The following is a 57,671-nucleotide window of genomic DNA, read 5'->3' on the forward strand; positions in this document are numbered from 1 at the left end:
GTTCCAGGCGTTGACCGTGTAGCCGACCCGGCAGGCCCCCTCGGTCGGCGGCGGGGTCGTCGGCGGTGCGGTGCCGTCCAGGCCGAAGAAGCGGATCACCTGCGCGGCGTCGACCGGCAGGTTGTGCGTGACACCCTGCATGCTGATCGCCTCGACCGGCGCCATCGTGCCGCTGCTGCCGTACCGGGTCCGGGTGTAGCCCGACTGCGGGGAGTCGGTGTACGTCGGGGTCTGGCTCAGCCCGTGCACGTTGGTCCACTGCTTGACCTGCTCACCGAAATTCGGATAGCGCAGCGTCTCGTCGTTGGTGCCGTGCCAGATCTGCATTCGGGGCCGCTGCCCGGTGTAGCCGGGGTACGCCTCCCGAACCAGGTCACCCCACTGTTGCGCGGTCCGGATGAGCTGCCCGTTCGCGCACTGGCTGTTCCACTCGGAGGTGCCGCCGGTGGCGAAACAGGCGAACGGCACCCCGGCGAACGAGGCGCCCGCCGCGAACACGTCCGGGTAGACGCCCAGCATGACGTTGGTCATCATCGCGCCGGAGGAGGTGCCGGTGGCGAAGATCCGCGCCGGGTCGGCGGCGTAGCGCTGCCGCACGTAGTCGACCATGGACATGAGCCCGACCGGGTCACTGCCGCCGCCACGGCGTAACGCCTGCGGCGAGTACACGTCCCAGCACTTACTGCTGCGGGTCGCCGACGGGTAGATCACGATGAACCCGTACCGGTCCGCGAGGGATGCGTACTGGGTGCCCGAGTGGAACGCGGGGCCCGTCCCGGTGCAGTAGTGCATCGCCAGGAGAATCGCCGGTCGGGTCGCCACCCGGTCCGGGACGTACAGGTGCATCTGCAGGTTGGTGGGGTTGGTGCCGAAGTTGGTCACCTGCGTGAGCGTCGCCGCCGACGCGGGGGTGGCGAACGTCAGCGCGGTGGCGGCCAGCGTCACGGCCGCCATGACGACGCCAAGCGTTCTCGTCTTCAGTGTCATCGTCGCGATCCCTTGCGAAAAAGGCGCGTGGAAGGGGACTTAAGTCGAGGACTGCCCTTCGCCCGACCTTGACCGCGGCTCGCGTGACCATGTCAGCTTCAATCGAGAGCACTCGATTGTCAAGACTTCCGGAAACCTTTCGCTGCAACGGTTTTGCCGGCCACCTGCACTTGCATCGGCATTGACGGGCATAATCAGGGGTGATAGGTGCCGAGAAATTACCGGGACGTTTTCGGAACATGCCAGGCCGCCACTGAGCACGGCACGAGGGGCAGCCCGACCGGATGGCCGGGCCGCCCGTCTCCGCCGCTCAGTAGATGTCCCGCCCTCGCTCGTCCGGCACCCCGGACTTGCGGAAGAAGTACGTGTTGATCTGGTCGCGCCACTCGGTGGCGCACCGCACCTGCTCATCGAGGCGTTCGGCGACCCGCTGGTACACGCTCGGGTCGATCATGCCGTTCAGCCTCTGCCACCTCCGTCGCATCGCCGTCACCTCCTCCACCCCCGCGAAGTGGGTGTCGTAGATGTGCTGGATGACGGTCGAGCCGCTGTGCAGCACATGCCCGTACGGCACGTGGTGGAAGAAGAGCAGCAGCTCGTCGGGGCAGCTCTCGGGTGACTCGTACACCTGCGCCCAGTACGGCGGGTACTGGCCGGTGAAGCCGGTGCCCGACGCGCGGCTGCGGTCCACACCGACACCGTCGCGGTCGGCGAAGTGGTAGGTGCCCCACCGCGTGTACTCGTACCCGTCGACGCCGGGACCGTAGTGGTCGCCAGGGTTGACCATGAAGCCGACGCCCAGCGGGGCGGTGTAGCGCTCATAGGTGCGCCACGAGTCGTCCATGATCTCGTGCAGGGTCCGCCGCACCAGCTCCGCGTCGGCGGTCGCCGACGGCGGGAAGGTCAGCGTGATCCACTCGTCGAGGATCTCCGTCGGGTCCCGCCGAGGGTCCCAGGCCAGCCGACCGAACGTGTACAGGTTGGCCTGTGCCAACGGATGCCCGGTCCAGAAGAGGTCGTCGCCGACGTTGGCGACCGCGACCAGCCCGCCGCCCGCCGCCGCCTCGCCCGTGATCACGTCGGCGATCGTCCGCCCACCCGGCCCCCAGGGCGCGAAGCGCAGCACCTCACTCCACCATGGGCCGAGGTGGCAGACGTGCCGCTGCTGGCCGGTGTACTCCTGGGTGACCTGCAACTCCACCGCCAGCCGGGTCGCCGGCATCGCGGCGAGCACCGGTGAGACCGGCTCACGCGTCTGGAAGTCCACCGGACCGAACTTCACCTGGACGACCACGTTGGTGCGGAAGCGCCCGTCGAGCGGGGCGAAATGATCGTAGGCGGCCCGCGCCCGGTCGGTGGACCGGTCCCGCCAGTCCTGGTGGTGGTTGTAGACGAACGCCCGCCAGTGCACCACTCCCCCGTGTGGGGCGAGCGCCTCCGCCAGCAGGTTCGCGCCGTCGGCATGGTCACGGCCGTACGTGAACGGGCCGGGTTGCCCCTCCGAGTCGGCCTTCACCAGGTAACCACCGAAGTCCGGGATGCGGTCGTACACCCGCCGGGTGGTCGCGGCCCACCAGAGCCGCACCTTCTCGTCCAGCGGGTCGGCGGTCGGCAGACCACCGAGGATCACCGGCGCGGCGAAGCTGACCGACAGGTGCACCCGGATGCCGTACGGGCGCAGCGCGTCAGCGATCTCGGCCACGTCGCCGAGCCGTTCGGTGAGCAGCAGCGCCTCCGTGTGGGCCACGTTGACGTTGTTCACCGAGATCGCGTTGACCCCACAGGAGGCCAGCAGCCGCCCGTACTCCCGTACCCGGGCCAGGTCGCCGCGTGAACGGCCGTCCTGCCAGAAGATCGAGCCGCCCGCGTACCCCCGTTCGACCTGGCCCATCACCGGGTGCGCCGCCACGTTGTCCCAGTGGTTCAGCATTCGCCGGCGCAGCGCCGGCCGGTGCCGCTCCGCAGGGCGGGTCGGGTCGAAGGCCGCCGCGCAGAGCCGGACCACGTGGAAGAGCCCGTACAGCAGGCCGGCCGGCGCGTCGGACAGCACCACTGTCACGTCACCGGCCCGCGCCAACACGAAACCCTCGTCGCCGAGCGTGCCGTCGTCGCCCAGCTCGGCCAGCGCCGCCTCGCCGGCTGCACGCGCCGCCTCCACCGCCGGGTTGGGCAGCTCATCGGCGCCCCGCAGGGCGAGCACCAGGTCGACGTCGACGTTCCACGACGGGGAATGCCACACCAGCCCGCCGTAACGCGCGCAGGCGCGTGAGACCTCGTCGAGGACGGTGTCGATGAGCAACCCCTCGCCGTGCAGGAGGATGCGGCGCGCGCCGAGCGACCGGAACGCCTCCGGGGGCAGCCAGGCCGGGTGGACGCGCGGCCCCTCACCTTCCATCGGCTCCTCGACGAACATCAACTGCTCCAAGTCCACCGACTCTTCGGCGTTCACCGGTCCTCCTTCAGCACGACAACCCCGTACGCCGGCAGCCGCAGGATGGCGCCGGCTGCCGTGCGGTCACCGGTGAGCAGGTCGACGCCGCCGGTCCGGGCGGTCACCTCGACCGGCTCGGCGCGGTGGTTGAGCAGAAACAGCAGCCGCGACCCGTCCGCCGCGACCCGGACGGCGGATTCCAGGTCCGGTACGTCCGGGTAGGGCCCGAGCAGGTCGTGCCGGTCGAGCACCCGCCGCACCACCCAGGACACCCCGGCCTGGTCCAGGCCGGCGGCCACGTACCAGCCGTCGCCCGCGCCGAAGGAGTTGCGGGTCACCGCCGGGGTGCCCGCGTAGAAATCGGCTTGGTAGGTGCCGATGATCTGCGCACCCTGCGGAATTACCAGCTCGAACAGCAACCGCGCGGCGACGTCGACCTGGTCCGCGCCGTCACCGAGGCGGACCGGGTTGACCACCTCCGGGCCACGCGCGTCCCACTCGTCGACCCGGACACCCATGAGCTGCCCGAGCGGGCCCGGCACGTCCATCAGGAAAGCCTGGTCGTTCTCATCCACCCGGCCGGACAGGTAGGTGGTCAGCACCGACCCGCCGCGCGCCGCCACCGCCTCCAGATGCTGGGGCAGGTCACCCTTGATCAGATGCAGGGCCGGGGCGACGACCACGTCGTAGCGGGACAGGTCGGCGGTCACCGCAACGACGTCCAGGTCCACGCCGGCGTCCCAGAGTGCCCGGTGGTACGCGAGCACGACCTGTTGATAGCGGACCAGCCGGGACGGGCCGTCGGACAGCTCCAACGCCCACCAACTGTCCCAGTCGAACAGCAACGCCACCCGGGCCGGGGTCCGTGTGCCCAGGGACGCCGGGCCAAGCCGTTCCAGTTCGGTGCCCAGCTCGGCGACCTCCCGGAACACCCGGGTGTCGGAGCGACCGGCGTGGCCGATGACCGCGCCGTGGTATTTCTCGCTGGCCCCGCGGGAGGCGCGCAGCTGGAAGAAGAGCACCGCGTCGGCGCCGTGCGCCACGGCCTGCCAGCTCCACAGCCGCATGAGACCGGGGCGCTTCAACGGATTGACGTCGCGACAGGCGGTGCAGCTCGGGGTCTGTTCCATCAGCCAGAACGGCTGGCCGTCCTTGAGCCCGCGCATCAGGTCGTGGGTCAGCGCCATCCGGGCGGCTGACTCGTCGTCGGGCGGGTAGTTGTCCCAGGAGACGAAGTCCAGGTGTGCGGCCCAGCGGTGGTAGTCGATCGGCCGGTACATGCCCATGAAGTTCGTGGTCACCGGCAGCGTCGGGCTGGACTCCCGAATGGCGGCCTTCTCGTCGCGGAAGTTGGTCAGCATCGCGTCGGAGGTGAACCGCAGGTAGTCCAGGGTGATGCCCGGGAACGCGGTGTGGTCGGGGCCGCGCCAGTGCTCGGTCAGCGCCGACGGTGGTTCGATCTCGTCCCAAGCTGTGAAGGTGTGCGACCAGAAGGTGGTGTACCAGGCCTCGTTCACCTCGTCGAGAGTGCCGTAGCGGTGGCGCAGCCAGTCGCGGAAACCGGCCGCGCACAGCGCGCAGTAGCAGGCGCCGCCGTACTCGTTGCCGACGTGCCAGGCGAGCACCGCCGGGGTGTCGGCGTAGCGACGGGCGACCCGGCGGGCCAGCTCGGTCGAGAGCCGGCGGAACACCGGTGAGCTCGGGCAGGAGTTGTGCCGCTGACCGAACCGGTGCTTGCGGCCCTCGAAGTCGGTTCGGGTCACCTCGGGGTACGCCTTCGCCAGCCACGGCGGGTGGGCGCCGGTGCCGGTGGCCAGACAGATCCCGCGCCCTTCGGCACTGGCCCGCTCGACGACCCTGTCCAGCATCGCGAAGTCGTAGGTGTCCTCGGCGGGCTGGGTGAGCGCCCAGTCGAACACGCCGAGGGTGACCAGGTCGATCCGCGCGTTGTCGAAGAGCCGGTAGTCCTGCTTCCACACGTCCTCGGGCCACTGTTCCGGGTTGTAGTCGCCCCCGAAGGGCACCTTGGCGCTGAGGGGCAGGCTCATCTGGTGAACTCCTTCCGGATCAGGTGGATCATCGGGTCGCTGTTGCGCAGGAACGCCAGGACCGCGATCGACGCGAGCAGCATCAGGACCGCCTCGGAGAAGACCGCCGTGATCCCGGCCGCCGCGGCCAACAGCAGGGCGTTACCGACGGGAACACCAGGGGTACGCACGAGGAAGTGCACGGCCAGCCGGAGCGAGTCCCGGGTGCGGAAGTCGAACAGCGAGGTGATCACCAGAGCGTTGGCCGCGCAGAGGGTCACCGCCACCCCGATCAGCACCAGCGGCACCGCCCACCAGCTCGAAAGGCCAACCGCACCGGAGTAGGCGAGGTTCACGGCGAGCACGGTCAGCCACAGCAGCGTCGGCACCCAGATGCGCAGCACACCGGTCAGGTTCGCTCGGTAGCCACGCCAGAACAGGGTGGCCGGGCGCAGGTCGGTCAGGTCGGCTCGCTGGTGGCGCAGGGCGTACAGGGCGGCGGAGATCGCCGGGCCGACCGGCACCAGGAGGAGCGCGGCCAGCGGCAGGTTGCTGGGGTCGCGGCCCAGCACCAGCAGCGGAAGCAGGCCGGGCACTGTGGTGAGCAGCAGGAGCAGCTCGACCACGAGCAGGATGTAGACGCGCGAGCTGATCCGCGACAGTGGTCCGTCGCCGAACTGTCGCCACGTCTGGCTCGCGCCACTCACCATCGTTCCCTCTGGTCGTTCGGCCGGTGGTCACCGCAGGGTCCGGTCGGGCCGCGACTGGCCGCCCGACCGGACCCCGCTGTCAGCCGTTGTCCTTCTGGAACCGCTCGTACGCCTTGTTGACCAGCTCGATGTACTGGTCGGAGTTCTTGGCCTTCAGTTCGGCCACGTACGCGTCCCACTCGCTGAGCGGGCGCTGGCCCAGGGCGAACTTCAGGGTGTTCTGGGTGACGAAGTCCTTCAGCGGGGTCTCCCAGAGCGACACCTGCTCCCGCTCCTCGTCGGTCAACGGGGCGGGCGGGGGCACCACCCGCGGCTTGCGGGCGTCCATCACCTTCTGGAACTCCAGTTCCTCCGGGGAGAAGAACCCGCGGACCAGGTCGGGGCTGCCGCCGTAGGCGAAGACGCCGTTCTGGAAGCCGAAGTCCTTCTGCAGGTGCTTGGGCGCCTTCGGGTTGAGGCCGAGGAAGTCGACGCCGGGGTTGAGCGTCCGCTTGCCGGACGCGTCCGTGGTGAAGGTGGTGCCCTCGACGCCCCAGCGGGCGAACTCCAGGCCCGCGTCGGAATACCAGAGCCAGTCGATGAACTGCATCATGGCCACGAAGTTCTTGCTCTCCCGGGCCTTCGAGGAGATCATGATGCCGTTCTCCAACCGGGGGAACGGGTTGATCTCACCGGCCGGGCCGATCGGCAGCGGGATCTTGGCCATCTTCGCGTTCGGCAGGGTCTTGGCCAGGTCGGGCCGGTGGTTGTTGACCAGGGTCTGCGCGTTACCGGTGACCACGAAGGACTTGCCGTTGGCGAGCTTCTGGCGGGCCTGGTCGTCGGTCTGGGTGAAGCTCTCCGGGTCGAGCAGGCCCTCGGCGACGAGCTTGTGCAGGTAGGTGACCATCTGCTTGTACTGCTCGGAGGCGCCGGTGTAGGTGAACTTCTTCGCCGTCGGGTCCCAGGTGGCGTGCTGGTAGTCCCAGCCGGCCTGGGTGCCGTGGGCGGAGCCGAGGATGTTCAGCAGGGCGCCGGTCGGGTTCGGCTTGCTGAACAGGTCGGAGTACGGGTAGACGTTGGGGTACTTCGCCTTCATCGCCTTGAGTACGGTGTACAGCTCGTCCCAGGTCTTCGGGACGGCGAGCTTCAGCTCCTCCATGATGTCGGTGCGTACCAGCACCGTGTAGTCCTGGGTGGGCTTCTCGTGGACGCCGGGCAGCAGGTAGAACTTACCGTCGGACTGCCGCAGGTTGTCGATCTCCGGCTGGAGGTTCCACTTGGCGATCTTGTCCTTGAGGTTGGGCATCAGGTCCAGGTAGTCGCTCACCGGGAGGATCGCCCCGGAGGAGACGAAGGCGTTCTCCTGCGGGTGGTACGTCTTCGGGATGATCAGCGGGGCGTCGCCGGCGCCGATCAGCAGGCTGCGCTTCTGCTCGTAGTCGCTCAGCGGCACGGCCACCGGCTCGATCTTGACGTTGGTCCGCTTGGTGAGTTCCGACCAGAACAGCCAGTCTTCCTTGAGCGGGTAGAACGTGTGGTTGTTGTAGAGGGTGGAAAACGAGAGCGCCTCGGTGGCCTTGAACTGGTCGCCGATGCCGTAGCTGGCCATCGCGCCGACCCGGTTCTCCGAGAGGTCCGTCGACTCACCGGGGTCCTCGGAACAGGCGGTGGTAAGGGAGAGCGCGAGCAGACCCGCGGTGGCTATCGCCACCCGGCGCCACGTCTTGTGGAGCATGGCTCGTCCTTTCAATGGTGGGGTTCGGAGGTGCAGCGGAGCGGCGCTCGCCGTCATCCCTTGACCGCGCCGAGCATCACGCCGCGGACGAAGTACCGCTGAACGAAGGGGTAGACCGCCAGGATCGGCAGGGTGGTGAGCACGATCGTCACGGCCTGGAGGGTTGCCGCGGCCTGCACGACGTCGGCGGCGGCGGCGCCGGACTGCTGTGCGTCAGTGGCGCCCGCGATGAGATTGCGGAGGTACACGGTGACCGGCAGCAGATCCTGCCGGTCGATGTAGAGGAACGCGGTGAACCACGAGTTCCAGAAGGAGACCGCGTAGAAGAGCACCATCGTCGCGATGATCGCCTTCGACAGCGGCAACACGATCCGCAGCAGGGTCCCGTAGGTGTTCAGGCCGTCGACGGCCGCGGCCTCCTCCAACTCGCTCGGCAGACTCTCGAAGAACGCCTTCATGACCAACAGGTTGAACACGCTGATGGCGTTGGGGACCACCACGGCCCAGATGGTGTTCTTCATCCCCAGGCTGGTAACCAGCACGTAGTTGGGAATCAGGCCGCCCGAGAAGAACATGGTGAACAGCGCGACACCGATGAGAAAGGTGCGCCCCTTGAGCTGCGGCTTGGACAGCACGTAGGCGTAACAGGTGGTCAGCACGATCGAGATGAGCGTGGCGACCACGGTGTACACCACCGTGTTGCGGTAGTTCGTCCAGAACAACGCGTCCGACATCAGCAGCTTGTACGCGGTCAGGTCGAACCCGCGCGGGACGATGGTCACCTTCCCGGCGATGATGTACGCCTCTTCGCTGAGTGACCGGGCCACGATGTTGAGGAACGGGTACAGCGTCACCACCACGACGCCGATCAGGACGACCGTGTTGACGACTCGGAAGACCCGGTAACCCCGGCTGTCATCCGGCCCGCGGGTCTTCGGGGCGTCGGTTTTCGTACCGAGGATCACCACAGGCTCGTCCCCACCGTGCGCCGGGAGATGACGTTCGCCGACAGGACGAGGACCAGCCCGATCACCGCCTCGAAGAGGCCGATGGCGGCCGCGTAGCTGAAGTTGCTCGACTGAAAGCCCATCCGGAACAGATAGGTGGAGACCACGTCGGCGGTCGGGTACGTCAACGGGTTGTAGAGCAGCAGGATCTTCTCGAACCCGACCGCCAGGAAGCTGCCGATGTTGAGGATCAGCAACGTCACCATCGTCGGACGGATGCCGGGCAACGTGACGTGCCAGGTCTGGCGCAGCCGGCCGGCGCCGTCGATGCGGGCGGCCTCGTACAGGTCCTCGTCGATGGTGGTGAGGGCGGCGAGGTAGAGGATCGTGCCCCAGCCGACGGTCTGCCAGACCTCGGACGAGACGTAGATGCTGCGGAACCACTCCGGTCTCTGCAGGAACGCCACCGGGTCGCCGCCGAACAGCCGGACGAGTTGGTTGGCCGTGCCCTCGATCGAGGTCAGCTGCATGACCATCGCCGCCACGATCACGATCGACAGGAAGTGCGGCAGGTAGGAAACGGACTGGACGAACCGCTTGAAGCGGCGGGCCCGGACCTCGTTGAGCAGCAGCGCCAACACGATGGGCAGCGGGAAGCAGAACAGCAGGGTCAGCGTCCCGAGCACCAGGGTGTTGGTGAACACCTCCCAGAACGTCGGGTCGGTGAGGAACATCCGGAAGTAGCGCAGCCCGACCCAGTACTCACCGAAGATGCTGCCGCCCGGTTTGAACCGACGGAAGGCGATGATGTTGCCGAGCATCGGCAGATACCGGAAGACCAGGAAGAACAGCAGCGGCAGAATGGCGAGGGAGTAGAGCTGCCAGTCCCGGCGCAGTGCCTGTCGCCAACTGCGACCGCGTCGTGGCGAGCGCGGGGCAGGGCTCAGCGCCTCCTGCGGTGAACGCGGCGGCGCCGGCGGCGGTGGCCGCAGGGTGGATGTCATCCTCGACCCTCCTATGCCGACTGTGGAACAGCCACGAGGGGCTCGACCCGCACCGAGGTGAGCAGTTCCCGCTCGTAGCCGACCTGGCGCTCGGCGCCGACCAGCCGCAGCCGCAGGGTCGCCGCCACGTCGCCGCTCGATCGGCCGAAGCGCAGCTCGACGTCACCGGGCTCGACGATCCGCTGGCCGGCCAGCCCGGTGAACGACGCCACGTCGGCCGGTACGCCGAACGTCACGTGTGCCGCCTCGCCGGGCGCCAACGGCAGTCGGGTGTAGCCGATCAGCCGGACCACCGGACGAGTGGTCTGCGCGACCGGGTCGTGCAGGTAGAGCTGCACGACCTCGGTGCCGGCCCGCGCACCGGTGTTGGCGACGGTGATCCGTACCCGCACCTCGCCGTCGACCGGCCAGGTCGCCGGTTCGCCGCCGGTCTCGTTCGCCGGATGGAGCACCGTCGCGTCGGACCACTCGAAGGTGGTGTAGCTCAGACCGTGGCCGAACGGGTACGCCGGCGTCGGGTCGATCGAGGAGACCTTGTTGCGCCGACCGAGCGGTGGCGTCAGGTAGGTGTTCGGCAGCCCGCCGGCGTCGCGGGGAACGCTGACCGGCAACCGTCCGGAGGGGTTCACCGCGCCGGTGAGCACCTCGGCGAGCGCCTGCCCACCGAGCTGGCCGAGGAAGAACGCCTGCACCACTGCCGCCGCGCCGTCGAACTCCGGGCCGAGCGCGTAGGGGCGGCCGGTCATCAGCACCAGGACGACCGGGGTGCCGGTGGCGAGGACAGCGCGGACGAGGTCGGCCTGCACGCCGGGGAGTCGCAGGTCGGCGGCGTCGCAGCCCTCACCGGAGGTGCCCCGGCCGAACATTCCCGCCCGGTCGCCGACGGCCAGCACGCACACGTCGGCGGCGGCAGCCGCGGCGACCGCGGCCGGGATAGCCGAGGTGTCCTCGCCGGTGATGGCGCATCCCGGCTCGTGGGTGAGCATCGGGACGCGCCGGGCCAACTCGTCGCGCAGCGTGGGGATCTCCAGGCCGAGCCCGAACTCGCTGTGGTTGACGCCCACGTGGTTGGGGAACGAGTAGCAGCCGAGCATGGACATCGGGTCGTCGGCGGCCGGGCCGACCAGGGCGACCCGGCTGCCCAGGGGCAGCGGGAGGAGACCGGTGTTGCGCAGCAGGACGACGGACTCCCGGGCCAGGCGTACGGCGATCTCCTGGCTGGCCTCGTCGTCGAGGCGCAGGGACGCCACGTCGTCGGGCAGCGCCTGCCAGCCCTCGTCGAGCAGGCCGACCTCGACCTTCTGGATCAGCACCCGACGCAGCGCGCGGTCGATCAGCGCCTCGTCGACGTCGCCGCGGCGGACCGCCTCCACCAGCGGTTCGCCGAAGGCGTCGCCCGTGGGCAGCTCGACGTCGATCCCCGCCCGCAGGGCGAGCCGGGCCGCGTCGGCGGCGTCCCCGGCGACGCCGTGCAGGGTCTGCAGGAACCGTACGGCGAAGTAGTCGGCCACCACGGTGCCGGCGAAGCCCCACTCGTCGCGCAACAGCCCGGTCAGCAGCCCCTGGTCCGCCGCGACGGGCAGGCCGTCGATCTCGGCGTAGGAGTTCATCACCGAGCGGGCGCCACCGAGGCGCAGCGCCATCTCGAACGGCGGCAGGATGACATCGGCCAGCTCGCGGCGGCCCATCGGCACCGGCGCCTGGTTTCGTCCGCCCCGGGAGGCGGAGTAGCCGGCGAAGTGCTTCAGCGTGGCCACCACGCCGGCCCGCTCCAGGCCCCGCACGTATGCGGCTCCGGTCGTCCCGACCAGGTAGGGGTCCTCGCCGATCGTCTCCTCGGTGCGGCCCCAGCGGTAGTCGCGGGTGACGTCCAGGACCGGGGCGAGGCCCTGGTGCACACCGGCGGCGCGCATCGACCGCCCGATCCGGTCGGCCATCGCCTCGACCAGCTCGGGGTTGAAGGACGCGCCCCAGCTGAGCGGAGTCGGGTAGACGGTGGCCCGCCACGCCGCGAACCCGGTGAGGCACTCCTCGTGCACCTGGGCGGGAATGCCGAACCGACTGGCCGCCACGATCTGCGCCTGCGAGGCCGCCAGCGACCGGGCGCCGAGCACCGGGTCGACCGGTGCGGTGCCGAATGGGCGGGTGAGCTGGCCCAACCCGTACTGGATGACTGTGCTCCACTGCGGCAACTCGCTGATCATGTCCGATTGGTGCGGTGCGACGCCCTCGCCGCTGGCCTCGGCGCCGACCCAGACCCCGACGAGCTGGGCGACCTTCTCTTCGAGGGACATCAACGGCAGGAGCGCGTCGGCCCGCTCGGTCGGCGACAGCCGCTGGTCACGCCACGGCGCGGCGCCGCTGACCCCGAGCGTCTGGCTTCTCATGCCGTTACCCCTTAGCTCCGGCCACATCCCCGTACCCTGTGGAACCAGCTCCGTGGCGGACGTTTTCTCACGATCCGAAACTTTCCGGAAACCTGCGTAACCTTTTCGGCAACCTAAGTGCCGCATCGATGCCTGTCAAGAGTCTCAATCGGACCACCAGGGAGTGTTTCCTGCACACGGTGACTCTCCGATCGGCACTCGGTCGCCGACGAGCCGCGCGGCGGCCCACGAATGGACAAGCTGACTTCGACACCGACTGGCGTGAATGTCTCATCATGTTAAGGTCGGCCGAAACTTTCGGATGTTGTATGAGGCTGCGATGACAGAGCACCGCCCGCTCGGCCCACCCGCCTCCACCACCATCGCGACCATCGCCAACGACGTCGGCGTCTCGGTCGCGACCGTGTCCAAGGTCCTCAACGGCCGCGGCGACGTCGCCCCCGGCACCAGAGCCCGGGTAGAGGCGAGCCTCGACCGCCACCAATATCAGCGCCGCGCCCGACGGCACGTGACCAGCGGCGGTCGGGTGGACCTCGTGTTCCACCAGTTCGACACGGGTTGGGCGATGGAGATCCTGCGCGGCGTCGAGGCGGTGACCTCCGCGGCCGGCATCGGGTTGTCGGTCGCCCACCTCGACGGCGCGCACCGGCCGCCAGCACGATGGCTGGAGGCGTTACTCGCCGACCGCCCGCTGGGTGTGGTGTTCGTCCTCGCCCACCTGGCGGAGGCTCAACAGCAGCACCTGCGGCGGCAGGGCATACCGTTCGTCGTCGTCGACACCGACAGCGCGACCTCGGCCTCCGTGCCCACCGTCGGGTCGAACAACTGGAATGGCGGCCTGCTCGCCGCCCGGCATCTGCTGGAGTTGGGGCACCAACGGATCGCCATCATCTCCGGTCCACCCGATGTGCTGTGCAGCCGCGCCCGCGCCGCCGGCTTCCAGTCGGCCCACGACGAAGCCGGGATGGTGGTCGACCGGGAGCTGATCCGCTACGGCAGTTTCTCCGCCGGTGCCGGGCACGCGCACGGGTTGCAACTGCTCCAGCGACCGGACCGACCCACGGCGATCTTCGCCGGGTCGGACATCCAGGCCATGGGGGTGCTCCGGGCCGCCCGTCAGTGCGGCCTCCGGGTGCCCGAGGACCTTTCGGTGATCGGGTACGACAACCTGCCGGTCTCCGCCTGGACCGACCCGGCCCTCACCACGATCAACCAGCCGTTGCGCGACATGGCCGGCATCGCCACCCAGATGCTGCTCGACCTGACCCGGGGGAACGAGCCGGCGACCAGCCGGATCGACCTGGTGACCGAGCTGGTCGTCCGGGAGAGCACCGCGCCCCCCGCCAACCCGCACTGACCCCGGCCCCTGCGAGGAACCGTGCCCCACTCCACCCTCACCGTCGACGAACTTCAGCGGTACGCACCCGAGGTCGCCGAGCCCGACGACTTCGACGAGTTCTGGCGGGACACGCTCGCCGTGGCAGCCGCCGCGCCGTTGCTCGTCGACGTCCGTCCCGAACCCACCGACCTGCGGCTGCTGGACTCCTGGGACGTCACGTTCGCCGGCTTCGGCGGTGACCCCGTACGCGCCTGGTACACCCGCCCGGCTGGTGTGCGAGAGTCGCTGCCGGCCGTGGTCGAGTACGTCGGCTACGGTCGCGGTCGCGGCCTGCCCCACGAACGGCTGACCTGGCCGGTGGCCGGGTACGCGCACCTGCTGATGGACAACCGGGGCCAGGCGGGGCAGCACGGCGCCGGGGACACCCCCGACCCGCACGGCGCACCCGGCGGGCCCTCGCCGGTCACCTGGGGGGTCCTCGACCCGCGGACCTACCACTACCGCCGCCTGATCACCGACGCGGTCCGCGCGGTCGAGGCGATCCGCGCGCTGCCGGGGGTCGAGGGCGACCGGGTCAGCGTGGTCGGCAACAGCCAGGGTGGCGGCCTCGCCCTGGCGGTGGCCGGCCTCGTCGACGATCTCAGCGCGGTGCTGACCACCGCCCCGTTCCTCTGCGACATGCGCCGGTCCGTCGCGCTCACCGACCTCGCGCCGTACGGCGAGATCGCCCGGTACCTGGCCGTGCACCGGGAGGCCGAGGAAGCGGTGTGGCGCACGTTGTCCTACGTCGACGCGGTGAGCTTCGCCCGCCGGGCGACGGCACCGGCGCAGTTCGGGGTCGGCCGACGCGACCCGGTCTGCCCACCGCGAACCGCCTTCGCCGCCTACAACCACTACGGTGCCGCGAACGGCAGGCCGGTCCCACCCGAACGGGAGATGCACGTCTACCCGTTCAACGGTCATGAGGGCGGCGAGGCCGTCCACGTCCGGCGTCAGCTGCGCTGGCTGGGCTCAGTGCTCCAGCCAGCCCGAGCCTGAGCGGCTCACCTCCGAGTTACGGCTCCAGCAGGCTCTGGACCGGAGCACACGCACGGCAGGGCCAGACGCGTACGGTGCCGTCGTCGTGGGTCGAGACGAGCCGCTCGCCATCGGGGCTGAAGTCGACGGTCTCCACGGAAGCCCCGAATCCCTCGAAGGTCACCGACTGCGCGGCCGTCGAGGCACGCCACAGACGAGCGGTTCCGTCCTTTCCAGAGCTGAGCACCCACTGCCCATCCGGGCTGAACGACACGTGCCAGACGGGGCCCTCGTGTCCTCGCAACACCATCGGGGCGACGCCGCTGGTGAGGGAGTGAATCTGCACTGTGCCGTCGAACCCGGCACTGGCGACCCGTTGTCCGTCCGGGCTGAAGGCCACAGCCCAGACCAATCCCTCGTGACCGGGCAGGAGCAGCGGTTCGGCAGTGCCGAGGGCGTCCCAGATCCGTAGCGTGCCCTCCGCGCCAGCGGTGGCGACCCGCTTACCGTCCGGGCTGAAGGCGGCGTACCGGATCTCTTCGGCGACTCGATGGACCACCGGGCCGCTGTGGCCGGTGAGGTCCCAGATTCGCAGACTCCCGTCGTTGCTGACGCTGGCCAGGCGACGGCCGTCAGGGCTGAAGTCAGCGGTCCACGCCTGCTTCTCGTGCCCGCGAAGCACCACGGGCTCTTTCCTACCGGCGAGGTCCCACACTCGCACACTGCCGTCTCGGCCGCCGGTAGCCACACTCGTCCCGTCCGCGCTGACCGTGAGCCCGTAGACGTCACCGTCATGGCGGCCCAGCACCCGCGACTCGGCCGGCGTGGCCAGGTTCCAGACCCGTACCGTGCCGTCCTCGCCGCCGCTGACCACCCGCTGCCCGTCCGGGGTGAACGCGGCGGACCAGGTGGCCTTCTGGTGACCCCGCAGAATCAGCCGTTCGCTGCCCGGGTCCCAGATCCGTAGCGTGCCATCGTCGGCAGCGCTCACCAACCGGGATCCATCCGGGCTGAACGCCAACGCCCAGACCCGGTTGGTGTGGCCGCGCAGGACCACCGGGTCACCAGCGCCGTTGGCGTTCCAGATCCGTACGGTCAGGTCGTCACTGGTGGTCGCGATCCACTGTTCGTCCGGGCTCAGCGCGAGCCCTTCCACAGTGCCCTCATGCCCACGCAACACCACCGGGGCCGCCGACCCGGTCAGCGGCCACACCCACGCCGTACCATCCGCGCTGGAGCAGGCCAGACGTTTGCCGTCCCGGCTGAAGACCAGTGTCCTGGTGGCCTCGCGCGGCCCGGTGAGAATCGTTCTGGTGGAGCGCCCGGCCAGATCCCAGAGCCGTACCGTCGCGTCGTGGCTGCTGCTGGCCAACTGGCGCCCGTCAGGGCTGAAGGCCACCCCGACCGCGACCTTGCTGTGCCCGCGCAGCACCACCACCGGTCGATCGCCGCCGCGGGCATCCCAGACCCGAACGGTGGTGTCCTCGCCAGCACTGGCGACCAGTCGTCCGTCGGGGCTGAAGGCCACGCCCCACACCGGGCCCTCGTGCCCGCGCAGGATGATGGGCCCACTGGTTCCATCGATCTGCCAGATCCGGACGGTGCCGTCCGAGCCGGCGGTGACCAGCCGTTTCCCGTCCGGGCTGAACATCGGACTCCAGACCTGCCCCTCGGGCCCGCCGGTGAGAGCCAGACTCGGTCCGGAGACGCCGTGCCCGGCCCAGGTCCACACCCGCACCTCGCCGTCGGCCCCGGTGGCCGCCACCCGCCGCCCGTCCGGGCTGAATGCCACACCGAGGGCCTTCTTGCTGCCCATCGGCACGATCGCCTGCAACCGGTCATCGACGACGGCCTGGCGAAGCACCATCTCCGCATCGAGAGTCGGGCGGACGGTCAGCGCGCGTCTGGCGAGGCGCTGCGCCTGTCGCGGATCGATCTGCAGTTGGTTTCCGGCCTCGACCGTCAACTGCCGGGCAACAGCGAGGTCCCGTTCGGCAGCCGCCCGGTTCGCCTGCACCAGTGCCACTGCCGCGAGGACGCTCACCACCACAACGGTCGCCGCGAGGCCGGTCACTGCCACCCGGGTGCGCCGCCGTCGAGCCGCCCGGTGCCGGGCCTCCAGTGCCCGGCTGGTCTCCAGAAAGTCCCGTTCCAGGTCGCTGAGGTCCATCACCTGATGGGCCTCCCAGAGCGCCAACTGGACGCCCCGATACAGGAACCCGTCGACGCGGTGGTGCCGATTCCACTCGGCGGCGGCCTCGGTCAGCCGGCGGTGAGAGCGCAACAGCTCACGATCTTCGGTCAGCCAGCGGCGCAGCCGGGGCCACTCCTGGATCAGGGCCTCATGGGCCACCATGACGCCCTTCTCGTCCGCGGTGACCAGCCGCGCGGCCGTCAATCGACCCAGCACCTCAGCGGCGGCCAGTGGGTCGGCGCCACCCACCAACTCGGCCAGTGGTGCCCGACGCCGGGTGTCCTCGGTGCCGTCACCGAGGGCGGTCAGACGCAGGAAGATGTGCCGTGCCAGCCCTCGCTGTCCCTCATCGAACTGCCCGTAGACCCGTTCGGCGGTACGGGTGATGGCACCGTTCACACCACCCGACTCGCGATAGTGGGCCAGTGTGATCCGCTTGCCCTGCCGCAGGCGCGACGTCTCCAACAGCGCGTGGGACAGCAGCGGCAGCGCACTCGTCTGACCGTCGACATCCGCCACGGCCATCTCCACCAGCGCCGGATCCACCAGTAGCCCGGCGCGCTCGGCGGGGCCGGTGATCGTCCGACGCAGATCCTCGTCGTCCATCGGGCCGATCAGCAGTTGGTGCTCATGGAGAGCGGCCACCAGGGCCGGGTAGGCCGCACACCGACCATAGAAGTCGGCCCGCACTCCCAGCACCACACATGCGCGGGAGACCTCCGTCGCGGCGAGCAGCGCGGCGATGAACGCCGATCGCTCCTCTTCGTCGCGGCAGAGTGTGAAGAGCTCCTCGAACTGGTCCACCACGATGAGCATGTTCGCGACCGATGGACGGGAGTCGAGGATCTGCTCGATTGTCGCGCGGATGCTCAGCGGGTCATCGGTCAGTTGGCGCCGCATCGTGTCACGAGCCAGGTCCTGCTCATTCACGAGCTGAAACGCGAGCTCCTCGACGGGATGTTCGCCGGGGGTCATCAGCACAGTGGCCCAGGCCGGCTGTCCCTTGACGGGCTGCTCGGCCACGGTCGCCAGCAGGCCGGCCCGGAGCAGGGATGACTTGCCCGCACCAGAGGGGGCGAAGACCGCGACGAACCGTAGGCGGGTGAGCATTTCACACAGCTGGGCCACCATGCGTTCGCGTCCGAAGAACCATTCTGAGTCCTCCGGCTGAAACGCCGTCATTCCCCAGTAGGGCCCGCGGCCGAGCCCTGTCTCGACGGACGTCACGGTGGCGATCAATCTGTGCCACCGTTCGGTCCACTCCTCCAGATCGCCGTCACAGGCGGCCACGTACGCCAGTGTCACCTGAAGGCTTGGCACGGTCTCGCCGCTGGCCGCCTTCGCCAGGGTGGTCACCGAGAAGTGCGCGCGCCTGGCGAGTTGGCGGTACGTCGGCGCGCCCGCCTTTGTCCGGAGTTGGCGTAGGTCGAGCGCGAATCGCTCCAGCTCGCCTGCCTGCGGGTCGAGCGGCCGCTCAGGTCTTCCCACGTTGTCCCCCGTCACGGAGTTGTTTGTCAGCCTGGCGACATGATTGGCAAACAATCCATTAGGGACTATATCTAGTTCCGTGATCGCCGATCGGCGAGTGTCGGGAAGCAGCCACGCGTGCGGCGACGTTCGACAACCCAGCGCGACCGGCGGCACGGAGGAGGACTGGAGGGGATGCATGATGCACGCCAGAAACGGCGTCGGCGCTGTCACCTGCGGCACTGATGGTCGTCCTGGGTTCGGGGGGTGTCACGCTATCCCGAATAGACGGGGAGGTCCCTATTCAATTACGCAATTGATTGGTAGCTCAGGATTCGTCAACTCTGTCAGCGTTCGAGCAAGGCCGGCATAAAGCCCCCGCTGGGCGGCTGCTTGGCCAGCCGTCGGAAGCCGGCCAGACACGCTGATGGGGCGGCGACGGGATTCCGTCGCCGCCCCATCAGGATGCGGACTTGATCAGGAGGCGGTGCAGGATTGCACCACCGGGCGGTTCCAGTTGCCGTTGGCCATGGTGGTGAAGCCGAAGACGTTGCCGCTGCCGTTCGACCGCATGGTCATGACGTTTCCGCTGGTGTCCCAGCTCGGGCTGCCGCTCCAGGTGCTGGACACCTTCTGGGGTGGGGTGACGGCGACCACGACGGTCCAGTTGCTCGCTCCACTGACGGTGACCGAACTGTTGAACCGGTCGCCCCACCGGGTGCCGTCCTGCAGGGTCGCGGTGCAGCTGCCGCTGGGCGGGGTGGTCGGCGGAGTGGTGGTCGGCGGGTCGGTGGGCGCGGTGCCGTTGTTCAACGCGGCGAGAACCGCGTCGTACGCCGCCTTCTTCTGACCACTGCTGTTGAACAGCAGCGGGGTCTGCGACGCCCGCCACGAGTCACTGTCCCGGATGCCCCACACCGTGACCCCGTTGCAGCGGGCCACCGCCAGGCAGTCCTCCACCACGCTGCGGTAGGTGTTCGCCGGTGCACCCTGGATGTCCAACTCGGTCACCTGAACATCGACGCCCAGCGCCGCGAAGCTCGACAGCGTGGTGCGGTAGTTGCTCACGTACGGGGAGTCGTTGTTGAAGTGCGACTGGAACCCCACACAGTCGATCGGCACACCACGAGACTTGAAGTCGCGCACCATGTTGTAGACGCCCTGCGTCTTGGCGTGCGTCCAGTTGTCGGTGTTGTAGTCGTTGTAGCAGAGCTTCGCACCCGGATCCGCGGCCCGCGCCGCCCGGAACGCCGCCTCAATCCAGTCGTTCCCCGTGCGCTGCAAATTCGAGTCACGACGCGCACCCGAACTACCGTCCGCGAACGCCTCGTTGACCACGTCCCACGCCACGACCTGACCCCGGAAGTGCGTGGCCACCTGCGTCACGTGGTTCAGCATCGCCGACCGCAGCGCGCTCCCACTCATGCTCTCCATCCACGGCGGCTGCTGCGAGTGCCACGCCAGCGTGTGCCCCCGCACGCTCATCCCCCGACTGCGCGCGTGATTGACGATCTGATCCGCCGCCCCGTAACTGAACCGACCCTGCTGCGGCTCGGTCGCGTCGATCTTCATCTCGTTCTCGGGCGTCACCATGTTGAACTCACGGTTCAAAATCGTCGAGTACGTGCTGTCGGACAGCCTGCTCGCGGCCACCGCCGTACCGAAATAGCGCCCCTTCTCGGCGGCGGACGCGCCCAGTGTCGTACCGGCGCTCGCCGTGCCCGGCAGGAACGCGGCGCTGGTTGCGGCGAGCAGAGCCGCGGCGGCGAGGCCGACCGCCGTACGCGCTCGGGGGCCGAACCGTGGGCGGGTGTCCTCTTGGCACCGTTCGATCATGTCTCTTCCTTCCGTGGAACCCGGGGCGGAACACGCACACCCCTGCGGTGGTGGGGTGCCGGGTCACGACCAGCGCGGGAGTGCGCCCGGGAAGAGGCACACAACCTTGGTCATCGACCTCAGTGGATGTGGAGTATGTCAGCGCCACTGATCGACAAGCAAGAATTTCCGGAAGGATTGCGAGAATTGTTTCGGGCCCGCTACCGGAGCAGGACATGGCTGCCCAGGCCACGTGTCATCAGGAGCTGACAGCGGTGCGCTGTCGGCTGGGTCGGAGACGTCTACAAGCTTCAGGGCACCGCAAGTTCCGGAAGTTCTCTCGCTACGCTACCGAACGTTCGCGGCACCTCGACGAGCCCCGAACGAGCGGGATTCACTGCTCCACGGCGCGGTAGAGCCGGCTCACGGTCTCGGCCACGCAGACCGGCTTCCCGCCGCTGTCGCTCTCCACGACGACCGTCACCAGCAGCTGCACACCGCCGGTCACCGGCGACACGTCGGCGATGGTGGCGGTGGCGCGTACGGCGGCGCCGACCCGCAGCGGCGCGGGGAAACGCACCCGGTTCAGCCCGTAGTTGACCCCCATCGCCACCCCCTCGACCCGGTAGAGCCCGCCCGCCAGGGCCGGCAACAGCGACAGGGTGAGGTACCCGTGCGCGATCGTCGCGCCGAACGGCCCCGCCGCGGCTCGGACCGGGTCGACATGGATCCACTGATGGTCGTCGGTGGCGTCGGCGAACAGGTCGACACGGCTCTGCTCGACACGCTGCCACGGACCGGGCCCGAGGCTCTCACCGGTCGCGGCGGCCAACTCCTCGAACGAGGTGAACACTCTCATGCCAGGTCTCCCTACAGCTGTTAGAAGGCGTTGACGCCGGTGAGCGCGCGTCCGATGAGAAGTTGCTGGATCTGACTGGTGCCCTCGTAGAGCGTGGCCACCCGCGCGTCCCGCAGGTACTTGCCGACCGGGTACTCGTCGATGTAGCCGTACCCACCGAACACCTGGACCGCGTTGTTGGCCGCGCGGACGGCGGCCTCACTGGCGAAGAGCTTGGCCGTCGACGCCTCGGTGGCGAACGGCTGGTCGCGGTCGATCAGGTCGGCCACCTGCCACACCAGCAGCCGGGCGGCGGCGGTGTCCACAGCGATGGCGGCGAGCAGTTGTTGGACGAGCTGGTGCCCGGCGATCGGCTTGCCGAACTGGGTGCGCTGCCCGGCGTAACCGACGGCCGCGTCGAGGCAGCCCTGGGCGATGCCGACACACCCGGCGGCGACCGACATCCGCCCCTTGGCGAGGGTGGCCAGGGCCAGCCGGAATCCGCCGCCCTCGGCACCGAGGCGGGCCGTGTCGGGCACGCGTACCTCGTCGAAGCCCAGCTCGCCGGTGGCCTGACCGCGCAGGCCAAGCTTGCCGTGGATCTCCCGTCGGGTCAGCCCCGGGCTGTCGGTGGGCACCAGGAACGCGCTGATTCCCCGGTGCCCGGGGCCGCCGGTGCGGGCGAAGACCAGCGCGACGTCGGCGGTGGTGCCGTTGGTGATGAACGTCTTCGTTCCGGTGAGCAGCCAGTCGGTGCCGTCGCGGACCGCGCGGGTGCGCAGTGCCGCCGCGTCCGAGCCGCTGTCCGGCTCGGTCAGCGCGAAGCAGCCGAGTGCGCTGCCGGCGCAGAGCTGTGGCAGCCACTCGGCCCGCTGTTCCGCGCTCCCGTGGGCGGCGATCGACTTCGCGACCAGGCCGAGGGAGACCGAGACGATGCCGCGCACCGCCGAGTCGCCTCGGCCCAGCTCTTCCAGGACCAGGCAGTACGCCAGATGGTCGCCGCCGGAGCCGCCGTCGGCCTCGGCGATGGTCAGCCCGAGGAAGCCCAGGTCACCGAGCATGCCGACGATGGCGGGGTCGACCGATTCGCGGCGATCCCAGGCGGCCGCGTGCGGCAGCAGCTCGCGGTCGGCGAACTCGGCGGCCAGCTGGCGGACCGCCGCCTGCTCGGCGGAGAGGGTGAGGTCCATGACGCTCAAACTAGCGGTGATAGTTTAATGCGTCCAGACCGGAGGATCACCGGTCGGAGGCCAGACCGACGTGCCGTTCCGCGGTGAACGCGCGGGCCAGCTCGGTACGGGAACGGATGCCCAGCCGGTGGAACACGTTGCGCAGGTGGTGGTCGACCGTACGGGTGGAGAGGAACATCCGGGCGGCGATCTCCCGGTTGGTGGCACCCTCGGCGACCAGCTCGGCGATCCGCAGCTGCTGGCCGGTCAACAACCGCGCCGCGGGCAGGTCCGGCGGGCCGATCGACTCCCCGGCCGCCCGCAGCTCCGTGGTGGCCTGCTCGGCCCAGCACTCCACCCCGAGCAGGCTGAACATCTCGCGGGCCTGGTGCAGGTGCGTCCGCGCGTCGCGTGGGCGTCGACTGCGGCGCAACTCCTGACCGAAGAGCAGTTCGGTGCGGGCCCGCTCGAACGTGCCGGCCTCCGTCGGGTGCAGGCGTAGCGCCGCCTGGAAGTCCCGCTCCGCCTCGGCGCCGCCCCGGGGGGCGAGCAGCGCGTGGCACCGCGCGGACAGGGCCCGGCGCAACGGGCTCGCGGTGCTGCTGGCCCACCTGTCGAACGCGGCGAGCGCGGCCGTCGCCGCAGGCCGGTGCGCCAGATGCGCCGCCGCCTCCACCAGGTACGGGGTGGCCATCACCTGTACGAGGACCTGACCTCGACCGGTGCCGAGACGGGCCAGCGACGCCAACCGGTCCGCGGCCTCGGCGTGCCGGCCGTCGACCAGGTCGAGCACCGCCAGGGCCCACGCGGCGAGCGCGTGCGGGCGGCTGCCCGGCGTCGGCGCCTCGCCGATCTCGCGAATCCGCCGCAGGCTGGTGGCCCGGTCGACCCGGATCGCGGCGAGGACCGCGAGCATGCCCAGATGGACATTGGCGCAGTTGACCTGGCCGGTGGCGCGGGCGGCGCGCAGCCCGTCGCGAGAGGTCTCCGCCGCCGCCTCATGGCGACCCAGCCAGTACTCGGCCACCGCCCGCAGCTCCAACGCCCGCGACAGCATGGACAGCTCGCCCCGTACCCGGGCCAGCTCGACAGCGCGCTCGGCGAGCCGGTGGGCCGCGCCGTCCACGGCCACCAGCAGTCCGGCCGCCGCGGCACAGCTGAGCGCGGTGGGGGTCAACGCCGAACCGGTCAGCCGGCCGCCCAGCACCACGGCGCGGCGCAGCGCGGGCCCAGCTCGCTCGTGGTCGCCCCGCAGGGTCGCCGCCACCCCGGCGATCAGCGAGCCCATGAGTTCCATCGCCGGCGGGTCGTCCGGGCGCCGCAACGCCAGCGCCCGCCGGCCCATCTCGGCGTACCGGTACTGGTCACCGGCGAAGCAGACCGCCTCGCCGGCCCGCACCAGCCCGGCCAACGCGAGGGCTCTGTCGGTGCCGTGCACCGCCGCGGCGGAGGCCAGCAGGGTGACCGACGCACTCGACGCGGTGCCGCAGCGCAGCTCCAACTCACCGCGGAGCAGGTCGGCACGCGCGCGCACGACCGGGTCGGCGCAGAAGGCGCGGAGACGGTCGAGCAGCAACCGGGCCGCGTCGGATTGCCCACCGGCCCAGGCGTACCGGGCGGCGGTCAACAGACGGGCGGCGGTCAACCGCGGATGATCGCTCAACTCGGCGGCCCACCGCAGGGCCACCGACGCGGCGGGCCAGCCGTCGGAGCCACCGACCGCGGCCTGTTCCAGCTCGGCGGCGAGGGCCGGATCGGCACCCGCCGTCGCGGCGGCGAGGTGCATCGCCCGGCGGAGCCGCTGCCCCGGCGCGACCAGCACCTCGGCGAGCAGTCGGTGCGCCGCGCGGCGCTCCGCGAGCGGCGCGCTGGCCGCGATCATCGTGCGCACCAGCGGCTGCGGAAAGGTGACACCTCGTTGCTCCACGCGGACCAGACCGGCGACCTCCGCCGGGGCGAGCGCCTCGACCTCGGCGCCGGCGGCTGCCACGGCCCGGATCAGGGTGCCCGGCGCGCCGTCCTCGTCGAGCGCGGCGAGCAGCAGCACCCGTCGGGTCTCCGGTGGCAGCCGGTCCAGTCGGGCACGGTACGCACGACCGAGCGCTCCATCCGCCGGTGGCGCGGCGGGCAGCGGCTCCTCCCCCCGCCACTGCCCCGCGCTGAGCACCTCGGCGAGATCCGCCAGGGCCTGCGGGTTGCCGCCGCCGATCGTGGTCAACGCGGCCAGGGCCGACGCGGCGGGCCGCTCGGGGAGCCGGTCGACGCCCTCGCGCTCGGTCAGCTGACGGAGCCGGTCGGTGAGGACGGCGCTGCTCTCGTGCTCGGTCAGCGCCCGCAGTCGGTGCGCCGGTATCCCGTCGAGGTTGGCGGTGAGGTCCGCGGTGAGCAGGACGGCGAGCGGCAGGTGCCGCAGTCGGCGGGCGACGAATGCCAACACCTGCGCGGTCTGCGGGTCACCTCGGTCGATGTCGTCCATGGTGGCGAGCAACGGCCGCTGCTGGGCGGCGGCGGCGAGCAGCCCGAGCACCGCCATCGACAGCGTCAGTTGCCGGTCGGCCGGGCAGCTCTCCCCGGCCAGCGCTCGGCGCAGCAGTTGGCGCTGCTCGGTGGGCAGGGCGGTGGCCCGGTCGAGCACCGGGTCGACCAGACGTTGCAGGCCGGCGTACGGCAGCGCGGCCTCCTCGGCGAGCCCACTGCCGGCGAGCACGGTGCGGCCCTCGGCGTGCCGATGGGCGTAGCCGACCAGTGCCGTCCGGCCCGATCCGGGCTCTCCGCGCAACAGCAGGGCACCGCCGGCGTTGGTCATGCCGTCGAGCAGGCTCCGAACAGCCCGGCACTCGTCGTCCCGGCCACGCAGCACGGTTAGTTGCACTCTTGATGCAGTAACCATGTCTGCCAGTGTTACCCATCGGAAACCGAATGGAAAGAGGGTGCGATATCGGGCCGGGCCGGAATCAGTCGGGCGCGACCTCGGCCAACAGGGCGCCCACGGTCCGGGACATCACCGCGCGGGCCTGGTCCACGCCCAGATCGAGCCCGTAGCGCAGCATCGACCAGGACTGCCACGTGCTCGCCGCCACCAGGGCGTGCAGCAGTTGCTCCCGCCCCGGCCCGGCCTCGGCCAGCTCGACGGCGAAGAGCTCCTCGACCTCGTCGCGGACCCGTTCGATGTGCTTGAGACGGTTGCGGTGCAGCTGCTCGGAGAACGGCTCACGCATCTGGGCGGCCCGCGCCGACGGCGCGATGAGCTGGAGCAGCCTCGCCCGCTGCCGGCAGTACGCGTCGACCCGCTTCGCCAACGGCAACCCGGGTGAGATCGGCCGGTGGGCGGCGTCCTGCTGGCGGAGCACCTCCGCGCCGCTGGCCTCGAAGAGCGTCTCCATGTCCTTGAAGTTGGTCCAGAGGGTGCGCAACGAGATCCCGGCCCGTTCGGCGATGCGCTCCCCGGTCGGGCGGAGGTCGCCCTCGGAGATGAGCGCGAGGTGCGCCTCGACGATGGCCGCGCGGGTCCGCTCGGCGCGGGCGGTGCGCCCGTCGACCCGGCCCGCCACATCGACCCCGTCCATCCGCCCCCGCCCTCTCACCGTCACGGCGTCCTCCGACGCACCGCCGAGTCTAGACAGGGGTTGATCAGCATCCCCGGACGCTCCGCCGATGCCGTCATCCGACCCGGCCGGTCCGCGGGGCGCCGCCGTCACAGACGATGGCCTGCCCGGCGAGTCGATCCGAATATGCATTCACGGTGCAGATAGTAGGAGCATCGATCGGTATCGGTCAACGCCTCTGACCATCGACTCCCGGCCGTGCCAGCGGCACGCGGGCAGCCGTCCGACCGGGCGTGGTCAGGCGGGACCACGCCCGGTCGGACGTCGGAGCTGCGGGGCCTCAGGAGACGGTCGGCACCCCGTTCGCCGGCGGCGCGGCCGGGGCGGCGGTGTACTCCTTGACCGGCCCGTCCGCCTCGTCCGTCTCGTACGCCGGCCCGAAGTAGCTCTGCACTCCCCCGCTCACCCGGCTCAGCCGCTGGCCGCCGTACCCGGAGTGGTCCGTCGCGGAGAAGCGCAGCGGCACCAGCCCGGGGCCCTGGAAGCCGCCCTTCTGCACGGCCTGGAGCACCTTCTCCCGGGTGAGGTCCTTGCCGGCGGCGAGCAACGTCTGCACGAAGAGGTAACCGACCGACATGCCGTAGACGGTGTTGCCGTCGAACGGCGCGTCCCCGTTGTGCTCCTTGTTGATTCTCGTGAAGAGCTGGATCCACGGGTTCGCGGTGTCGTTCTGCATCGGCAGGTAGTTGGTGCCCACCATCCCCTCCAGGATCGGGGCGGCGGCGCCGAGCTGCTTGGCCAGGGTCGGGTGGTCGGCGCCGACGTTGGAGACCAGCCACTGCGCCTTGAAGCCCAACCGTGCGGCGGTGCCGATCGACAGCGCGGTGAAGCCGGGCACGGTGGCGAGCACGACGACCTTGCACCCGGCCGCCTTGAACGCGCCGATCTGCGGTGCCACGTTGGTGTTGCTGGTGACGTAGGTCTGCTTGACCGCGACCGCCCCGGGACCGAGCACAATCTCCACACCGGCCAGACTGTCCCGGCCGAAGTCGTCGTCCTGGCCGAGGAAGCAGACCTTCTGGCCAGCCAGGTTCGCCTTCGCGTAGTTGGCCAGGATCTTGCCCTCGACCGTGTAGTCCGGGTTGAACCCGAACGTGCCGGGATACTTGTCCGGCTGGTCCCAGCTGCGGCTGCCGGAGGCGACGAAGAGATCCGGCACCCGGTTGCTCTTCAGGAAGTCGAGCACCCCGGTGTGTGTCGGCGTGCCGAGACCGTTGAGGACGGCGAAGACCTTGTCCTGCAGGACGAGTTGACGCACCACCTGCTGGGTGTTCGCCGGGTTGTAGCCGTCGTCCATGATCTTGTAGGTGATCTTCCGACCGTGCACACCACCGTTGGCGTTGACGTAGTCGAAGTACGCCTTCGTCGCCGGGGCGATCTTCGAGTAGCCGGCCGAGGCCGGCCCGGTGAGCGGCATGTGGGTGCCGACGACGATCTCGGTGTCGGTGACACCCGGCACCGCCGCCCCGCCGGAGCCGGGGCCGTCGTCGCCGCTACAGCCGGCGGCAGTGACGAGCAGTGCGATGGTGCTGGCGATCGCGAGGCCGCGATGCGCTTTACGGTGCATGGGAAACACCGACCTTTCTCGGTCCGGTTGTCAGGGAACGGTGTGGTGGTGGGGCGCCCGGCCGAGGCCGGACCGAGGACAGCTCAGGAACGCCGGGTCGGCCGCCTGGCCAGCAGAGCCCGGCCGAGACGCGACAGCAGACCCTGCACACCGCCGGGGGCGGCGATCATGACGACGATCAGGGTGAGTCCGAAGATCGCCAGGGGAAGGTTGCCCTCCAGCCGTTGCGCCACCGCGGGCGAGAGCGTGAGCATGTCGGTCAGCGAGTGGGTGAGGTCGGGCAGGGCGACCAGCAGAACGGCCCCCCACAGCGCGCCGGTCAGTCGACCCAGGCCACCGATCACCACGGCCATCAGCAAAAACAGCGACAGGGTCAGCGAGAACGCCCCGGGTGAGACGCTCTGCGCGAGCACCGCCAGCAGCGCGCCGCCGAGCCCGGCGGTGGCGGCGCTGACCACGAACGCGAGGACCTGGGTGCGGGCCACGTGGATGCCGGCGAGGCGGGCCGCCACCTCGTCGTCGCGGACCGCCCGGAAGGTACGCCCGTACCGGCTGCGGATCAGGTTCGCCAGCAGCAGCAACGCGAGCAGGGTGGCCGCGCCGGTGACCCAGAGCTGCCACCGCTCGTACGGGAAGTACGCGCCGAGCGACAGCGGCGGCGGCTCCACCGGCACCGACAACCCCTGCTCGCCGTTGAAGACACCGTCGAACGTGACGGCCAGCGCCGGCACCACCACGGCCACGGCGAGGGTGACCCCGGCCAGGTAGGGACCACGCAGCCGGGCCGCGGCCACCCCGACCACCGCGCCGACCGCGACCGTGCTGACGACCGCCGCACCCAGCGAGAGCGGCAACAGCCAGCCGCCGGTCATCCCCCGGTCGGCGAACGCGGTCTGGCACAGCGCCACGGTGTACGCCCCGGTCGCCATCAACGCGCCGTGCCCGAGCGACAGTTGACCGTTGAGCCCGGTGAGGACGGTCAGCCCGGCGGTCGCGCAGAAATAGGCGACCACGGTGGCGAGCTGGAAGTTGCGGAACGGCTCCACCGCGTAGCTGAGCGCCAGCAGCAGCAACCCGGCGGCGAGCACCACCGCGAGGTGGCGCAGCAGGGTGGAGCCGCGTCGCCGGTCGACCGGTCGGCCGCCCGGCTCGTCGAACTGCTGTCTCGGCGGCAGGGCCGCCCTCGTGGCGCTCACACCCGCCTCGCCGTGACCGGGGCGAACAGCCCACCGGGCCGGACCAGCAGCACCGCCAGCAGCAGGACCAGCACCGCGAGGGGCGTCAGGTCACTGCCGGCGTAGCCGCTCACGTAGGAGAGCACGAGCCCCACCACCAGACCGCCGACCACCGCCCCCGGTGGACTGTCCAGCCCGCCCACCACCGCCGCGGTGAACGCCGAGACGAACACCAGGTCCATCGCGTGCGGGTGCAGGCCCAACTCGGTCGGCAGGACCAGCATGGCGGCCAGCGCGCCCACCCCGGAGGCGAGCGCCCAACCGAGGGTCAGCATGCCGCCGACGTTGACGCCGAGCAGCCGGGAGACCTCGGGGGCGAAGGCCGCCGCGCGCATCCGCAACCCCACCGGGGTACGCGCGAACATCCAGGCCAGACCGCTGACCACCACCCCGATCGTGGCGAAGACGAACAGGTCGTACGGGGACAGCACGGCCAGCCCGCCCACGGTGAGAGCGGACCGGCTGAACGGCGCCTCGGCCGGGCGGAACTCGCTGCCGTACACCATGCCCAGCACCGCCTGGATCAACAGCACCAGCCCGAGCGCGACGATCACCGGGTTCAGCGGCGAGGCGTGATCGACGTGCCGCATCACCACCCGGTCCACCAGCGCGCCGAGCAGCAGGCCGGCGACGATCGCGACCACGAAGCCCAGCCAGTAGGAGCCGGTCGCGGCGCTGACGGTGTAGGCGACGTACGCGGCGGCGACGGCCATCGCCCCCTGGGCGAAGTTGACGACCCGCGCCGCCCGCCAGATGAGCACCAGGGCCAGCGCGAACGCGGAGTACACCGCGCCCCGGGACAGGCCGTCGACGGTGAGGAAGACGAAGCGGTCCAACAGTCCTCCCTCCGGGGGACGAGGTGGTGGTCAGAAACCGAGGTACGCGTGGCGCAGGTCGACGTCGTCGCGCAGCTGCACCGCCGGGGCGGCGATCACCACCCGACCGAGGGACATCACGACGCCCTGGTCGGCGACGGCGAGCGCGCTGCGCACGTTCTGCTCGACCAGCAGGACGGTCAGGCCGGTACGGTCGCGTAGTTGGCGCAGCAGGGCCATGGTCCGGGCGACCACCCGCGGTGCCAGGCCGAGCGACGGCTCGTCCAGCAGCAGCAGACGGGGTCGGCCGACCAGGGCCCGACCCAGCGCGAGCATCTGCCGCTCACCGCCGGAGAGCTGGTGACCGAGGTGCCGGCGACGGCGGGCCAGCGGCTCGAAGAGCTGGTAGACCTCGTCGAGGGCCCGCCCCGCGTCGGCCCGGTCGCGCCGCCACAACCCGCCGAGGCGCAGGTTCTCGTCGACCGTCAGCTCGCTGATCACGCCCCGGCCCTCCGGGACGTGCGCCATCCCGCGTCGGACGAGCTGCTCCACCGGCGTACCCCGAAGGTCCTCCCCGGCCAGCAGGACCTGGCCGGCGGCCGGGCGGATCATGCCGGAGAGGGCACGCAGGAGGGTGGTCTTGCCGGCGCCGTTGGCGCCGACGACGGCGGCGATCGTGCCGGCCGGGACGGTGAGGTCGATGGCCCGCAGCACCGGCGCCGCGCCGTAACCGGCGACCAGCCCCCGCACCACGAGTAGGTCGCTCGCGCTCACACCGTGCCACCTTTCGTTCGCGACTGCGGGGCTCGCAAGCCCGGCTCACTCCTCGCGCTCACGGGGTGACCTCCTCGACGGTGGCACCGAGGTACGCGTCGGTGACCGCGGGGTCGTCGCGGATCTCGTCCGGGGTGCCGGCGGCGATGACCCGGCCGAAGTCGAGCACCACGATCTCGTCGCAGACGGCCATCACCAGGTCCATGTGGTGCTCGACCAGGAGCACGGCACAGGGATCGGTGTCCCGCCGGGGCAGTTGCCGGACCAGCTCCGCCAGCTCGGCGATGTCGTCGGCGCCGAGGCCACCGGCCGGCTCGTCGAGCAGGAGCAGGCGGGGCCGGGCGGCGAGCGCGCGGGCCAGGGCGACCCGCTGGCGTACGGCGAAGGGCAGGGTGGTCGGCGCGGCCTCGGCGTGCCCGGCGATGCCCAACTCGTCGAGGATGGCCAGGGCGTCCGCGCGGAGCCGGCGCTCGTCGCGGTCGCTGGCTGGCAGCCCGAGCAGCGCCGGGACGAAGCCGGCCCGAGCGGTGTGCGAAGCGCCGGTCATCACGTTCTCCACGACGGTGAGCCCGGCGAAGAGCCCGGTGCCCTGCAAGGTCCGGGCGATGCCGAGCCGGGTCAGCCGGTGCGGCCGCGGTCGCAGCGGCCGATCGTCGAGAGTGAGCGAACCCGTCTGCGGCGCGACGAAGCCGCAGATCACGTTGAAGAGCGTGGTCTTACCGGCGCCGTTGGGCCCGATCACGCCCACCACCCGGTTGGGTGGCACCCGCAGGGACACGTCGTCGAGGGCGGTGAGGCCGCCGAAACGGACGCCGATGTGGTGCAGTTCGAGGCCGCGCTCCATCACCCATCCCTCTGTCGTGGCGGGTGTTTATTTACACCCGCAGTGTACGTTTCTCGGGTATGGCGTCAAGACCTTCAATGCCCCCGGTACGCAGGTGGACGGGGCGGTCGCCAGCGGCGACCGCCCCGTTGACCGCCGTCAGGCGCTGGGACAGGTGTTGCGGTACTCCTGGATCTGCGAACCGCTCGGGCCGGGGCAGAGGAACTGCTCGTAGCGGGTGTCGTCATCGACGAACCGCTTCAACCAGGCCACCATCTGCCGCGCGGTCGGGGTGTTCGTGGTCTGCGGGAAGAAGTGGCTCGCCCCGTTCAGCTCCAGGTACGCCTTCTCGGCGGACGCCGGGATGCTGTTGTAGAACGGCACGGAGTGCGTCGCGACCGGCGCGACACTGTCGCTCTCGCCACCGATGATCAGGGTCGGCACCCGCAGCTCGGACCAGCTCTTGTCCGTGTTCCAGGGCGCGAGTGGCACCGCGGCCTGCAACGACGGTCGCGACGAGGCCGCCTCCAGACTGCCCCCGCCACCCATGGAGTGACCGGCCACCGCGAGTCGACTGCTGTCGATCCGGCTCCGCACCGAGCTGCGCTCGGTGAGGTAGTCCAGCGCGGCGAGCAACTGCCGGCCCCGGCTGTCCGGCTGATCCAGCCGGGTGTTGGTCTCGATGCCGATCACCACGAAGCCGTGCGAGGCGATGCGCGGCCCGAGCCAACTGATGCTCGACCAACTGGCGGTGAAGCCCGGCGAGATGGCGATGGCGCCGAAGGTGCCCTCGCTGGTGCTGGTCGGGTAGTAGATGACGCCGCCGCCGAAGCCGACGACGCTCAGCGAGGACACGCTCTGCGAGGCTGTGGCGAACGGGCCGCGACTGGCCTCCAGGATCGCGGTGGTCGGGGCCGGGCCCCTCTCGTACGGGCTTGCGGCCTGCGCGACGCCGGCCGGGCCGGCCAGGACGCCGCCGGCGGCCAGGACGGCGGCCAGCGCGAGCCGGGCTACGACGGAACGGGGACGGGTGGTGGTTGGTGAGGACACGTCGGGCACTCCCTAGAGTCGAGGGATATCGACGTGTGTCAGTTTCAGCCGCTCCGCCGTTCCCGGCATCGGCGAAATCACCAGTCCCCGCGAAGGATGCCGCGACCAGATGCGTTTCGACCCCCTGACCAGGGGTAGCAGGGCAGGCGCATGCCCGTACACGCGCCATGGAGGGTTCGTTCAGTGGATTCCAGCAAGCCCGCCGAGGCGGTCAAGAACGCCGTGAAGACCGCCTCAGGAAAGATCGCCGACGCCCTCACCCCGGATGTCCCCGGTGCGCCGGGGAGCGCGCCACCGTCCGTCGAGGAGCCAACGACCCCGCACGACCCGCTGCCGCCGAAGCCGGAACAGGGAGCACCGCAGACGCGTACGCCGACCGGCGCGGAGACCGGCGCGCCGACGACCGCGAACGGTCAGCAGGGGGCCTACCTCACGACCGCGAACGGGGCGCGGCTGCGCGACACCGACCACTCGCTCAAGGCCGGCCCGCGCGGCCCGGTGCTCCTGCAGGACCACCACCTACGCGAGAAGATCACGCACTTCGACCACGAACGCATTCCGGAGCGCGTGGTGCACGCCCGGGGCGCCGGCGCGCACGGTGTGTTCACCGCGTACGGCTCCGCCGAGGCGGTCACCAGGGCCGGCTTCCTCAAGAAGGGGCGCGAGACCGAGGTCTTCGTCCGCTTCTCCACAGTGCTCGGTTCGCGGGGTTCGGCCGACACGGTCCGCGACACCCGTGGCTTCGCCACGAAGTTCTACACCGACGAGGGCACCTTCGACCTGGTCGGCAACAACATGCCGGTCTTCTTCATCCAGGACGCCATCAAGTTCCCGGACATCATCCACGCCGCCAAGCCGCACCCGGACCGGGAGATCCCGCAGGCGCAGAGCGCTCACGACACCTTCTGGGACTTCGTGTCGCTGCACACCGAGGCGCAGCACCACACCATCTGGAACATGTCCGACCGGGGCATTCCGCGTTCGTACCGGACGATGGAGGGCTTCGGCGTGCACACCTTCCGCCTGGTGAACGAGGCCGGGGAGACGGCGCTGGCCAAGTTCCACTGGAAGCCCAAGCTGGGCGTGCACTCGCTGACCTGGGAGGAGGCGCAGCTGCTCGGCGGCATCGACCCGGACTTCCACCGCCGTGACCTCTACGACGCCATCGAGGCCGGCGCGTACCCCGAGTGGGAGCTGGGCATCCAGGTCTTTCCGGACACTCCCGAGGAGACCTTCGCCGGCATCGACCTGCTGGACCCGACGAAGATCGTGCCGGAGGAGCTGGCCGAGGTGCAGCCGATCGGCCGGCTGGTGCTCAACCGGACGCCGACGAACTTCTTCGCCGAGACCGAACAGGTCGCCTTCCACCTCGGTCACCTGCCGCCGGGCATCGACGTCACGAACGATCCGCTGTTGCAGGGCCGGCTCTTCTCGTACCTCGACACGCAGCTCACCCGGCTGGGCGGGCCCAACTTCCCGCAGATCCCGATCAACCGCCCGCACGCCGCCGTGAACGACATGCTGCGCGACGGCTTCCACCAGCACGCCGTGCACGCGGGCGTCGCGCCGTACCGGCCGAACTCTCTCGACGGCGGCAACCCCTTCCCCGCCGGGGACGCCGAGCACGCCTTCGTCGACGTGCCGGTCACTGTCGCGCAGGCACCGAAGGTCCGCGCCAACCCGGCCTCGTTCGACGACCACTACAGCCAGGTCCGCCTGTTCTGGCTGAGCATGTCGCCGGTCGAGAAGGAACACATCATCCGGGCGTACACCTTCGAGCTGGGTAAGTGCTACCACCAGGCGATCAAGGAACGTCAGCTGCGGAGCCTGGCCAACATCGACCCCGTGCTGTGCGAACAGGTCGCCACCGGCCTGGGCCTGCCCGCGCCGCAACCGACCGTGCCGCTCGCCGACGTCGCGCCCAGTCCGGCGCTGTCACAGGTCGGTCGAGAATGGCCGAGCGACGGCCGCACCGTCGGGATCGTCGTCGACCCCGGCGGCGACCTGGACGGCGTCGACGAGGTCCGCCGGGCCGTGTTCGGCGCCGGCATGGTGCCGCTGCTGATCGGCCCACACGGCGGCATGGTGGGCGACCTGCCGGTGCAACGCACCTTCGCCACCGGCCGGTCGGTCGAGTTCGACGCGGTCCTGCTGGCCGGAGCGCCGGCCCCCGCGCCGGACGCCCTGCCCGCCCGCGACGCCAAGGCGGGCCGGCCGGACCCGGCGACCGTGGACCCTCGCGTGCTGCTGCTCGTCGAGGAGTGCTGGCGGCACGCCAAGGCGATCGGCGCCTGGGGCGCCGGCGTCACGGTGCTGGAGCAGGCCGGTGTCGCCGGCACCCCGGGCGTCGTGGCGGCGGGCTCGGGCGCCGAGGCGCTGACCGCGGTGCAGCAGCTGATGGCCGCGCACCGGGTGTGGGAACGGTTCCCCGCCTCCATCGCCTGACCCGACCAACCCGACGAGGGCCGTCCTCCGCAGTACCGGGAGGACGGCCCTCGTCGCGGCGAATCAGCCGATGTCGGCCAATCGGGGCAGCACCTCGCTGAGCCGCTGGGCGAACTCCACCGGGTGCCGATCCGGCGTCACCTGCACCTCGCTCACACCGAGCGCGGCGTACGCGGACACCTCGGCGAGGAACGCGTCGGTGTCGTCCAGCGGCGCCTGGGAGGCAACCACCGTCTTCTCGATCGTGTCGTAGTCGCGGCCCTCGGCGGCGCAGTGCCCGCGCAGCACGTCCAGCTTGCGCGCGACGTCGTCGGTGCCGCCGCGGCCGAACAGGTTGCAGGCGTCGGCGTACCGGGCCACCAGCAACAGGGTCTTCTTCTCGCCACCGCCGCCGATCATGATGGGCGGGTGCGGGCGGCTCAACGGCTGCGGCGAGTTGATGGTCTCGGCGAGCTGGTAGTGCTTGCCGTTGAACGGGCCGTCGTCGGCACTCCACATCTGAAGGCAGATGCGCAGCGTCTCCTCCAACCGCTCGAACCGCTCGGCCACCGGTACGACCGGCACACCCAGCCCGAGCTGCTCCCGCTCGTACCAGGAGGCGCCGATGCCGAGGCGGGCCCGACCGCCGGAGAGCACGTCGAGGGTCGTCACGGTCTTGGCGAGCAACCCCGGGTACCGGTACATCACACCGGTGACCAGCACGCCCAGCGTCATCCGCTGTGTCTTCGCCGCGACGTAGCCCAGCGTGGTGTACGCCTCCAGCATCGGCTCCTCGGCCGCGAACACCGCGTCCATCTGGAAGAAGTGGTCCATCACCGTGAACGACGCGACGCCGGCCTGCTCGGCGCTGGTCGCCGTCTGTGCCAGGGTCGGTGCGATCGCAGCCGGGTCGGCCGGGGTCGAGTAGTTCCAGTAGTGCAGCCCGAGCTTCATGTTCGGCACCTCCGCAACGAGCCTAGTGCCGCCGGGCGTCCGTCGGGGGCGGCTCGGCACCGCCTACGAACCGGGTCCGGCCACGTCCATTACCGGATCATGACAATTCGTGGATCACGTGCGGATATCCGGCTGGCAGCTTTTGGTGAGTGATCCAACAGCTGTCTCCCACCGAGCCCCGGCCCGCCGAAGTGGACCCGGACGCGCCGCGCGTCCGGTTCCGCCACCGGTACCGGAGCGGAACCCCCGCCTCCGGATCAAACCGGGCGCAGTGGGCCGATGCCGCGAAGGGCGTCTGCATCCTCCTCGTCGTCCTGTGGCACGTCGTCGTGAAGGACTATCTCCAGATCGACTGGCACGTCGGCGTACCGGTGCCAGGCTTCTGGGGGGCGCTGGGTGAGCAGTTCCTTCCGCTGCGGATGCCGCTGTTCTTCACCATCTCCGGCGTCTTCGCGGCGAACGCCGCCCAGCGGCCGTGGCGGCTGGGCGCCCGCAGCCGGATCGCCGGGTTCCTCTACCTGTACGCCGTCTGGCTGCTGATCCACACGGCGGTCCTCGCCGCCGCGCCGCAACTGCCGACCGACCGTGCCACCTCGGCGCTCGGCCTGCTGGAGCAGCTCACCATCACGCCGTCCAACCTCTGGTACCTGCACGCCCTGGCGCTGTACTTCACGATCGCCAAGGCGACCCGTCGGGCGCCCTGGGCGCTGGTCCTGGTCCCCGCCGCCGCGCTGTCCGCCGTCGCCGCCGCCGGCCTGCTCGACACCCCGGGCAACCGTGCCGGTCTCTACCAGAACCTGGTCTTCTTCCTCGCCGGGCTGTACCTGCGTCCGCAGCTCGAGCGGTGGGCCGCCACCGCCAGCAGCCGCCGGTTGTTGCTGACCTCGGCCGGCTATGTCCTGGCGCTCGCCGCGATGGCGGTGACCGGCGCCCAGCGGTGGTTCGGTGTGTGGCCGGCGATCTCCGTACTGGCAGTGATCTTCGGCATAACCGCCGCTGCCCGGCTGGCCTCGTGGTCGGCGCTCAGCAATCCGCTGGCTAGGCTCGGCCGCATCACCCTGCCGATCTACGTCATCCACATGCCGGTCCTGGCCCTACTGCACCGGCTGTTGGTCGTACCGGTTTCCGGGCTGGGTGGGTCCGCTCAGGGCCTGCTCGTGTTCGGTTATCCGATTCTGCTGACCGGGTTGGTGATCGGCCTGAGCCTGGCCGTGCACCGCGGGCTGCTCGCGGTTCGCGCCGGCTGGCTGTTCGCGCTCCCCGGCCAGCGCCGGGCGGAGGCGGCCCGATGAGCGCCCTCGCGGAAGCGCTGATCGACCTGGACGCGATCTCCAGCAACGTGCGGACCATCGCGTCGGTCACCGGCACCGGGCTGATGGCCGTGGTGAAGGCCGACGGGTTCGGCCACGGCGCGGTGCGGGTGGCCCGGGCCGCCCTGCGTGCCGGCGCCGCCTGGTTGGGGGTGACTTCGACGGCCGAGGCGCTGGCCCTGCGTGACGCGGGTGTGACCGCGCCCACGTTGAGCTGGCTGCACGGCCTGGATGACGACTTCGGTATGTTGATCAAGGGCGGCGTCGACATCGGCGTGTCCACGACGACACATCTGCACGCCGTGGCCGACGCGGCCCGTCTGCTCGGCGTGCCGGCGATGGTGCAGCTCAAGGCGGACACCGGGTTGTCCCGCAACGGGGCCGCCGGGGACGACTGGCCCGAGTTGGTCGGTTGGGCCCGCAAGTACGAACGAGAGGGCGGGATCCGGGTGCGCGGGGTGTGGTCCCACCTCGCCGACGCCGACCTGCCGGGCGCTCCCGTGCTCAGCCGGCAGGTGGCGATCTTCGAGGAGGCGCTGCGGACCGCCCGGTCGGCTGGTCTGGACCCCGATCTCGTCCACCTGGCCAACTCGGCGGCCGCGTTGTCCGCCCCACGGACCCGCTTCGACCTCTGCCGGATCGGGATCGCCCTCTACGGCGTCGACCCGTTCGGCGCGACCGGTCCCGGCGAGTACGGGCTGCGCGCCGCGATGACAGTGCGGACGAGCGTGGTCAACGTCAAACGGGTGCCGGCCGGCACGGGCGTCTCCTACGGGCCCGAACACGTGACCCGCGCACCGACCACGCTGGCGCTGCTGCCGCTCGGTTACGCCGACGGGCTACCCCGGGCCTCGGGTGGTCGCGCCTCGGTGTGGCTCGCCGGTCGGCGGTGCCCGATCGTCGGACGCATCGCCATGGACCAGTGCGTGGTCGACGCCGGGGACCTCCCCGTGGCGATCGGCGACCCGGTCGTGGTGTTCGGCCCAGCCGAGGGTGACCAGCACCCTCCGACGGTCGCCGAGTGGGCCCGTTGGGCCGACACCAACCCACACGAGATCTTGACCGGCATCGGGGCCCGAGTGGCCCGCGAGCACCTCCACGGAAGGGCACGGAACTCATGACAACCCGACTGGCAGTGCTGTACGGCGGGCAGAGCGGCGAGCACGAGGTGTCCTGCCGCTCGGCGGCGAGCATCCTCGCCCACCTGGACCGTGAGCGGTACCAGGTCACCGAGGTGCTCATCGACCGCGACGGCGGCTGGCATGTCGGCGGCCGACCGACGCCACTGCCCGCGGCATTGCGCGTGCTACGCGCCCAGGATGTGGTGTTCCCGGCCCTGCACGGCCCTTACGGCGAGGACGGCACCGTGTCGTCGCTGCTGGAGTGGCTCGGCGTGCCGTACGTCGGCAACGGTGTCTTCGCCAGCGCCGCCGGCATGGACAAGGGGGTCACCAAGCGGCTCCTCGCGGCGGAGGGCCTGCGGGTCAGCCCGGGGGTGACCCTGCGTCCCGGCGAGGAACTGTCGCCCGCTGACCGGCGTCGGCTGGAGCTGCCGGTCTTCGTGAAGCCGGCGCGGGCCGGGTCGAGTCTGGGCGTCGTCAAGGTGGACGACTGGGCGGGGGTTCCCGCCGCGCTGGAGCAGGCCCGCCAGGTCGACCCGAAGGTGCTCATCGAGCAGGGCGCGCGGGGGCGCGAGATCGACGTGGCCGTCCTGCAACACCCCGACGGTCGGGTGCAGGCCGGCCCGCCGCTGGAGATCCGGGTGACCGGCGCCGGTTTCTTCGACTACGACGCGAAGTACGACGGCGGGGCGATCTTCCAGATCCCCGCCCCGCTCGACGCGGCGACCACCGAGGTGCTGCAGGACCGGGCGATCCGCGCCTTCCAGGCCCTCGACTGCCGCGGGCTGCTGCGGGTCGACTTCTTCCTGCCCACCGAGGGGTCGCGCGAGCCGATCGTGAACGAGGTCAACACGTTCCCCGGTTTCACCGCCGCGTCGCAGTTCCCGCAGATCTGGCAGCAGGCCGGCATCGGGTTCGCCGACCTGATCGACATCCTGATCGCCGGCGCGCTGGCCGACCAGGACCCCGGCCACCACAGCGGGTTGCCCCGGCAGGCCCGCGCTGTCGACCTGGTGTGAGGTGGTGTCGGCGCCCGGTCACCTGGCGGGACACCGGCGGGCTGGTTGGGCGCCGTCGGACCCGACGATGGTGACCGGGGCCGGACCCCCCACCAGGCCGGCCTGGGCGGCCGCATCGGCCGCCGTGCAGATGATCTGGTCGATCGCCGTCGGCGACAACGCCCGCGTCGGACCGGTCACTCGCACCGTGAGGTCACCGAATCGACCGGTCGCGGGCGTCACCTCGATGGCCGCTGTCAACCCGGTTGGCACTTCGCTGGTCAGCCCCTGGTCGCGTTCGTTCTGCTGCGGGCCGGCGGCGAGTCGGGCAAGCGCCTCGCTCGGTGGGGTAGGGGTAGTTGGCTTGACGGGGCGCAGGACCAGCACGAGTTCGCCCTGCGCGACCAGATAGAGCCCGATGCCCTGCGCTGGCCCGCTGACCGCGGAACGACCGGTGATCACAGGGCTGGGGCGTACCCCACAACCCGCTGCCAGCAGCGTGCCGAGCAGCAGTCCGCCGGCGAGCAGCGCGCGGCCGGTCCGCCGGCCGGTCACCGGGCACCTCCGGCGTCCGTTGTTCCGCGGGGCAGCCGGAGCGTGAAGACCGCGCCGCCGCCGGGCCCGTTGCCGGCGACGAGACTCCCCTGTCGCTCGCCGTGGCGGTGCAGGCGCGCGTTCTCCCAGGAGATGGCGAGGCCGAGGCCGCTGCCCTCGGAGCGGGTACGCGCGGTGTCGGCCTTGTAGAGGCGGTCGAAGACGTGCGGCAACACCTCCGGGTCCAGTCCCGGTCCCTGGTCGGCCACCTCGATGGTGATCCAGTCCGCGTCGGCGCTCAGGCGTACCGACACCGGCTCGGCACCGTGCCGGAAGGCGTTGCCGACCAGATTCGCGACGATGACGTCGAGCCGACGGGGATCGAGCCGGGCCACCACCGCGGGCGGCAGGTCCGCGTGTACCCGGTCGGCCCAGCCGCGCATCCGCAGGGTCGCGGTCACCGCCGCGGCCACGTCCACGTCATCGAGGGCGAGCCGTGCCGTACCGGAGTCGAACCTGCTGATCTCGATGAGGTCGTTGACCAGTTGGGTGAGGTTCTGCGTCTCCTGGCTGACCAGCCGGGCGGCTCGTCCGGCGTCCCCGGGCAGGTGGTCGGCCTCCTCGTCGAGCACGTCGGTGACCGCCGTCATCGCGGCCAGCGGCGTACGGAGTTCGTGCGAGACGTCGGCCACGAAGCGGCGGGCGTCGGATTCCATCCGCCGCAGCTCACCGACCTGCCGCTCCAGCGTGCCCGCTGTGTCGTTGAAGGTCCGTGCCACGTCGGCCAGCTCGTCGACGCCCCGGACCGTCAGCCGGGTGCTCAGGTCGCCCTCACCGAGACGGCGGGCCGCTCGGCCCAGGTCGCGCACGGGTCGCAGGACGCCGCGGGCGGACAGCAGGGCCAGCAGGACGGCGAGCAGCAGCGACAACCCGCCGGTCAGCCACGCCCTGGTGGCGAGTTTGTCGATGCTCTGCTGCTCCGGCACGAGATTGCGCACCGAGTAGACCTCCAGCCCGGATGGCTGGGACGTGCCGTCGGGGCGGTCGATCCTCAGTTGGGTGCCGATGAGCAGCGTGGGCTGCCCGTCCTGCGAGACACGCTGCCAGGCGATCTGGCCGTCGCCGACCTCCTGCCGCAGTTCGGGGGTGAGTGAGACGGGTGTCAGCGAGCCCTGTTCCCGCATGTCCCGGTAGATGACCACCGCGTAGCCCTCGCGGTCGGAGAGCCGCTGGGCCAACAGGTGCAGCTCGTCCTGGGTCGGCGGAAGCTGCAGGACCGGGTAGACCTTGGCGAGTTGGTCGGTCAGCGCCATCACCGCGGCGTCCTGTGCCTGCTGGAGGATGACGGTCCGGGCCTGGAAGTAGCTGCCGCTGGCCACGACTGCCGTGGTGGTGACCCCGAGCAGCGCGAACGCCAGGAGCAGCCGGACCCGTAGGCCGGAGACCTGGGCGGCGATCGAGCGCCAGGGGGTCACAGGGGCCCGAACCGGTATCCGAAGCCACGCACGGTCTGGATGAAGACCGGCGCCGACGAATCGGCCTCGATCTTGGCGCGTACGCGCTGGACGCAGGCGTCAACGAGTCGCGAGTCGCCGAGATACCCGTGCTCCCACACGGCCTCCAGCAGTTGCTGACGGCTGAGCACCTGACCGGGCGTGTGCGAGAGTTCCAGCAGCAGCCGCAGCTCCGTCGGGGCGAGGCTGACCGGCGTCCCGTCCTTGCTGACCACCAGCGCGGCCCGGTCGATGGTCAACGCGCCGTGCTGTTCCAGGCCGGCCCGGTCGCCGCCGCGCCGCGAGTCGCCACCGGTCCGTCGCAGCACCGCCCGGATGCGTGCCTCGAGGACCCGGGCCTGCACGGGCTTGACCACGTAGTCGTCGGCGCCGGCCTCCAGGCCGGCGACCACGTCCATGTCGTCGTTGCGGGCCGTGAGCATGATGATCGGCAGGTCACCGAGCTGCCGGATCCGACGGCAGACCTCGAACCCGTCGATCCCGGGCAGCATGAGATCGAGGACCACGACATCGGAGGGGGTCGTGCGTAGCCGCTCCAGGCCCTGCTCGCCAGTGCCCACGGCGTGCACCGTGTGACCCTGTCGGGTGAGCGCCAACTGCAGTCCGTCGCGCACCGTCTGGTGGTCTTCGATCAACAGCACCTGGGACATGTCGTCAAGTATCCCATCATGAGATCTTTCGCGTTTCGGTCGACGGCAGCGACCGCGCGCGGCCCCGTGCGGAGAGCGGCACCGCGAAATCCGTCGAACGCACCAGGAACACCACAGCACCCACGAGGACCATCGTCGACGCGGCGACGGCCACGATGGCGATCAGCAACCCGCGCTGCACCGACCCGGCGAGAGGGGGCACGACCGTCACCAGTGCCCCGATCAGCACGACCAGCCCCGCCACCGCCTCGGCCAGCCCGCGCCAGAGGCCGGCACCGGCAGAACCGCCGGCCGCGTCGCGGTCGCCCGGCCAGGCCGCCAGGGCGGCCGCGGCCAGGCAGAACAGGGTCACCCCCAGCAGTACGCCACCGAGCACGTCACTGAACCGGTGCCAGCCCGCGATCATCGTGGCGGCGGCGATCACCGAGACCCCCGCCGCGCCCGGCACCGCCAGCCAACGCCGGGCCAACCGGGGCAGGACCAGCATGAACGCCAGCAGCAGTGCGGTCGCCGCCGCCACGTGACCGCTGGGGAAGCTGTTGTGGGTGGTGGAACTCTCGATCCCCAGATCCGGGCGGGGCAGTTGCTCCTTCACCGCGCTGGCCACCAGCACCGCGCAGACGACCATGCCCACGCCGACGACCCCGGCCACCAACCGGCGGCGGAGCACGCCCACCAGCAGCACCACGCCGAGCAGGGCCGCGATGAGCGTCGGGCTGCCGAAGGTGGCCAGTACCGTCTTGGCCGGGCCCACCAGCACGGTCTGCTGCTCGTACCCGCCGCCGCGCTGGGCGGGCGGCAGGAGCACCCCGTCCAGCCACTGCCCGGGATAGGTCCGCACGAAGACGGCGGCGGTGAGGGTCAGGGCGAGCAGACCGCACAGCGCGGCCGCGAGCAGTCGGAGCCCCAACGGCACCGCCGCGCGGGCGTGCGGCAGCGGTCGTGCCGAACCGGGTGTCGACCGCGCCACGGAATACAACGATCCGATGGACATGCCAACATGCTCGCCCCGGCAGGTCCGTACGCCGTACTCGGATTGTCTTGGTTCTGTCACAAACACCCCCACCGCTTTCGGAAAAGCGCATGGTCGTCGGTGGGGTGGGGTGGGCCTGACGGTTCGACGAGATTCACATGCTTACATGCAACTATGTTTTACCCGGCCGAGATCAGCCACCACTAGGGTCAGGACGCCGATCGATGTCTCAGTCGGCGTTGCGCGAAATCCATCCGGAGTGATGTGGGGAACCGGAAGGTGTTGGCACATGCAGGGATCTCCAGTCGCCAGCCTGGTCATCGGCATCGCATCCTCGCCGGCCGAGCGACGACATCTGGCCCGGCTACTCGGCGGCAGTGACGCCTTTCTGATCGTCTCGACCGTCGATCAGGCCCGAGAGTTTCTCGGGGTGGTCGAGGCGCCCGCCGTCCCGGCTCAACCGACCGGGGCAGCCCTCCCCGAGGTCACGCCGAGCCCACCGCCACCGGACCTGGCCGTCGACTCCGACCGTCGGGTGCTGCGCTGGCGTGACCAGGAGATCGACCTGACCCGGTTGGAGCACGACGTCCTGCTCTGCCTGGTGCACGCGCCCGGCCAGGTCTGGACCTACGAGCGCCTGCACCTTGAGGTCTGGGGCAACCGGCACCTCGGCCGGGGCTCGGACATGCACTCGGTCGTCCGCCGGGTGCGCGCCAAGCTCGCTCGGCTCGACGCCGCGGCGACGATCCACTCGGTACGCGGCGTCGGCTTCCGGCTCGCCCCCGTCTGATCACCCCGAACGCGGTCCGGCCCGCCTGGTCGAGGACCAGGCGGGCCGGATGTGGTGCGTCTAACGCTCGGGCGTCAGCACTTGATGGGCGCCAACCCGAAGTTCTCCACAGTCGGAGTGGAGGTGTCGATCCTGGTCTGACGGGTCTGCGGCTTCCAGCCGTCCTTGGCCACGATCATCGTGAGCGGGTTGTTGCGGCGGTCCACCCAGTGGGCGTACTTACCCTCGGCGTCGGTGGCGAAGGTGTACGACGTCGCCCACGAGTCGACCTGGACGACCGCACCGGTGAGCGGCGAGGTCGCGCCCTGGCAGCTGGTGCCGGTGACCGTACCCATGAGCTTGCCCCAGGTCTTCGGGGGGTTCGCGGTCATGGTCACCGCGACCGGCGCCACCGAGTACGGGGTGTTCTCGGAGATCGCGACCGCGCCGGAGTAGGTGCCCGGCTGGTCCACGTTCGCCGTCAGACCGACGGTGACCGTGACCTTCGCGCCCGGCGCGAGGGTGACCGCCGACGTGTCGATGGTCATCCAGCTGACGTCGGCCGCCGACTCGGCGCACCCCTCGAAGCCCGGGAGCACCTCGCTGTCCGGAGCCGCGTCGAAGCTGCCGGACGAGCCGCCGATCTTGTAGAAGCCGCACGCCGCGCCGCCGCGGTACCGGGCGGTGTTGGCGTTCGGCAGGTTGGACCACGAACCGGCGGCCGGGTCGAAGGCGAAGCCGGCGTTGCTGATGGCGCCACCCTGCGAACCACCGACGACGAGGAGCTTGCCGCTGGCGACGGCGTACGAGCTGGCCCAGTTGTCGGCCGGCGCGTCGGCGACGGCGGTCCAGGTGTTGGCACCCGGGTCGAAGGCGTAGCTGGACTTCTGCGCGGTGGAACCGTCGTTGCCGCCGGTGCAGTAGAGGACGCCGTCGATCCCGCCGCAGGAGGCGAAGGCCACCGACTTCGGGTAGTTGGCCATCGTCTCCCACGTGTCGGTGGTCGGGTCGTACCGGACCACGCTGTTCGACATCGGCAGGCAGGCCGCGGTCGTGCAGCCGCCGACCGCGTACAGCTTGCCGTCGACGACGGCCTGACCGGCCGCGGCCCGTGGTGCCGGGTTGTCGGCCAGTTCGGTCCAGGTGTTGGCACCCGGGTCGTACGACCAGGTGGCGGAGTCCGGGCCGGCGTCGGCCCAACCACCGCTGACAATGATCTTGCCGTTCACCACGCCCGCGGTCAGGGCGTTGCGCGCGCCGGGGAGGTCGGCGATCGCCGTCCAGGTCTGCGCGGCCGGGTCGTAGGCGTAGTTCTTGGTGGTGGAGGCCTCACCGTTGCCGCCACCGAGCGAGTACACCTTGCCGTCCAGGTTCACCACCCGGTTGTCCATGATCGTGGCCGGGTAGTTGGCGATGTCGGTCCACGGTGCCGCGTGCGGGCCAGTCGCCGCGGCAACGGCCTTGGCCTCCTTGCCGGACGCCTTGGCGGCGAACGACGTCGGCACCGTGAGTCGCTGCTCCGGCGCGCCGCTGGAGCCGAGCACCTGCTGCCGGGTGACCTTGGAGCCGTCCGCCCGCAGGAGCTCGAACCCGTTGTCGCGCTCACCGAACTTCACCTCGACCGGCGCGCCGCCGGTGTTGGTCACCGTGAACTTCTTGCTGGTCTTGCCGTTGGGCATCTGGAGCGTCGCGCTGAGCTCCGTCGGCGTCACCGACAGCCGGCCGGCCGCGAGCTGGAAGTTCGCGGTGGTCGCCCAGTCGGCCTCGACGTCGACCTGCTTGGTCTGGCTGACGTAATTGCCGGCGGTCGCCGTGAACGGGTGCCCGCCGGTCAGCGACGAATAGATCCAGTAGAAGCCGTCGGCCAGCCCCGGGTCGTCCGGGGTCGCCACGGTGACGGCCTTCTCGGCGGGCCGGTCCTTGCTGGTGACGGTCGCCCCGTTGACGTAGCTGTCGTCGTTCTTGTCGCGGACGTTGCCCACGACCAGACCACCGTTGAGCGGCACGCAGGTGACCTGGCTGCCGATCAGGACGTTGTCGACCTCCCACCACCACTCGTACGAGGCGTCGTAGTAGTGGAACCGCACCTGCACCTGCGCCTGACCGGCGGCCTGCGGGATCGCGATCTCGGTCAGCTTCGGTCCCCGGACGTCAGTCTCCTGGCGGAGCACGTTGGTCCAGGTGGCACCGCCGTCGATGCTCAGATCGACGTCGGCGGTGTCGGCAGCCAGCTGGTTGAAGTCCTGGTTGAACCGGATGACCGGGGCCGTGACGGCGGTCAGGTCGACCACCGGGCTGACCAGGGACGTGTCCTGGCTGGCGCCCGCACCGTAGGCGTCACTGTCGATCATCGCAAAGTTGCCGCTGCCGCCGGTCAGGTTGCCCCGGCCGCCGTCGTCGGTGAACTTCCAGACCTGACCGCTGCCCGCGTTGTCCACGACGGTCCAGCCGGCCGGCGTGGTCGTGGCGTCGAAGGTCTCGTACTCACCGTCAGAGCCGAACGTGTATCCGGCGGCGGTGGTGCAGACGTCGGTGTCCACCGGAACGGCGACGTTGGCGGTGGCGTTGCCCGAGCCGACCACGACCTGCTTGGTGACGGTCTGGTAGCCCGGGTACTGCGACTCGTACTTCAGGGTGTACGTCTGCCCGGCCGGCAGCTTGATGCTGTAGCGGCCGTTCGACGGGGTGGTGTAGTCGTAGACGCCGGACACGCCAGTCACTGTCACCTTCGCGTACAACGGCCAGCCGTGGCCGGAGCCGTCGGTGACCGCTCCGGTGACGTTGACGCTCGGCACCGCGGTGAGGGCGACGTTGAGCGTCGTGGTCGCGCCCTTGGCGACCGTTGCCGTCTTGGTGGTGCTGCCGTAACCGAACGCCGCGACGGCGACCTGGTAGTCGCCGGTGGGGAGCTGGGTCGAGAACTTGCCGTCGGCGCCGGTGGTCAGCTCACGCTCGGACGGGCCGGTGAGCGTCAGCGTCGCGCCGGCGATCGGGGCGCCGGAGGTCGCGTCGGTGACCGTGCCGGCCAGCGTGCCGATGTCGCCGATGGGGGCGGCGTTGAGCAACGCGAGGGCGTCCAGTCGGCCTTCGCCGTAGACGTTGTTGTCGGCCGCCGTGCCACCACACTGGTCGTCGGCCTTGTCGATCGCGGCGCCGTTGAGCAGCGCGCGGGTCGCGTTGACGTCACCGACCAGCGACGGCGCCGCCGAGTACAGCAGCGCGATCGCGCCGGCGAGGTGCGGTGCGGCCATCGAGGTGCCGCTGATGCTGCCGTAGGCGCTGCCCGGGATGCTCGACCGGACGTTCACGCCCGGCGCCGAGATGTTGGGCTTGATCTCGCCGTTCTGACCGACACCGCGGGCGGAGAAGCCGGCGACGTTGTTGTTGATGTCGTACGCGCCGGTCGAGTAGTTGCTGGCGAGGCTGCCCGGCGAGCCGCTGGTCTGGCAGGCTGGCCCGCTGTTGCCGTTGGACCAGACGCCGAAGATCCCGGACGCGGCCCAGGCGTCCGTCACGTCCTCCATGAACGGCTCGTTGGACGGGTCCCGGGTGCCCCACGAGTTGTTGATGATGTTCGGTCGCTTGCTCGCGTCCGCGTTCTGACCGTTGAGGTCCAGCGGCTCGAGCATCCACTGACCGGATTCGATCAGAGCGGCGTCACTGGGGCAGCACCCGTTCGCCGCGATCCACTTGACCCCGGGGGCGACACCGATCTGGTTCGCGCCGTCGGAGCCGGCCATGGTGCCCATCGTGTGCGTACCGTGGCCATCGCCGTCGCAGGGGGCGGTCGCGCAGGCTCCGGTGGCGGCGGCGGCGTTGAACCAGTTGTAGTTGTGGTCGAACGTCCCGTCACCGTTGTTGCCGCGGTAGGAGTTCACCAGCGCCGGGTGGTCGAACTGCACACCGGTGTCGATGTTCGCGATGGTGATGCCCTCGCCCTTGACGCCGTACTGGGACCAGACGTCGTCGGCGTTGATGTTGGCGACGCCCCACTCCAGGGCGTTCACTGTCTTCTCGTCGGTGCCCTTGGTCGTCTCCGGCACCTTGTACGCGACCGGGGCGTAGAGGCCCTCGACCTCCGAGTGCCCGGCGAACTTCTGGGCCATCGCCAGCGAACCGCTGTTCACCTTGATGGCGTTGGTGGCCCAGAAGGTCTGGTACTTCGTGCCCGAGCTGTCGAGGTCGGCTCGGATCTTGCCCTGGCTCGCCGCGGCGGTCTTGCGCAGCGCTTCCGCCACCGCCGTTCCCCGCTTCGACCAGTCCTTGATGGCGCTGGCCTTGCTCAGGTCCGCCCGGTCCTTGAACCGGATCCAGAAGTCCCCTTCACTCTTGGCCTGGAGCTGCTTGGCGAGTTCGGGTCGGATCTTGTCGCCGGTCTGGGCGCCCGCCCCCATCGCACCGCCCGGCGCGGCCTGCGCGCCCGAGCCGATGGTGGCCAGGCATGTCGCGGCGAGGATCGTCGCCGCTCCGGCGCTCACCAGCGATCTGGCTGCGCGCCGCCATTGTGGACGTCTGAACATAGGTGCTGCCTCCCTCAGAACGACCCAGGGTGTAGTGGGCCATGGTGGACCTCCCCATGCACCGCGCGGGTCACGCCGGTTGCCCGAGTGGACACTATGATCGAGAAGAACGGACGATCAAGAACTTGCCGTGAGCAACTTGTCGCTAAGAGTTGCCCTGGCTGGCGGCGCGCTTGCCAATCATTGTCAGGACCGTGACGAGAGCTGGGCAGGGATGCCCATCGATCCCGGGTGGTGCGGTGGCCAAGGACGAGGCAACGGTGAACAGGGGTGATCCGGCCGACGAGCCGTTCCCACTGCTGATCGCGGTCACCCCGTCGCCGGCCGAGCGCATCCGGCTCGCGGAGCTTCTCGACGGCATCGCGCCGCTGCTGCTGGTCGCTGACCTCGACGAGCTGCGCCGGCTGATCGCCGCCCCGCAGCAGGTGCCCGCCGCATCCGAACCGGCGCGGGTCGCCACCCTGGTGATCGACTCGGCCCGCTCCAGCGCCCGCTGCGGTGAACGGGAGATCGACCTCACCCGCCTGGAACACGACCTGCTGACCTGCCTGGTCACCGAGCCGGCCCGGGTCTGGAGCTACGCCGAGCTGCACCGGTCGGTCTGGGGTGACGAGGGGCGTGAGCGCAAGGCTGATGTGCAGTCACTCGTGAAGCGGCTGCGCCGCAAGCTGAACGACCTGGGCACCGGGGCCACCATCGATGTGGTCCGCGGGGTGGGGCTGCGGCTGACCGATCACCAGCAGGCCCGGGTCGAACGGGCCTGACAGCGACGTCGCATGAACTGATCCCGACCGGGGTACGACCGGAAGATCAGCAACAAACAGGCGACGTAGTGCGCTGGTAAGGAGAAGTCAGCATGGCATTGCCCAATCCCTCGCCACCTTCAACCTCGACAACCTCGGGATCGACCTGATCCAGTTCCAGGAGCCGGTCGGCGACGTCGCCCAGGTGGCCGCCAACCGGCCCGGCTCGATGCACCTCTGCTTCCACGTCGACGACGTGCGCGCGGTCTACGACCGGATGAGCGAGGCCGGGTTCGAGTTCCTCGGGCAGCCGTACACGTTCGCGCCGGACGAGGTGAACCCGCCGGCCGCGGTCGGCACCGAGGTCGCGTACTTCAACGACCCGGACGGGACGAACCTGGAGATCATCGCGCCGAAGGGTGGCTTCGCCCGCGACGCGTGAGCCCAGACGGGCGGCGTGGGGTCCGGCCGGAGACGGCACGGGCCCCACGCCGTTTCACCGGGACGGCTCAGGTCAGCCCGGCCCGGGCCCACAGCAGACGCCCCGGCCCAGCCACCAGGCCAACGCCCGCCAGGTTGGCGTGCACCCGCGCCGCCGACCAGCGCAGGGTGGCCCGCCAGTGCGGGTTGGCGCGGGCAGCGGCACGACCCACCGCCGGTGGAATGCCCACCGCCGCGTACACGTCGGGATGGACCAGGCGGTTGGCGATCGTGTAGGCCGCGCGTCCGACCAACAGCCGGGCGTACGCCATGCCCACCGGGCCGGTGGCCGCGACCGCGGCGGCCAGCTCCTCGCGGGCGAACCGGACGTGTCGCGCCTCCTCCACCACGTGGATGCGAGAGACCATCCGGATGAGCGGCTGGAGCGACTCGTCCGCCATGATCTCGCGCTGGAACGCGTCGAGGATCTCCTCCGCGATGAGGATCGCGGCGTACATTCGGGGGCCGCTGGCGGTGGCCTTGAGAAAGCGCCCGAGGTGGTGGTCCACAGTGCTCGCCCGGTAGACCGGACAACCCATCGCCTCGATCAGTCGGCCGAACATGATGGAGTGCCGGCACTCGTCGGCGACCTCGGTCAGCGCGTACTGCGCCTGCCGACTGGTCGGGTCGGCGCGGTAGTACTCCCGGATCAGCATCTGCATGAGGATCGTCTCGAACCACAGCCCGGCGCTGGCGGCGCTGGCCACCTCGTGCCTGGTGAGCTCGACGCGCTGCGCCTCGCTGAGCTGCTCCCACAGGGCGGTGCCGTAGAGGCTGCTGCGGTGCGGTGGAAGCCAGAAGGCGCCGGGGGTGTGCGGGGCGTCCCAGTCGATCTCGACGGTGGGGTCGTAGCTGGTGCGCAGTGAGGACGTGAGGAGTCGCTCGGCGACCGTCGCGCGCTCGGTTTCCGTCGGTGCGGCCTCCATGACTCCTCCATATTGACGTGACGACCGGTAACTGTTACGAGTAGTAGCATGCAATCGCCGCTCACTGATGTCAATGCATCCGACCCACCTCCGGACGGCGACCCGAAGGCGAAGGGCAACGGTCGCCGGGACCGCTGGGCAGACCATCGTGAGCAACGACGGCGGGAGTTGGTCGGTGCCGCCGTGCAGGCGCTGCTGCGGCACGGCCCGGACGTCGACATGGAACAGGTCGCCGCCACGGCGGGCGTCAGCAAACCGGTCCTGTACCGCTACTTCGCCGACAAGTCGCAGCTCTGGGTCGCGGTGAGCGAGGTGGTGGCCGCGCGGGTGGTCGACGCCATCGCGCCGGCGATCGAGCAGGTCCGCGAGGAACGTGGCCTGGTCGAGGCGACGATCGACGCGTACCTCGGGGTGATCGAGTCACAGCCCACGCTCTACCGGTTCCTGATGCGACAGGCCGGTCAACCCGGCATCCACCAGGTGGTCGCCGGCACCAGCCGGCAGGTCGCCGCCGGGCTGGCCCGGGTGATCGGTGACCGGCTACGGGCGCTGGGCCTGGACGCCGGCCCGGCGGAGCCGTGGGCGTACGGCCTGGTCGGCTTCGTGCAGGCGGTCGGCGACTGGTGGACCACACACGGTCAACCGATCAGCCGGGTCGCCCTCACCGACTACCTGACCACTCTGCTGTGGAGCGGCATCGAGGGGGTACGCGCCAGCGCCGACCTGCCACCCGAGCTCACCCGCGCCCACGAGCGGATCGTGCCGTGAGCTACCACGGCCCGGCCGGCGTCGAGGGCGCCTCGGTCCAGGTGCACCTCAGTGGGCGGTGGGAGCCGGTCGACGGTCGCTTCCACTGGGGTGGGCGGATCGAACCCGAGCCACGGGTGACCCACCTGCTGCGCTCCGGTCGGCGCGACGTCGAGGTGCGCATCGCCGACCGGGTCCGGCCAGCCCGACTGGCCGAGGTCGATCCGTGGGGCGGCGTACGCGTCACCGGGGTGGGCGATCCGCCCTGGCCGCCCGAGGCCGACCCGGTTGCCCCGGCCGAGCTCACGGAGGAGTGAATGGAGACAGACGTTGCCATCATCGGCGCCGGCTTCGGTGGCCTGGGGGCCGCCATCCGCCTTCAGCGGGCCGGCTTCACCGACTTTCTCGTCTTCGACCGGGGTGACGACGTCGGCGGCACCTGGCGTGACAACACCTACCCCGGCTGCGCCTGCGACGTCCCGTCGCACCTCTACTCGTTCTCCTTCGCCCCCAACCCGCGCTGGTCGAACACCTTCTCCAGTCAGCCGGAGATCTGGGACTACCTGCGTGGCTGCGTCGACCGTTTCGGGATCCGCCCGAGGTTGCGGCTACGCCACGAGGTGCGGGAGGCGAGGTGGGACGACCAGCGCCAGCGGTGGCTGCTGCGTACCTCCGGCGGCGACCACACCGCCCGGGTCCTGATCTGTGCCGCCGGCCCGCTCAGCGACCCCGCCATCCCCGACCTGCCCGGGATCGACGAGTTCGCCGGCACCGTGTTCCACTCGGCGCGGTGGCGGCACGACCACGACCTCACCGGCCGCCGCGTCGCGGTGATCGGCACCGGCGCCTCAGCCGTCCAGTTCGTGCCACAGATCCAGCCGGCGGTCGAGAGGCTGACGCTCTTCCAGCGCACCCCCGCGTGGATCATGCCGAGGTTGTCGCGCCGGATCAGCGGGGTCGAGCAGGCCGCGTTGCGCACCGTGCCCGGCGCGCAACGGGCCGCCCGGATAAGGCTCTATCTGGTACGCGAGAGCCTGGGCCTGGGCTTCCTGCACCCGGCGGTGAACCGCCTCGCCTCGCGGCTGTCCCTGCGTACGCTGCGCCGGCAGGTCCCCGACCCGCACCTGCGGGACAAGCTCACCCCGCGGTACACGATGGGCTGCAAGCGGGTGCTGATCTCCAACGACTACTGGCCGTCGCTCACCCGACCGAACGTCGACGTGGTGACCGCCGGCATCGCCCGGATCGTGCCGGATGGCCTCGTCACCGACGACGACGTGCACCACCCGGCGGACACGATCATTTTCGGCACCGGATTCCACGTCACCGACTCCCCCGTCGTGCGGCGCATCCACGGCCGTGCCGGGCGCAGCCTGAGCGAGGCCTGGACCCCCAGCATGCACGCCTACCGGGGCACGACCATCGCCGGCTTCCCCAACCTGTTCTTCCTGCTCGGCCCGAACACCGGGCTCGGGCACACCTCGGTGGTGCTGATGATCGAGGCGCAGCTGCATCTGGTGCTCGCGGCCCTGCGTCACATGCGGGCCACGGGCATCGAGGCCATCGAGCCCACCGCGCAGGCGCAACGACGCTGGACCGAGCGGATCGACCGGAAGATGGCCGGCACCGTCTGGCAGACCGGCTGTTCGAGCTGGTACCTCGACGCTACCGGCCGCAACACCACCATCTGGCCGGGCTTCGCCACCAGCTTCCGGATGCGGCTGCGCCGGTTCCGCCCGGCCGACTACCAGACCGCCTCGACCGGCAGCACCCCCAACGAACCGGAACGGGAGCACGCCGATGCGCTATGACCTGACGGGCAAGATCGTTCTCATCACCGGCGCGGCACGCGGCATCGGGGCGCAACTGGCCCGCGAGGCCGTCGCCCGTGGAGCCCGGGTCGCCCTCGTCGGTCTGGAAGGCGAACTGCTCAAGCAGCTCAGCGCCGACCTCGACGCGCACTGGTACGAGTGTGACGTCACCGACCAGGCGGCGTTGGACGCCGCGGTGTCCTCCACTGTGGGCCGCTTCGGTGGAATCGACGTGGTGGTGGCCAACGCGGGCATCGCGAACCTCGGCACCGTCGCCGTGGGACCGGTCGACGCGCTGGTGCGTACCGTCGAGGTGAACCTCTGCGGCGCGATCCGCACGGTCAGCGCGGCGCTGCCCCACGTCACCGCCGCCCGTGGCCACGTCCTGATCGTCTCGTCCGCCGCCGCCTTCACGGCGATGCCCGGCATGGCCGCCTACTGCGCCTCGAAGGCGGGTGTGGAGCAGTTCGCCAACGTGCTGCGCCTGGAGACCCGTCCGCGCGGCGTCACCGTCGGCACCGCCCATCCGATCTGGATCGACACCGACCTGGTCCGCGACATCCGTGACGACCTGCCGTCCTTCCGCGCCACACTGCGCCGGTTGCCGTGGCCGCTGTCCACCGTCGTCCCGGTCGAGCAGTGCGTCGAGGCCCTGCTGCGCGGTATCGAACGCCGCAAACGCAAGGTGTACGTGCCCCGGTCACTCGCCGTGGTGCAGGCGCTGCGACCGGTGGTGCTGAGCGGCTTCTCCGATGCGTTGATCACCAGGTTCGGCGGCCGGACGATGGTCGGCCAGATGGAAGACGAGGTGCGCCAGCTCGGGCGGTCCTTCGGCAGGACGTCGGTGGGCGGGCGGTCATGAGCATGCACTTCCGACGTGCGGGCAGCGGAGAGCCGCTCGTGCTCATCCACGGCATCGGTCACCGTCATCAGGCGTGGGAGCCGGTGTTCGACCGACTCACCGCGCACCACGAGGTGATCGCGCTCGACCTGCCCGGATTCGGGAACTCTCCGGTGCCCAGCACCGGCATGCCCGGCGACATGGCCGGCACCGTGGCCGGGCTCCTGTCGGTCCTGACCGGGTGGGGGCTGGAGCGTCCACACGTCGCCGGCTACAGCCTCGGTGGGGCGATCGCCCTGGAGCTTGCCGCCACCGGGGCGGCCGCCTCGGCCACCGCCCTCTCCCCCGCCGGCTTCTTCACCCCGGCCGAGCGCCGACGGGCGCTGGCCATCCTCCGGATGCTGCGGGCCAACTCGTACCTGCCCACCCCGATCATGCGGGTCGCCCTGCGCTCGGCGTACCTGCGGGCGTTGTGCTTCGGGCCGCTGATGGCCCGCCCGACGCTGCTGGATGTCGAGCGCGCGTTGGGCGACGCGCTCGCCCTTCGGCGCGGGCTCGGCTTCAACGCCGTGGCCAGAGCCGCCCGTGACTATCGCTTCGACTGCCCTCGGCTGTCCGACGCGACGGTGCCGGTGACCATCGGCTGGGGGGACCACGACCGGATCTTCGGCGTCCACCAGGCCGAACGCGCCCGGGCGGGCCTGCCGGCGGCACGGGTGGTGACGCTGCCCCGTTGCGGGCACGTGCCGATGAGCGACGACCCGGAGTTGGTCGCCGCGCTCATCCTGGAGACCACCGGCGCCGCGCCGGGTCCATCGGTCTCCGGCTAGCCGTCGCGGGTCAGGAAGATCACTTCACAGTCTAAAAACTTGCAGGCTGTGCAACTTCGCTCCTAATCTCGCCCGCGTGACCGTCACCGACCAGGCCGCCACCGGGCGCCGCGACCGCAAGAAGGCGCAGACGCGGGCCGCGCTGACCGCCGCCGCGCTGCGGCTGGTCGCCGAGCGCGGCCTGGAGCACGTGACGGTGGAGGAGATCAGCGAGGCCGCGGACGTGTCCTCGCGGACCTTCTTCAACTACTTCACCTGCAAGGACGAGGCCCTCACCGACGATCCGGCGCTCGACGGCAACCCGGTCGTGGCCCACCTGGCGGCCGCCCCCGCGCGGGTGTCAGCGTTGCAGGCCGTCCGGGTCGCCCTCGACGAGGCGATCGGCGCGATCCAGGCCGACCGGGAGTTGTGGCGGCTGCGACTGACCGTCATCACCCAGAACCCCGCGCTGCTGCCCCGGCTGGTCGCCGGCAACAGCGCGACCGAGCAGGCGATGGTCGCGGTCGTCGCCACCCGCCTCGGCGTCGGCCCCGACCACGCTCACCCGCCGCTGGTCATCGCCGTTGCCGGTGCCGCCTTCCGCACCGCGATGCTGCGCTGGGCCGCCGACGACGACGCCCGGCCCCTGCACGACTTCGTCGACGAGGCGTTCGCCGCCATCGCCGCCGGCCTGCCGGATCCCCCGTCGGCCTGCTGACCCGCAAGTCCCCGCCTCGCCGCGTCAGCTCCGGGGCCAGCCACTCCGCCGAAAACCCGACAAGGGAGCGTCAATGACCACCACCATCCCGCCCGCCGACACCGCGGGCGTCGGCACGCGCATGTCGCGTCGGGAGGTTCTCCAGGCCCTGTCCGGCCTGATGGTCGGCATGTTCGTGTCCATCCTCGCCTCCACGGTGGTGGCGAACGCGCTGCCGCGGATCATCGCGGATCTGAACGGCAGCCAGACCGTCTACACGTGGATCGTCACCAGCGAACTGCTCGCCATGACGGCGACGGTGCCGCTGTGGGGCAAGATGGCCGACCTTTACAGCAAGAAGCTGCTGATCCAGTTGTCGCTGGGACTGTTCGTGGTGGGTTCACTCATCGCGGGCTTCACGCCGAACGTCGAGGTTCTGCTGCTCAGCCGTGTCGTCCAGGGCATCGGCGCCGGCGGCATGACCGCGTTGGCCACGATCGTCATGGCGGCGATGATCCCGCCACGTGAGCTGGGCCGCTACGCCGGCATCTTCGGCGCGGTCTTCGGAGTGGGCACCATCGCCGGTCCGCTGATCGGCGGCCTGCTCGTCGACACGTCGTGGCTGGGCTGGCGGTGGTGCTTCCTGATCGGCGTCCCGTTCAGCATCATCTCCATCGCCCTGCTCCAGCGCACCCTGCACCTGCCGGTCGTCCGCCGCAAGGCAAAGATCGACTGGCTGGGCGCCCTGCTCATCACCTCGGGCGTCTCCACGCTGCTGATCTGGTCGTCCCTGGCCGGCAACAAGTTCGACTGGGCCTCCGGCTGGACGGCGCTGATGGTCATCGGCGGTCTGGTTCTGCTGGCACTGGCCGTGGTCGTCGAGTCGCGGGCGGCGGAGCCGATCGTCCCGCTGGACATCTTCCGCAACCGGACGGTCTCCCTGGCCACCGTCGCCAGTGTGCTGGTCGGCGTCGCGATGTTCGGCGGAACCGTCTTCCTGTCCCAGTACTTCCAGATCTCACTGGGCAAGTCGCCCACCGTCGCGGGCCTGATGAGCCTTCCGATGATCTTCGGTCTGCTCGTCTCGTCGACGGTGGCCGGCCAGCTCATCACGAAGTACGGCCGCTGGAAGGCGTACCTGGTGGCCGGCGCGGCGGTCATGACCGTCGGGATGCTGCTGCTGGGCACCATCGACGCCAAGACCAGCGTCGTCATCCTGTCGATCTACATGGCGGTGCTGGGCGTCGGCGTCGGCATGCTCATGCAGAACCTCGTGCTCGCCGCCCAGAACGATGTGCCGGCACACGAGCTCGGTGCGACCACCTCCGTGCTGACGTTCTTCCGCAGCATGGGCGGCGCGATCGGAGTCAGCGCCCTCGGCGCGGTCCTGGCCAGCCGGGTGGCCTCGCTGACGACCGAGCGGCTCGGTCCGGCGGCGACCGCCGGCGGTGGCTCCACCGAGGTGCCCGACCTGTCCACCCTGCCCGAGCCGGTGCTGCGCATCGTGCAGGACGTGTACGGCATCGCCACCGCGGATCTGTTCCTGGTCGGCGCGCCGATCGCGTTGCTCGCGCTGATCGTCGTGCTGTTCATCAAGGAGAAGCCGCTGCACACCCTCAGCGGGGACGAACGACGCGCCCAGGAGGAGGCGGCCGCAAAGGTCGCGATTCACTGAGCTGTACCAGCAGTCGGGGGCGGGCCGGTGGGCCCGCCCCCGCATTTTTCGGTAACCACATGACGTGAACGGACCAACACGTAACGTGAGGTAGAGCCGGTAATCGGCTGATGCCAGACGCGCGCCGGGCCGCCACTGCGGCGGCGCCGCTCGGCCAACTGCCGGGTCGGACAGCTCGGCAACGTCGCGGCCTACTCAGCCGCAGGAGGTGTGGACGATGCCCATGCTGTCGGTCTTCGATCCTCGGCACACTGTCGCTCCCCCGGGATACAGCCGCTGGCTCATCCCGACCGCGGCACTGGCCGTGCACGTCTGTATCGGTCAGGTCTACGCGACGAGCGTCTACAAGAACTCCCTCATCGCGCACTTCGACACCAGCCAGACGGCGATCGGGGCGATCTTCAGCATCGCCATCGTCATGTTGGGTTCGTCCGCGGCGGTGGGTGGCCGTTGGGTGGAGCGGAACGGGCCACGCCGGGCGATGTTCGCCGCCGCCTGCTTCTGGGCCGTGGGGTTCCTGGTCGGCGCGCTCGGCATCGCGACCCAACAACTCTGGCTCCTCTACCTCGGATACGGCGTCATCGGCGGCATCGGGCTCGGCATCGGCTACATCTCCCCCGTCTCCACACTGATCAAGTGGTTCCCGGACCGCCCCGGCCTCGCCACCGGGCTGGCCATCATGGGGTTCGGCGGCGGCGCCCTGGTCGCCGGCCCGCTCGCGCGCCAACTGCTCTCCCTCTACGACTCCGGCTACAACCCCGACAACCCGGCCGCCGTCGCGTCGGGACACGCCCTCGTGGCCCTCTTCGTCACATTCGGCCTCGGCTATTTCGTGATCATGATGTTCGGCCCGTTCAACGTCCGGGTTCCGGCACCGGACTGGCGGCCCGCCGGCTTCGACCCCGCGACCGTCGCCGCCAAACCTCTGGTGACAACGGCGAGCGTGTCCGCGTCGAACGCGGTGCGTACCCGGTCGTTCTGGTTGCTGTGGATCGTGCTGTTCTGCAACGTCACCGCGGGCATCGGCATCCTGGAACAGGCCAGCCCGATGATCCAGGACTTCTTCCGGGACAACGGGACCGCCACCACGGTCTCGGTGACGGCGGCGGCCGGTTTCGTGGGAGTGCTGTCGCTGTTCAACATGGCTGGGCGGTTCGTCTGGTCGACGACGTCCGACCTCATCGGCCGCAAGCCCATCTACCTGGTCTACCTCGGCGTCGGCATGGTGCTGTACCTGCTGCTCGCCGTGGCCGGCCA

44 protein-coding genes (1 of these 44 running past the window's edge) are annotated in these 57,671 nt (G+C 70.5%); 17 read left to right on the top strand and 27 right to left on the bottom strand.

The genetic code is table 11. The features are described from left to right. The 8 genes from DLJ59_RS15505 to DLJ59_RS15540 all read right to left on the bottom strand — a co-directional run. On the bottom strand, positions 1-987 hold a 987-nt coding region (locus DLJ59_RS15505), incomplete at its 3' end, for an extracellular catalytic domain type 1 short-chain-length polyhydroxyalkanoate depolymerase (protein ID WP_124773286.1). A gap of 310 nt (positions 988-1,297) precedes the next feature. Continuing rightward, positions 1,298-3,436 carry an alpha-glucuronidase gene (locus DLJ59_RS15510; RefSeq protein WP_244236045.1) on the bottom strand — a complete coding sequence of 713 codons (2,139 nt, stop codon included), beginning with the start codon at positions 3,434-3,436 and terminating at the stop codon, positions 1,298-1,300. After that, positions 3,433-5,466, bottom strand: coding sequence for a beta-galactosidase (locus tag DLJ59_RS15515; RefSeq protein WP_124773288.1), 2,034 nt, complete (start codon positions 5,464-5,466; stop codon positions 3,433-3,435). The genes DLJ59_RS15510 and DLJ59_RS15515 overlap by 4 nt, the downstream gene beginning before the upstream one ends. Continuing rightward, the gene (locus tag DLJ59_RS15520; RefSeq protein ID WP_124773290.1) at positions 5,463-6,152 is read right to left on the bottom strand and encodes a DUF624 domain-containing protein; all 690 of its coding nucleotides are present in this window, start codon (positions 6,150-6,152) and stop codon (positions 5,463-5,465) included. Before DLJ59_RS15520 ends, DLJ59_RS15515 begins: the two co-directional genes overlap by 4 nt. 82 nt (positions 6,153-6,234) lie before the next feature. Further along, a complete protein-coding gene (locus tag DLJ59_RS15525; RefSeq protein ID WP_124773292.1) occupies positions 6,235-7,872 on the bottom strand; it encodes an ABC transporter substrate-binding protein in 1,638 nt (545 codons plus the stop codon). Positions 7,873-7,925: 53 nt separating this feature from the next. After that, positions 7,926-8,837 carry a carbohydrate ABC transporter permease gene (locus DLJ59_RS15530; RefSeq protein WP_244236046.1) on the bottom strand — a complete coding sequence of 304 codons (912 nt, stop codon included), beginning with the start codon at positions 8,835-8,837 and terminating at the stop codon, positions 7,926-7,928. Beyond that, positions 8,834-9,823, bottom strand: coding sequence for an ABC transporter permease (locus tag DLJ59_RS15535; protein WP_124773294.1), 990 nt, complete (start codon positions 9,821-9,823; stop codon positions 8,834-8,836). The genes DLJ59_RS15530 and DLJ59_RS15535 overlap by 4 nt, the downstream gene beginning before the upstream one ends. Before the next feature lie 11 nt (positions 9,824-9,834). After that, positions 9,835-12,210, bottom strand: a complete 2,376-nt coding sequence (locus DLJ59_RS15540; protein ID WP_124773296.1) for a beta-xylosidase/alpha-l-arabinosidase — start codon at positions 12,208-12,210, stop codon at positions 9,835-9,837. A gap of 319 nt (positions 12,211-12,529) precedes the next feature. Here DLJ59_RS15540 and DLJ59_RS15545 point away from each other — a divergent pair, with 319 nt between their 5' ends. Next, on the top strand, positions 12,530-13,567 hold the full coding sequence (locus DLJ59_RS15545; RefSeq protein ID WP_124773298.1) for a LacI family DNA-binding transcriptional regulator: 1,038 nt from the start codon (positions 12,530-12,532) through the stop codon (positions 13,565-13,567). A gap of 21 nt (positions 13,568-13,588) precedes the next feature. Beyond that, complete coding sequence (locus DLJ59_RS15550) at positions 13,589-14,587, top strand: acetylxylan esterase (RefSeq protein WP_124773299.1); 999 nt, start codon at positions 13,589-13,591, stop codon at positions 14,585-14,587. Between the two features lie 16 nt (positions 14,588-14,603). On the opposite strand, the gene DLJ59_RS15555 is transcribed toward DLJ59_RS15550, so the two are convergent. The 12 genes from DLJ59_RS15555 to DLJ59_RS15610 form a co-directional block, all read right to left on the bottom strand. Beyond that, the gene (locus tag DLJ59_RS15555) at positions 14,604-18,248 is read right to left on the bottom strand and encodes an nSTAND1 domain-containing NTPase (protein ID WP_124773301.1); all 3,645 of its coding nucleotides are present in this window, start codon (positions 18,246-18,248) and stop codon (positions 14,604-14,606) included. Between the two features lie 456 nt (positions 18,249-18,704). Next, entirely contained in the window at positions 18,705-20,063 is a 1,359-nt protein-coding gene (locus DLJ59_RS15560) for a glycoside hydrolase family 10 protein (RefSeq protein ID WP_124773303.1), read from the bottom strand. Positions 20,064-20,436: 373 nt separating this feature from the next. Continuing rightward, the gene (locus DLJ59_RS15565) at positions 20,437-20,901 is read right to left on the bottom strand and encodes a MaoC family dehydratase (protein WP_124773305.1); all 465 of its coding nucleotides are present in this window, start codon (positions 20,899-20,901) and stop codon (positions 20,437-20,439) included. 20 nt (positions 20,902-20,921) lie between these two features. Next, positions 20,922-22,070, bottom strand: a complete 1,149-nt coding sequence (locus DLJ59_RS15570; RefSeq protein ID WP_124773307.1) for an acyl-CoA dehydrogenase family protein — start codon at positions 22,068-22,070, stop codon at positions 20,922-20,924. A gap of 46 nt (positions 22,071-22,116) precedes the next feature. Then, positions 22,117-24,939, bottom strand: coding sequence for an AAA family ATPase (locus tag DLJ59_RS15575; protein ID WP_124773309.1), 2,823 nt, complete (start codon positions 24,937-24,939; stop codon positions 22,117-22,119). A 64-nt stretch (positions 24,940-25,003) separates the two neighbouring features. Next, the gene (locus DLJ59_RS15580) at positions 25,004-25,615 is read right to left on the bottom strand and encodes a TetR/AcrR family transcriptional regulator (RefSeq protein WP_124773311.1); all 612 of its coding nucleotides are present in this window, start codon (positions 25,613-25,615) and stop codon (positions 25,004-25,006) included. Positions 25,616-25,934: 319 nt separating this feature from the next. Next, on the bottom strand, positions 25,935-27,221 hold the full coding sequence (locus DLJ59_RS15585; RefSeq protein WP_124773313.1) for an ABC transporter substrate-binding protein: 1,287 nt from the start codon (positions 27,219-27,221) through the stop codon (positions 25,935-25,937). An 83-nt stretch (positions 27,222-27,304) separates the two neighbouring features. Continuing rightward, complete coding sequence (locus DLJ59_RS15590; protein ID WP_124773314.1) at positions 27,305-28,417, bottom strand: branched-chain amino acid ABC transporter permease; 1,113 nt, start codon at positions 28,415-28,417, stop codon at positions 27,305-27,307. Beyond that, positions 28,414-29,292: a branched-chain amino acid ABC transporter permease gene (locus DLJ59_RS15595; RefSeq protein ID WP_124773316.1), complete on the bottom strand. Its 879-nt coding sequence runs from the start codon at positions 29,290-29,292 to the stop codon at positions 28,414-28,416. The genes DLJ59_RS15590 and DLJ59_RS15595 overlap by 4 nt, the downstream gene beginning before the upstream one ends. Positions 29,293-29,322: 30 nt before the next feature. Continuing rightward, positions 29,323-30,045, bottom strand: a complete 723-nt coding sequence (locus DLJ59_RS15600; protein WP_208648708.1) for an ABC transporter ATP-binding protein — start codon at positions 30,043-30,045, stop codon at positions 29,323-29,325. A gap of 58 nt (positions 30,046-30,103) precedes the next feature. Next, positions 30,104-30,889 (bottom strand): ABC transporter ATP-binding protein, encoded by a 786-nt coding sequence (locus tag DLJ59_RS15605; protein ID WP_124773318.1) that lies wholly within the window; start codon positions 30,887-30,889, stop codon positions 30,104-30,106. A 138-nt stretch (positions 30,890-31,027) separates the two neighbouring features. Beyond that, positions 31,028-31,918: an alpha/beta hydrolase family protein gene (locus tag DLJ59_RS15610; RefSeq protein WP_124773320.1), complete on the bottom strand. Its 891-nt coding sequence runs from the start codon at positions 31,916-31,918 to the stop codon at positions 31,028-31,030. Between the two features lie 183 nt (positions 31,919-32,101). Here DLJ59_RS15610 and DLJ59_RS15615 point away from each other — a divergent pair, with 183 nt between their 5' ends. After that, positions 32,102-34,363, top strand: coding sequence for a catalase (locus tag DLJ59_RS15615; protein WP_124773322.1), 2,262 nt, complete (start codon positions 32,102-32,104; stop codon positions 34,361-34,363). Between the two features lie 63 nt (positions 34,364-34,426). On the opposite strand, the gene DLJ59_RS15620 is transcribed toward DLJ59_RS15615, so the two are convergent. Further along, a complete protein-coding gene (locus DLJ59_RS15620) occupies positions 34,427-35,296 on the bottom strand; it encodes an LLM class F420-dependent oxidoreductase (protein ID WP_124773324.1) in 870 nt (289 codons plus the stop codon). Between the two features lie 149 nt (positions 35,297-35,445). Here DLJ59_RS15620 and DLJ59_RS15625 point away from each other — a divergent pair, with 149 nt between their 5' ends. The 3 genes from DLJ59_RS15625 to DLJ59_RS15635 are packed head-to-tail and all read left to right on the top strand — an operon-like array spanning position 35,446 to position 38,746. Next, entirely contained in the window at positions 35,446-36,588 is a 1,143-nt protein-coding gene (locus tag DLJ59_RS15625) for an acyltransferase family protein (protein ID WP_124773326.1), read from the top strand. Beyond that, positions 36,585-37,727: an alanine racemase gene (alr, locus tag DLJ59_RS15630; protein ID WP_124773328.1), complete on the top strand. Its 1,143-nt coding sequence runs from the start codon at positions 36,585-36,587 to the stop codon at positions 37,725-37,727. The genes DLJ59_RS15625 and alr overlap by 4 nt, the downstream gene beginning before the upstream one ends. Beyond that, a complete protein-coding gene (locus DLJ59_RS15635; RefSeq protein ID WP_124773330.1) occupies positions 37,724-38,746 on the top strand; it encodes a D-alanine--D-alanine ligase family protein in 1,023 nt (340 codons plus the stop codon). Before alr ends, DLJ59_RS15635 begins: the two co-directional genes overlap by 4 nt. 18 nt (positions 38,747-38,764) lie before the next feature. Here the strand turns inward: DLJ59_RS15635 and DLJ59_RS15640 are convergent, their stop codons facing one another. From DLJ59_RS15640 to DLJ59_RS15655, 4 genes are read right to left on the bottom strand one after another with little or no spacing between them, the layout of a single operon-like run. After that, the gene (locus DLJ59_RS15640) at positions 38,765-39,280 is read right to left on the bottom strand and encodes a hypothetical protein (RefSeq protein ID WP_244236047.1); all 516 of its coding nucleotides are present in this window, start codon (positions 39,278-39,280) and stop codon (positions 38,765-38,767) included. Next, a complete protein-coding gene (locus DLJ59_RS15645) occupies positions 39,277-40,734 on the bottom strand; it encodes a sensor histidine kinase (RefSeq protein WP_124773331.1) in 1,458 nt (485 codons plus the stop codon). The genes DLJ59_RS15640 and DLJ59_RS15645 overlap by 4 nt, the downstream gene beginning before the upstream one ends. Further along, entirely contained in the window at positions 40,731-41,423 is a 693-nt protein-coding gene (locus tag DLJ59_RS15650; protein ID WP_124773333.1) for a response regulator transcription factor, read from the bottom strand. Before DLJ59_RS15650 ends, DLJ59_RS15645 begins: the two co-directional genes overlap by 4 nt. Positions 41,424-41,439: 16 nt before the next feature. Next, on the bottom strand, positions 41,440-42,417 hold the full coding sequence (locus tag DLJ59_RS15655; RefSeq protein WP_124773335.1) for a phosphatase PAP2 family protein: 978 nt from the start codon (positions 42,415-42,417) through the stop codon (positions 41,440-41,442). A gap of 268 nt (positions 42,418-42,685) precedes the next feature. Here DLJ59_RS15655 and DLJ59_RS15660 point away from each other — a divergent pair, with 268 nt between their 5' ends. Then, positions 42,686-43,186 carry a winged helix-turn-helix domain-containing protein gene (locus DLJ59_RS15660; protein ID WP_124773337.1) on the top strand — a complete coding sequence of 167 codons (501 nt, stop codon included), beginning with the start codon at positions 42,686-42,688 and terminating at the stop codon, positions 43,184-43,186. 74 nt (positions 43,187-43,260) lie between these two features. Here DLJ59_RS15660 and DLJ59_RS15665 read toward each other — a convergent pair whose 3' ends face one another. Further along, the gene (locus DLJ59_RS15665) at positions 43,261-47,643 is read right to left on the bottom strand and encodes a S8 family serine peptidase (protein ID WP_244236048.1); all 4,383 of its coding nucleotides are present in this window, start codon (positions 47,641-47,643) and stop codon (positions 43,261-43,263) included. Between the two features lie 281 nt (positions 47,644-47,924). Here DLJ59_RS15665 and DLJ59_RS15670 point away from each other — a divergent pair, with 281 nt between their 5' ends. After that, positions 47,925-48,449 carry a winged helix-turn-helix domain-containing protein gene (locus tag DLJ59_RS15670; protein WP_124773341.1) on the top strand — a complete coding sequence of 175 codons (525 nt, stop codon included), beginning with the start codon at positions 47,925-47,927 and terminating at the stop codon, positions 48,447-48,449. 97 nt (positions 48,450-48,546) lie between these two features. Further along, positions 48,547-48,870, top strand: coding sequence for a VOC family protein (locus tag DLJ59_RS15675; RefSeq protein ID WP_279635757.1), 324 nt, complete (start codon positions 48,547-48,549; stop codon positions 48,868-48,870). 67 nt (positions 48,871-48,937) lie between these two features. On the opposite strand, the gene DLJ59_RS15680 is transcribed toward DLJ59_RS15675, so the two are convergent. Then, entirely contained in the window at positions 48,938-49,834 is an 897-nt protein-coding gene (locus DLJ59_RS15680) for an AurF N-oxygenase family protein (RefSeq protein WP_124773345.1), read from the bottom strand. A 48-nt stretch (positions 49,835-49,882) separates the two neighbouring features. Here DLJ59_RS15680 and DLJ59_RS15685 point away from each other — a divergent pair, with 48 nt between their 5' ends. From DLJ59_RS15685 to DLJ59_RS15720, 8 genes are all read left to right on the top strand, one after another. Continuing rightward, positions 49,883-50,602 (top strand): TetR family transcriptional regulator, encoded by a 720-nt coding sequence (locus DLJ59_RS15685; RefSeq protein WP_124773347.1) that lies wholly within the window; start codon positions 49,883-49,885, stop codon positions 50,600-50,602. Further along, positions 50,599-50,898, top strand: coding sequence for a DUF4873 domain-containing protein (locus DLJ59_RS15690; RefSeq protein WP_124773348.1), 300 nt, complete (start codon positions 50,599-50,601; stop codon positions 50,896-50,898). The genes DLJ59_RS15685 and DLJ59_RS15690 overlap by 4 nt, the downstream gene beginning before the upstream one ends. Then, positions 50,899-52,392 (top strand): flavin-containing monooxygenase, encoded by a 1,494-nt coding sequence (locus DLJ59_RS15695; protein ID WP_124773350.1) that lies wholly within the window; start codon positions 50,899-50,901, stop codon positions 52,390-52,392. After that, positions 52,382-53,254: an SDR family oxidoreductase gene (locus DLJ59_RS15700; protein ID WP_124773352.1), complete on the top strand. Its 873-nt coding sequence runs from the start codon at positions 52,382-52,384 to the stop codon at positions 53,252-53,254. The genes DLJ59_RS15695 and DLJ59_RS15700 overlap by 11 nt, the downstream gene beginning before the upstream one ends. Beyond that, positions 53,251-54,063, top strand: coding sequence for an alpha/beta fold hydrolase (locus tag DLJ59_RS15705; protein ID WP_124773354.1), 813 nt, complete (start codon positions 53,251-53,253; stop codon positions 54,061-54,063). The genes DLJ59_RS15700 and DLJ59_RS15705 overlap by 4 nt, the downstream gene beginning before the upstream one ends. A gap of 76 nt (positions 54,064-54,139) precedes the next feature. Then, entirely contained in the window at positions 54,140-54,760 is a 621-nt protein-coding gene (locus tag DLJ59_RS15710) for an acyl-CoA-like ligand-binding transcription factor (protein ID WP_124773355.1), read from the top strand. A gap of 73 nt (positions 54,761-54,833) precedes the next feature. Further along, entirely contained in the window at positions 54,834-56,414 is a 1,581-nt protein-coding gene (locus DLJ59_RS15715; protein WP_124773357.1) for an MDR family MFS transporter, read from the top strand. A gap of 223 nt (positions 56,415-56,637) precedes the next feature. Then, positions 56,638-57,671 carry the 5' portion of an OFA family MFS transporter gene (locus DLJ59_RS15720; protein ID WP_124773371.1) on the top strand. 526 nt of this gene lie beyond the right edge of the window, so only the first 1,034 of its 1,560 coding nucleotides appear in the window; it begins with the start codon at positions 56,638-56,640; its stop codon lies beyond the right edge, outside the window.

The sequence above is a fragment of the Micromonospora inaquosa genome (assembly GCF_003857055.1).
GTDB lineage: Bacteria > Actinomycetota > Actinomycetes > Mycobacteriales > Micromonosporaceae > Micromonospora > Micromonospora inaquosa.

What these genes read in the sequence shown, in the direction of transcription:
- DLJ59_RS15700 (WP_124773352.1), top strand. Translation starts at nt 52,382, where the DNA reads ATGCGCTATGACCTGACGGGCAAGATCGTTCTCATCACCGGCGCGGCA.
- DLJ59_RS15695 (WP_124773350.1), top strand. Translation starts at nt 50,899, where the DNA reads ATGGAGACAGACGTTGCCATCATCGGCGCCGGCTTCGGTGGCCTGGGG.
- DLJ59_RS15635 (WP_124773330.1), top strand. Translation starts at nt 37,724, where the DNA reads ATGACAACCCGACTGGCAGTGCTGTACGGCGGGCAGAGCGGCGAGCAC.
- DLJ59_RS15655 (WP_124773335.1), bottom strand. Translation starts at nt 42,417, where the DNA reads ATGTCCATCGGATCGTTGTATTCCGTGGCGCGGTCGACACCCGGTTCG.
- DLJ59_RS15680 (WP_124773345.1), bottom strand. Translation starts at nt 49,834, where the DNA reads ATGGAGGCCGCACCGACGGAAACCGAGCGCGCGACGGTCGCCGAGCGA.
- DLJ59_RS15540 (WP_124773296.1), bottom strand. Translation starts at nt 12,210, where the DNA reads ATGAGAAGCCAGACGCTCGGGGTCAGCGGCGCCGCGCCGTGGCGTGAC.
- DLJ59_RS15575 (WP_124773309.1), bottom strand. Translation starts at nt 24,939, where the DNA reads ATGGTTACTGCATCAAGAGTGCAACTAACCGTGCTGCGTGGCCGGGAC.
- DLJ59_RS15515 (WP_124773288.1), bottom strand. Translation starts at nt 5,466, where the DNA reads ATGAGCCTGCCCCTCAGCGCCAAGGTGCCCTTCGGGGGCGACTACAAC.
- DLJ59_RS15570 (WP_124773307.1), bottom strand. Translation starts at nt 22,070, where the DNA reads ATGGACCTCACCCTCTCCGCCGAGCAGGCGGCGGTCCGCCAGCTGGCC.
- DLJ59_RS15605 (WP_124773318.1), bottom strand. Translation starts at nt 30,889, where the DNA reads ATGGAGCGCGGCCTCGAACTGCACCACATCGGCGTCCGTTTCGGCGGC.
- DLJ59_RS15685 (WP_124773347.1), top strand. Translation starts at nt 49,883, where the DNA reads ATGCAATCGCCGCTCACTGATGTCAATGCATCCGACCCACCTCCGGAC.
- DLJ59_RS15715 (WP_124773357.1), top strand. Translation starts at nt 54,834, where the DNA reads ATGACCACCACCATCCCGCCCGCCGACACCGCGGGCGTCGGCACGCGC.
- DLJ59_RS15565 (WP_124773305.1), bottom strand. Translation starts at nt 20,901, where the DNA reads ATGAGAGTGTTCACCTCGTTCGAGGAGTTGGCCGCCGCGACCGGTGAG.
- alr (WP_124773328.1), top strand. Translation starts at nt 36,585, where the DNA reads ATGAGCGCCCTCGCGGAAGCGCTGATCGACCTGGACGCGATCTCCAGC.
- DLJ59_RS15535 (WP_124773294.1), bottom strand. Translation starts at nt 9,823, where the DNA reads ATGACATCCACCCTGCGGCCACCGCCGCCGGCGCCGCCGCGTTCACCG.
- DLJ59_RS15580 (WP_124773311.1), bottom strand. Translation starts at nt 25,615, where the DNA reads ATGGACGGGGTCGATGTGGCGGGCCGGGTCGACGGGCGCACCGCCCGC.
- DLJ59_RS15525 (WP_124773292.1), bottom strand. Translation starts at nt 7,872, where the DNA reads ATGCTCCACAAGACGTGGCGCCGGGTGGCGATAGCCACCGCGGGTCTG.
- DLJ59_RS15705 (WP_124773354.1), top strand. Translation starts at nt 53,251, where the DNA reads ATGAGCATGCACTTCCGACGTGCGGGCAGCGGAGAGCCGCTCGTGCTC.
- DLJ59_RS15585 (WP_124773313.1), bottom strand. Translation starts at nt 27,221, where the DNA reads ATGCACCGTAAAGCGCATCGCGGCCTCGCGATCGCCAGCACCATCGCA.
- DLJ59_RS15650 (WP_124773333.1), bottom strand. Translation starts at nt 41,423, where the DNA reads ATGTCCCAGGTGCTGTTGATCGAAGACCACCAGACGGTGCGCGACGGA.
- DLJ59_RS15560 (WP_124773303.1), bottom strand. Translation starts at nt 20,063, where the DNA reads ATGATCGAACGGTGCCAAGAGGACACCCGCCCACGGTTCGGCCCCCGA.
- DLJ59_RS15620 (WP_124773324.1), bottom strand. Translation starts at nt 35,296, where the DNA reads ATGAAGCTCGGGCTGCACTACTGGAACTACTCGACCCCGGCCGACCCG.
- DLJ59_RS15660 (WP_124773337.1), top strand. Translation starts at nt 42,686, where the DNA reads ATGCAGGGATCTCCAGTCGCCAGCCTGGTCATCGGCATCGCATCCTCG.
- DLJ59_RS15545 (WP_124773298.1), top strand. Translation starts at nt 12,530, where the DNA reads ATGACAGAGCACCGCCCGCTCGGCCCACCCGCCTCCACCACCATCGCG.